Annotated in this window: 51 protein-coding genes and 1 pseudogene (2 of these 52 running past the window's edge); 15 read left to right on the forward strand and 37 right to left on the reverse strand. The window is 74.7% G+C overall.

Going from position 1 to position 56,565, the window contains the following annotated elements; translation table 11 throughout:
• The 4 genes from AFE02nite_RS07535 to AFE02nite_RS07545 all read right to left on the reverse strand — a co-directional run.
• Window positions 1-1,669 carry the 5' portion of a glycosyltransferase family 2 protein gene (locus AFE02nite_RS07535; RefSeq protein WP_146819385.1) on the reverse strand. Its footprint begins 764 nt before the window's first position, so only the first 1,669 of its 2,433 coding nucleotides appear in the window; its start codon is at window positions 1,667-1,669; its stop codon lies beyond the left edge, outside the window.
• 228 nt (window positions 1,670-1,897) lie between these two features.
• A complete protein-coding gene (locus tag AFE02nite_RS07540; RefSeq protein WP_052113948.1) occupies window positions 1,898-3,298 on the reverse strand; it encodes an FAD-binding oxidoreductase in 1,401 nt (466 codons plus the stop codon).
• 88 nt (window positions 3,299-3,386) lie between these two features.
• Window positions 3,387-3,806 carry a DUF2809 domain-containing protein gene (locus AFE02nite_RS17340; RefSeq protein ID WP_186814497.1) on the reverse strand — a complete coding sequence of 140 codons (420 nt, stop codon included), beginning with the start codon at window positions 3,804-3,806 and terminating at the stop codon, window positions 3,387-3,389.
• Window positions 3,803-4,786 carry a zinc-binding alcohol dehydrogenase family protein gene (locus AFE02nite_RS07545; protein ID WP_034248123.1) on the reverse strand — a complete coding sequence of 328 codons (984 nt, stop codon included), beginning with the start codon at window positions 4,784-4,786 and terminating at the stop codon, window positions 3,803-3,805. Before AFE02nite_RS07545 ends, AFE02nite_RS17340 begins: the two co-directional genes overlap by 4 nt.
• 170 nt (window positions 4,787-4,956) lie before the next feature.
• Between AFE02nite_RS07545 and AFE02nite_RS07550 the strand changes: the two genes are divergently transcribed.
• From AFE02nite_RS07550 to AFE02nite_RS07560, 3 genes are all read left to right on the forward strand, one after another.
• Complete coding sequence (locus AFE02nite_RS07550; protein ID WP_146819387.1) at window positions 4,957-6,045, forward strand: hypothetical protein; 1,089 nt, start codon at window positions 4,957-4,959, stop codon at window positions 6,043-6,045.
• Between the two features lie 45 nt (window positions 6,046-6,090).
• Window positions 6,091-6,396 carry a GNAT family N-acetyltransferase gene (locus AFE02nite_RS07555; protein WP_034248117.1) on the forward strand — a complete coding sequence of 102 codons (306 nt, stop codon included), beginning with the start codon at window positions 6,091-6,093 and terminating at the stop codon, window positions 6,394-6,396.
• Between the two features lie 67 nt (window positions 6,397-6,463).
• Window positions 6,464-6,742 (forward strand): 2TM domain-containing protein, encoded by a 279-nt coding sequence (locus tag AFE02nite_RS07560; protein WP_034248115.1) that lies wholly within the window; start codon window positions 6,464-6,466, stop codon window positions 6,740-6,742.
• A 25-nt stretch (window positions 6,743-6,767) separates the two neighbouring features.
• Here AFE02nite_RS07560 and AFE02nite_RS07565 read toward each other — a convergent pair whose 3' ends face one another.
• A complete protein-coding gene (locus AFE02nite_RS07565; protein ID WP_034248125.1) occupies window positions 6,768-7,772 on the reverse strand; it encodes a pirin family protein in 1,005 nt (334 codons plus the stop codon).
• A gap of 123 nt (window positions 7,773-7,895) precedes the next feature.
• Between AFE02nite_RS07565 and AFE02nite_RS07570 the strand changes: the two genes are divergently transcribed.
• The gene (locus AFE02nite_RS07570; RefSeq protein WP_222594367.1) at window positions 7,896-8,969 is read left to right on the forward strand and encodes a DNA glycosylase AlkZ-like family protein; all 1,074 of its coding nucleotides are present in this window, start codon (window positions 7,896-7,898) and stop codon (window positions 8,967-8,969) included.
• A gap of 7 nt (window positions 8,970-8,976) precedes the next feature.
• Here the strand turns inward: AFE02nite_RS07570 and AFE02nite_RS07575 are convergent, their stop codons facing one another.
• The 3 genes from AFE02nite_RS07575 to AFE02nite_RS07585 are packed head-to-tail and all read right to left on the reverse strand — an operon-like array spanning window position 8,977 to window position 11,223.
• Window positions 8,977-9,258 (reverse strand): acylphosphatase, encoded by a 282-nt coding sequence (locus AFE02nite_RS07575; protein WP_034248112.1) that lies wholly within the window; start codon window positions 9,256-9,258, stop codon window positions 8,977-8,979.
• Window positions 9,255-9,995: a response regulator gene (locus AFE02nite_RS07580; protein WP_261765530.1), complete on the reverse strand. Its 741-nt coding sequence runs from the start codon at window positions 9,993-9,995 to the stop codon at window positions 9,255-9,257. The genes AFE02nite_RS07575 and AFE02nite_RS07580 overlap by 4 nt, the downstream gene beginning before the upstream one ends.
• A complete protein-coding gene (locus AFE02nite_RS07585; protein WP_186814498.1) occupies window positions 9,976-11,223 on the reverse strand; it encodes a sensor histidine kinase in 1,248 nt (415 codons plus the stop codon). The genes AFE02nite_RS07580 and AFE02nite_RS07585 overlap by 20 nt, the downstream gene beginning before the upstream one ends.
• 220 nt (window positions 11,224-11,443) lie before the next feature.
• On the opposite strand from AFE02nite_RS07585, the gene AFE02nite_RS07590 reads away from it, so the two are divergent.
• Window positions 11,444-12,022: a M15 family metallopeptidase gene (locus tag AFE02nite_RS07590; RefSeq protein ID WP_146819389.1), complete on the forward strand. Its 579-nt coding sequence runs from the start codon at window positions 11,444-11,446 to the stop codon at window positions 12,020-12,022.
• Window positions 12,023-12,025: 3 nt separating this feature from the next.
• On the opposite strand, the gene AFE02nite_RS07595 is transcribed toward AFE02nite_RS07590, so the two are convergent.
• Together AFE02nite_RS07595 and AFE02nite_RS07600 are read right to left on the reverse strand one after the other, a co-directional pair.
• The gene (locus tag AFE02nite_RS07595; RefSeq protein ID WP_034246947.1) at window positions 12,026-12,784 is read right to left on the reverse strand and encodes a VOC family protein; all 759 of its coding nucleotides are present in this window, start codon (window positions 12,782-12,784) and stop codon (window positions 12,026-12,028) included.
• A gap of 9 nt (window positions 12,785-12,793) precedes the next feature.
• A complete protein-coding gene (locus AFE02nite_RS07600) occupies window positions 12,794-13,387 on the reverse strand; it encodes a DUF1684 domain-containing protein (RefSeq protein ID WP_034246945.1) in 594 nt (197 codons plus the stop codon).
• Between the two features lie 124 nt (window positions 13,388-13,511).
• Between AFE02nite_RS07600 and nhaA the strand changes: the two genes are divergently transcribed.
• On the forward strand, window positions 13,512-15,461 hold the full coding sequence (nhaA, locus tag AFE02nite_RS07605; protein WP_261765531.1) for a Na+/H+ antiporter NhaA: 1,950 nt from the start codon (window positions 13,512-13,514) through the stop codon (window positions 15,459-15,461).
• 15 nt (window positions 15,462-15,476) lie between these two features.
• The gene (locus tag AFE02nite_RS07610) at window positions 15,477-16,982 is read left to right on the forward strand and encodes a patatin-like phospholipase family protein (RefSeq protein ID WP_052113759.1); all 1,506 of its coding nucleotides are present in this window, start codon (window positions 15,477-15,479) and stop codon (window positions 16,980-16,982) included.
• A gap of 11 nt (window positions 16,983-16,993) precedes the next feature.
• On the opposite strand, the gene AFE02nite_RS07615 is transcribed toward AFE02nite_RS07610, so the two are convergent.
• The 9 genes from AFE02nite_RS07615 to AFE02nite_RS07655 form a co-directional block, all read right to left on the reverse strand.
• A complete protein-coding gene (locus tag AFE02nite_RS07615) occupies window positions 16,994-18,562 on the reverse strand; it encodes a glucoamylase family protein (RefSeq protein WP_034246943.1) in 1,569 nt (522 codons plus the stop codon).
• A gap of 51 nt (window positions 18,563-18,613) precedes the next feature.
• Window positions 18,614-20,845, reverse strand: a complete 2,232-nt coding sequence (locus AFE02nite_RS07620) for a glycoside hydrolase family 3 N-terminal domain-containing protein (RefSeq protein WP_146819390.1) — start codon at window positions 20,843-20,845, stop codon at window positions 18,614-18,616.
• Complete coding sequence (locus AFE02nite_RS07625; RefSeq protein ID WP_146819391.1) at window positions 20,842-24,270, reverse strand: hypothetical protein; 3,429 nt, start codon at window positions 24,268-24,270, stop codon at window positions 20,842-20,844. The genes AFE02nite_RS07620 and AFE02nite_RS07625 overlap by 4 nt, the downstream gene beginning before the upstream one ends.
• Window positions 24,267-25,163: a carbohydrate ABC transporter permease gene (locus AFE02nite_RS07630; RefSeq protein WP_146819392.1), complete on the reverse strand. Its 897-nt coding sequence runs from the start codon at window positions 25,161-25,163 to the stop codon at window positions 24,267-24,269. Before AFE02nite_RS07630 ends, AFE02nite_RS07625 begins: the two co-directional genes overlap by 4 nt.
• Window positions 25,160-26,212, reverse strand: coding sequence for a carbohydrate ABC transporter permease (locus tag AFE02nite_RS07635; protein ID WP_034247188.1), 1,053 nt, complete (start codon window positions 26,210-26,212; stop codon window positions 25,160-25,162). The genes AFE02nite_RS07630 and AFE02nite_RS07635 overlap by 4 nt, the downstream gene beginning before the upstream one ends.
• Window positions 26,213-26,248: 36 nt before the next feature.
• Window positions 26,249-27,517, reverse strand: a complete 1,269-nt coding sequence (locus AFE02nite_RS07640; RefSeq protein ID WP_034247186.1) for a sugar ABC transporter substrate-binding protein — start codon at window positions 27,515-27,517, stop codon at window positions 26,249-26,251.
• 141 nt (window positions 27,518-27,658) lie between these two features.
• A complete protein-coding gene (locus tag AFE02nite_RS07645; protein WP_034247185.1) occupies window positions 27,659-28,786 on the reverse strand; it encodes a LacI family DNA-binding transcriptional regulator in 1,128 nt (375 codons plus the stop codon).
• Window positions 28,787-29,036: 250 nt separating this feature from the next.
• Entirely contained in the window at window positions 29,037-29,618 is a 582-nt protein-coding gene (locus tag AFE02nite_RS07650; RefSeq protein WP_034247184.1) for a hypothetical protein, read from the reverse strand.
• A 61-nt stretch (window positions 29,619-29,679) separates the two neighbouring features.
• Window positions 29,680-30,846: a Fic family protein gene (locus AFE02nite_RS07655; protein ID WP_034247183.1), complete on the reverse strand. Its 1,167-nt coding sequence runs from the start codon at window positions 30,844-30,846 to the stop codon at window positions 29,680-29,682.
• A 117-nt stretch (window positions 30,847-30,963) separates the two neighbouring features.
• Here AFE02nite_RS07655 and AFE02nite_RS07660 point away from each other — a divergent pair, with 117 nt between their 5' ends.
• On the forward strand, window positions 30,964-31,173 hold the full coding sequence (locus tag AFE02nite_RS07660) for a hypothetical protein (protein WP_034247181.1): 210 nt from the start codon (window positions 30,964-30,966) through the stop codon (window positions 31,171-31,173).
• Here AFE02nite_RS07660 and AFE02nite_RS07665 read toward each other — a convergent pair.
• The 4 genes from AFE02nite_RS07665 to AFE02nite_RS07680 form a co-directional block, all read right to left on the reverse strand.
• Window positions 31,163-31,591 (reverse strand): CBS domain-containing protein, encoded by a 429-nt coding sequence (locus AFE02nite_RS07665; protein ID WP_034247179.1) that lies wholly within the window; start codon window positions 31,589-31,591, stop codon window positions 31,163-31,165. The genes AFE02nite_RS07660 and AFE02nite_RS07665 overlap by 11 nt on opposite strands.
• 129 nt (window positions 31,592-31,720) lie before the next feature.
• Entirely contained in the window at window positions 31,721-32,269 is a 549-nt protein-coding gene (locus AFE02nite_RS07670) for a type 1 glutamine amidotransferase domain-containing protein (RefSeq protein WP_034247177.1), read from the reverse strand.
• 91 nt (window positions 32,270-32,360) lie between these two features.
• Entirely contained in the window at window positions 32,361-34,376 is a 2,016-nt protein-coding gene (locus tag AFE02nite_RS07675) for a S9 family peptidase (protein ID WP_146819393.1), read from the reverse strand.
• Between the two features lie 25 nt (window positions 34,377-34,401).
• Window positions 34,402-34,977: a TetR/AcrR family transcriptional regulator gene (locus AFE02nite_RS07680; protein ID WP_034245616.1), complete on the reverse strand. Its 576-nt coding sequence runs from the start codon at window positions 34,975-34,977 to the stop codon at window positions 34,402-34,404.
• A 218-nt stretch (window positions 34,978-35,195) separates the two neighbouring features.
• On the opposite strand from AFE02nite_RS07680, the gene AFE02nite_RS07685 reads away from it, so the two are divergent.
• Window positions 35,196-36,035: an oxidoreductase gene (locus AFE02nite_RS07685; protein WP_034245614.1), complete on the forward strand. Its 840-nt coding sequence runs from the start codon at window positions 35,196-35,198 to the stop codon at window positions 36,033-36,035.
• Between the two features lie 11 nt (window positions 36,036-36,046).
• Complete coding sequence (locus tag AFE02nite_RS18000) at window positions 36,047-36,451, forward strand: VOC family protein (RefSeq protein ID WP_186814513.1); 405 nt, start codon at window positions 36,047-36,049, stop codon at window positions 36,449-36,451.
• Between the two features lie 15 nt (window positions 36,452-36,466).
• Here the strand turns inward: AFE02nite_RS18000 and AFE02nite_RS07690 are convergent.
• From AFE02nite_RS07690 to AFE02nite_RS07700, 3 genes and pseudogenes are all read right to left on the reverse strand, one after another.
• Window positions 36,467-37,219 (reverse strand): annotated as a pseudogene (locus AFE02nite_RS07690) (ZIP family metal transporter); the annotation flags it as partial.
• Between the two features lie 91 nt (window positions 37,220-37,310).
• Window positions 37,311-38,282: a hypothetical protein gene (locus AFE02nite_RS07695; RefSeq protein ID WP_052113628.1), complete on the reverse strand. Its 972-nt coding sequence runs from the start codon at window positions 38,280-38,282 to the stop codon at window positions 37,311-37,313.
• Window positions 38,283-38,441: 159 nt separating this feature from the next.
• Window positions 38,442-39,449: a glycosyltransferase family 4 protein gene (locus tag AFE02nite_RS07700; protein WP_146819394.1), complete on the reverse strand. Its 1,008-nt coding sequence runs from the start codon at window positions 39,447-39,449 to the stop codon at window positions 38,442-38,444.
• Window positions 39,450-39,690: 241 nt separating this feature from the next.
• Between AFE02nite_RS07700 and AFE02nite_RS07705 the strand changes: the two genes are divergently transcribed.
• Genes AFE02nite_RS07705 through AFE02nite_RS07720 form a run of 4 tightly spaced genes read left to right on the forward strand, consistent with a single transcriptional unit; the run spans window position 39,691 to window position 43,793 of the window.
• Window positions 39,691-40,869: a glycosyltransferase gene (locus AFE02nite_RS07705; RefSeq protein ID WP_034245609.1), complete on the forward strand. Its 1,179-nt coding sequence runs from the start codon at window positions 39,691-39,693 to the stop codon at window positions 40,867-40,869.
• Window positions 40,869-41,891, forward strand: coding sequence for a hypothetical protein (locus AFE02nite_RS07710; protein ID WP_034245607.1), 1,023 nt, complete (start codon window positions 40,869-40,871; stop codon window positions 41,889-41,891). The genes AFE02nite_RS07705 and AFE02nite_RS07710 overlap by 1 nt, the downstream gene beginning before the upstream one ends.
• Window positions 41,888-43,384, forward strand: a complete 1,497-nt coding sequence (locus AFE02nite_RS07715) for a glycoside hydrolase family 130 protein (RefSeq protein WP_034245605.1) — start codon at window positions 41,888-41,890, stop codon at window positions 43,382-43,384. The genes AFE02nite_RS07710 and AFE02nite_RS07715 overlap by 4 nt, the downstream gene beginning before the upstream one ends.
• Window positions 43,385-43,388: 4 nt before the next feature.
• Complete coding sequence (locus AFE02nite_RS07720; protein ID WP_034245603.1) at window positions 43,389-43,793, forward strand: cupin domain-containing protein; 405 nt, start codon at window positions 43,389-43,391, stop codon at window positions 43,791-43,793.
• An 18-nt stretch (window positions 43,794-43,811) separates the two neighbouring features.
• On the opposite strand, the gene AFE02nite_RS07725 is transcribed toward AFE02nite_RS07720, so the two are convergent.
• On the reverse strand, window positions 43,812-44,621 hold the full coding sequence (locus AFE02nite_RS07725) for a GNAT family N-acetyltransferase (protein ID WP_034245600.1): 810 nt from the start codon (window positions 44,619-44,621) through the stop codon (window positions 43,812-43,814).
• 53 nt (window positions 44,622-44,674) lie between these two features.
• Window positions 44,675-46,327 carry an MDR family MFS transporter gene (locus AFE02nite_RS07730; protein ID WP_052113627.1) on the reverse strand — a complete coding sequence of 551 codons (1,653 nt, stop codon included), beginning with the start codon at window positions 46,325-46,327 and terminating at the stop codon, window positions 44,675-44,677.
• A 101-nt stretch (window positions 46,328-46,428) separates the two neighbouring features.
• Here AFE02nite_RS07730 and AFE02nite_RS07735 point away from each other — a divergent pair, with 101 nt between their 5' ends.
• Window positions 46,429-47,085 carry a TetR/AcrR family transcriptional regulator gene (locus AFE02nite_RS07735; RefSeq protein WP_052113626.1) on the forward strand — a complete coding sequence of 219 codons (657 nt, stop codon included), beginning with the start codon at window positions 46,429-46,431 and terminating at the stop codon, window positions 47,083-47,085.
• Window positions 47,086-47,091: 6 nt separating this feature from the next.
• Here AFE02nite_RS07735 and AFE02nite_RS07740 read toward each other — a convergent pair whose 3' ends face one another.
• The 9 genes from AFE02nite_RS07740 to AFE02nite_RS07780 form a co-directional block, all read right to left on the reverse strand.
• A complete protein-coding gene (locus tag AFE02nite_RS07740; RefSeq protein WP_034245597.1) occupies window positions 47,092-48,528 on the reverse strand; it encodes an aldehyde dehydrogenase family protein in 1,437 nt (478 codons plus the stop codon).
• A 39-nt stretch (window positions 48,529-48,567) separates the two neighbouring features.
• Entirely contained in the window at window positions 48,568-49,410 is an 843-nt protein-coding gene (locus AFE02nite_RS07745) for a DUF3806 domain-containing protein (protein WP_034245595.1), read from the reverse strand.
• A 45-nt stretch (window positions 49,411-49,455) separates the two neighbouring features.
• Entirely contained in the window at window positions 49,456-50,778 is a 1,323-nt protein-coding gene (locus tag AFE02nite_RS07750) for an HNH endonuclease (RefSeq protein WP_146819395.1), read from the reverse strand.
• 68 nt (window positions 50,779-50,846) lie between these two features.
• Complete coding sequence (locus AFE02nite_RS07755; RefSeq protein ID WP_034245192.1) at window positions 50,847-51,530, reverse strand: DUF6226 family protein; 684 nt, start codon at window positions 51,528-51,530, stop codon at window positions 50,847-50,849.
• Between the two features lie 98 nt (window positions 51,531-51,628).
• Complete coding sequence (locus AFE02nite_RS07760; RefSeq protein WP_052113587.1) at window positions 51,629-52,735, reverse strand: aminopeptidase; 1,107 nt, start codon at window positions 52,733-52,735, stop codon at window positions 51,629-51,631.
• A complete protein-coding gene (locus AFE02nite_RS07765) occupies window positions 52,732-54,240 on the reverse strand; it encodes an FGGY-family carbohydrate kinase (RefSeq protein WP_034245195.1) in 1,509 nt (502 codons plus the stop codon). Before AFE02nite_RS07765 ends, AFE02nite_RS07760 begins: the two co-directional genes overlap by 4 nt.
• The gene (locus AFE02nite_RS07770) at window positions 54,237-55,046 is read right to left on the reverse strand and encodes a BtpA/SgcQ family protein (protein WP_034245198.1); all 810 of its coding nucleotides are present in this window, start codon (window positions 55,044-55,046) and stop codon (window positions 54,237-54,239) included. The genes AFE02nite_RS07765 and AFE02nite_RS07770 overlap by 4 nt, the downstream gene beginning before the upstream one ends.
• A 31-nt stretch (window positions 55,047-55,077) precedes the next feature.
• Window positions 55,078-55,701, reverse strand: coding sequence for a DAK2 domain-containing protein (locus AFE02nite_RS07775; protein ID WP_034245201.1), 624 nt, complete (start codon window positions 55,699-55,701; stop codon window positions 55,078-55,080).
• 3 nt (window positions 55,702-55,704) lie between these two features.
• Window positions 55,705-56,565, reverse strand: the 3' portion of a protein-coding gene (locus AFE02nite_RS07780; RefSeq protein WP_034245204.1) for a dihydroxyacetone kinase subunit DhaK. Its footprint extends 141 nt past the window's final position; the window shows 861 of its 1,002 coding nt (coding positions 142-1,002); the start codon falls outside the window, past its right edge — the gene reads right to left on this strand; the stop codon is at window positions 55,705-55,707.

Genomic DNA, 56,565 nt, shown 5'->3' on the forward strand with positions numbered 1-56,565 from the left:
GCAGGCCGCCGTTCGCCCACCGCGCGCGCTGCACGACGAGCGAGCCGAAGTCCGGGGGCGTGGCCGAGTAGCTGAGGCGCTCGGGGTAGTTGTGGAGCGTCCAGCCGGCCGCGGCCAGGTCGATGCTCGACTCGGTGTCCTCGATGACCGTGCGGTCCTGCACGTACCGGCGGACCTCCTGGCTGCCGACGTAGCTGATCTCGACGATGTCGTCGAGCGCCCGCTTGCGGATGACCGCGTTGGCACCCACCCAGAAGGTCGCGTCGAAGTGGGTGAGGCCCTGGTGCACGATGTGCTGGATGTCGGTGGTGGCACCGGCGATCCGCTCGAGCCGCGTCGGGGCACCCCGGAACGCGGAGTACGGCGTCTGGATGACCGCGACCCGCTCGTTGCCCGGCACCAGCATGTGGTGCACCAGGCGCAGGCAGTACTCGCGCAGCAGCACGCTGTCGGCGTCGAGCGTGAGCACGAAGTCGCTGTCGGGCACGAGCACCGCGTCCTCGTGGTCCGAGGGCCGCAGGACGGTGCCGATCCTGGTCTCCCGCGGGGTCACCGAGGTGCCCATGAGACCGAGGTAGGCGTTGAGGTTCATGGCCTTGTTGGCGTCGTGCGGGAGGTTCGCGTACTGCTTGCGCTCGAACGAGGTGATCTCCACGCCGAAGGTCCACACGAGGCGCCGGCACAGCTGGGCGAGCCGCTCGGCGGGGACGTCGGCACCCTCGTCCAGGGCGGCGAAGAGCGCCCGGGCGGTGGTCCGCAGGTCCTCGGCGAGGCCCGCGAGGACCTGGTCCGCCATGAAGTCGTCGACGTGGGTCGTGCGCGGCTGGGCCGCCGCACGGTCGTCGAGCCAGCCCGCCGCCCAGGAGTAGTCGATGGCGAGCGAGCGGACCGCGTCGGTGGTCGCCGCACCGCCGCGCACGGCCGCGGCCTCGTGCACGACGAGCGAGGAGCTCACCCGGTCGTACGGCTCGCGCAGCAGGTCCATGACCTCCCCGGGCAGCGCGCGGCAGCCGGCGAGCGAGGCCGCTGCCGCGGGGTCCGTCGGGTTCGGCGGGTCGTCCAGGAGCAGGACGATCCGCAGGCCCGGGTACTCCTGCAGCGCCGCGGACAGGAGCGTCGACCGCACGACGTCGGGCTCCTCGCGGTAGGAGGGCACGAGCACCGTGAGCGACGGCCGCGTGCGGGCCAGGAGGGCGTCGATCTCCGCCCGGGGCGCCCGCACGTGCGTCCGCGAGCGGTAGAGCGCGCCCTGGCGGGCCACGAGGTACATCACGGAGGAGAAGATCAGCGCCGTCATGAGGACGACGTAGGCGACCGTCTGCCAGAGAAGACGGCTGTCGCGCACGCCCTCGTCGATGAACTGCGAGAGCACCGTGTGCACGAGGTACACGAGCCACGCGACGCCCGACACGGTGATCGCGACGCCGCCCCACCACGTGGCCGTGGCCGCGGCGGGCCGCGTGACCGCGGGCAACGGGGGCCGAGGCCGCTCCGCCCCCCACTGCCGCCGACGGCGGGGTGCGGGCGCGGGAGGAGCGCCGGCCGCGGACGTGCCGGCGGCCGCCGTCGTGCCACGGGTGGGTACGCCGGCGGGCGGGGTGTCCTGGCTGGGAATCGCGGTGGCCACGCCGACGGGTTCGTCGGACGGGGCGGCGTGGGGGTCGCGCACCGTTGTCCTTCCGGGCCCTGCGCGCAGGCATGGGTGACGTCCTCGAAGGACGCGCACCCGGCGGGGGACCGAGATCGTGTGTGGGGGGATCGTTCCCACGCTGGGGGACGTGGGAATGCCCTTGTAGGATGCCTCACACGGACGGCGATGTCCCTATCAACAGGTGGAATTCACCCGCCACCAGGCGAGACGAACGATCAAGGTCTGTGCCGCGATCAAGCCCCCGCGTCAGAGCTTCTTGCCCGGGTTGCAGATGCCCTTCGGGTCCAGCACGCCCTTGAGCGCCACCTGAAGGTCGCGCACGCGCGGCGTGAGCTCCATCGGCAGGGCGCCCAGCTTCTCCGTCCCGATGCCGTGCTCGCCGGAGACGGTGCCGCCGTGCTCGACGGCCAGCGCCATGATCCGGTGGTGCGCCGTGCGGGCGACCGCCAGCTCCTCCGGCCGCGCCGGGTCGTACGCCACGACCGGGTGCAGGTTGCCGTCGCCGACGTGCCCGCCGGTGCCGATGGGCAGCCCGATCTCCCGCGAGAGCTCCTCGATCGCCGCGAGCACCGCGGGCAGCTGCGAGCGGGGCACGCAGACGTCCTCGTTCAGGCTCGCGCCCCGGTACTCCCGCATCGCGGGGTTCAGCAGCCGCCGGGCGGCGAGCAGGCGGGCGACGTCGGCCTCGTCGTCGGCCACCTCCACCGAGCTGGCGCCGTGCGCCCGGGCGACGCGCGCGAACTCGGCCAGGTCGTCGTCGGCGCCGACGAGCGCGTCCGTCACGGCGAACAGCCACGCGCCCGCGCCCGCGGGGAGTCCGGCGCCGGGCTCCAGCCGGCACACGGCCTCGACCACGACGGCGTCGAGCAGCTCGAGCGTGCTGGGGCGGTGCGGGCCCGCCATGATCGCGTTCGCGGCCCGCAGGGCGGTCGCCACGCTCGGGAAGCCTGCGCTCACGCCGCGCGACGGGCCGGGCGCGGGCAGCAGCGCGACGGTGACCTCGGTGACGATGCCGAGGGTGCCCTCGCTGCCGACGAACAGGCTGGTCAGGTCGAGCCCCGCGACGGCCTTCACGGTGCCGGGCCGCGTGTGGATCACGGTGCCGTCCGCGAGGACGACCTGCAGGGTGCGCACCCAGTCGCGCGTGACGCCGTACTTCACGCAGCGCATGCCGCCGGCGTTGGTCGCCACGTTGCCGCCGATGGTCGACGTGGACCACGAGGCGGGGTCGGGCGGGTAGAACAGGCCGTGCTCGGCGGCGGCGTTGGCGAGGTGCTCGGTGATCACGCCGGGCTGGGCGACCGCGACGTGGTCGTCGGTGTCGATCCGGCTGATCGTCGTCATGCGGGACAGGTCGAGCAGGATCGCGCCCGCGACGGCGGACGCGCCGCCCGCGAGGCCGGTCAGGCCGCCCTGCGGCACCACCGGGATGCCGCGGGAATGCGCGAGGCGCATGACGGCCGAGACCTCGTCGGTGGTCCGCGGCGCGACGAGCGCGATCGGGTCGCCGTCCGGCGGGATGAAGGAGGCGTCCACCGCGCGCGCCGCGAGCGCGTCAGGGTCGGCGGTGAAGGCACCGGGCGCGACCGCCGCCTGGAGCGCCTCGAGGACGACGGTGAGGTCCTGTCCGACGATCGTTGGTGCCACTGCGCCGCCTTCCGCTCCGGGCGCCCCGGGTGGTCGGCACGGCCGCAGCCCGTGGGGGCGCACCGTCGTTGGTCCGTTCCTCGGGACGCTACCGTCCGGGATCCGGCGCCGCCTGGGCCTTCCGGGCCCTCGCCGCGCGGGCCACGGCGAGCCCGCCGGCCGCCGCCGCGGCGCCGACGGCGTACGCGGCCAGGTCGGGTGCGGCGAAGGTCGTGCCGAGGACGTACCGCAGGGCGGGCACGGCGTCCGCGGCCGCCGCGGGGCCGTCCGTGAGCTGCGCGAACTCGACGGCGACGCACATCGCGAGGGCGACGACGCCGAGCGTCGTCGGCCGGGCGCGCGGGGCGGCGAACGCGGCCAGCAGGGTGACCAGGACGGCGTACAGCAGCCCGCCCGCGAGGTCGCCCAGGGCACCGGGGACCTGCCGCACGACGAGCCCCACCACCACGACGCCGGCCGCCGCGGCCACCAGCGCCCACCGGGGCGGCCCGCTCACGGCAGCCGTCACGCCATCACCAGCACCGCGGCGCCGGTGACGCGGTCGGCGCGCAGGTCCGCCAGGGCGAGGTCGGCGGCCTCGAAGGGCCGGCGGTCGACGGTCGCGCGCATCCCGATACGCCCGGCGAGCGCGAGCAGGTCGCGCCCGTCCTCGCGGGTGTTCGCCTCGACGGAGACCAGCTGCTTCTCGTGGAACAGGTGCCGCTGGTAGTCCAGCGGCGGGATATCGCTGAGGTGGATGCCCGCGACCGCGAGCGTCCCGCCGGGCCGCAGCGCCTCGAGCGCCGGGAGGACGAGCTCGCCCGCGGGCGCGAACAGGATCGCGGAGTCCAGTGGTTCGGGCGGCGGGTCCGCGGGCCCCTGCGCGGAGTGGCAGCCGAGGACCAGGGCGAGGGCCCGCGCGTCGGGCGAGCGGGTCATCACGTGCACGCGGGCGCCGGCGGCGAGCGCCGCCTGGGCCGTCAGGTGCGCCGAGCCGCCGAACCCGTACAGGCCGAGCACGCCGCCGTCGGGCAGCGCGGACCGGCGCAGCGCGCGGTAGCCGATGATGCCCGCGCACAGCAGGGGCGCGCCCTCGACGGGGTCGAGCCCGGTCGGCCAGGGGTAGGCGTACGCGGCGGGCACGGTGAGGAGCTCGGCGTACCCGCCGTCGGCATCCCAGCCCGTGTACTGCGAGCGGCGGCACAGGTTCTCGCGCCCGGCGCGGCAGTCCGCGCACTCCCCGCACGTGCGCCGCAGCCAGGCGACGCCCACGAGGTCCCCGCGCCCGACGCCGGACCCCGCGGGCGCATGCAGCACCTCCCCCACGGCCTCGTGCCCGGGCACGACGCGCGGGCGGTGCGGCGGCAGGTCGTGGTCGAGGACGTGCAGGTCGGTGCGGCAGACGCCGCAGGCCAGGACGCGGACGAGCAGCTCGTCGTCGGCGGGCTCGGGGTCGGGGAGGTCGACCAGCTCGAGCCGGCCGCGGGCCGCGACGGTCCATGCGCGCATGCCTCCATCCTGCCGCCCGGCGACTCGCCAGCAAGCACCGCAATCAGGGACGAAAGTCTCTTGTCAGCCACAAAGCACCCGGACGAGCGTGACGCGTATCGGGCACGTGAGCCAGCAGGGGGCACACCATGTGGTCGCGATCTCTCGACACGCTCATCGGCATCGTCGCGGTGCTGGCACTGACGTCGCTGCTCTGCTCGGCGGTGACGGAGGGCATCTCCCAGCTCTTCACCAAACGCGCGAAGGACCTGCTGCGCGGCATCGCCGACATGCTGGACGTGCCGCCTGAACACAAGACGAGCACGTTCAACCGCGCTAGGCAGCTCAGCAGAGAGACCCTCAAGCCGGTGGACCTCACCAAGGTTCGGCAGGTGCCACCGGGAGCGCAGCCTCCTGTTCCCGGCCCAGCTGCCGTCGCCGCCCCAGCCGCGCCTCCCGGCCCGGCTGCCGTCGCCGCCCCAGCCGCGCCACCCGGCCCACCAGCCAATCCCGCTCTTCCTGCTGGGCCAGACTCAACCTGGACGGTGCAGCTCTACCAGCACCCCTTGATCCGGGCACTGCAGACGCCGCGGCTGTTCCCGTGGACCGCCTGGCGCCGAAACCCGCAGTACATCCCCGGGCGAACCTTCGCCAGAGCGCTCGTCGCCCTGCTGCTGCGGGGCGACCCCAAGGACCCGGTCGAGGCCATCCACGCGTCGATCGAGAAGATCGGCTCCACGCACCCGGCCCGGCGGGCCCTCGAGCCCCTTTTCGTCCAGGCGGAAAAGGACCTAGACAAGTTCCAGACGGCCATCGAGGAGTGGTACGACGCGCAGATGGGGCGGCTCTCCGGCGCCTACAAGCGCTGGTCCCAGGTCATCCTCGCCGGCGTCGGGCTGGTCGCCGCAGTGGGCCTCAACATCAACCTCGTCGCGATCACGCAGACCCTCTGGTCGGACGAGGCGGTCCGCACGGTCGTCGTCGAGAACGCCGTGGACGGCACGCTGTGCGAAGGCACCGAAGGCCAGGAACGGCTCGACTGCATCAACGACGAGCTCGGTGCGCTCGGGGCCGCCGGCATGCCGATCGGCTGGGAGTCCGGCGCGGCACGCCCCTGGGACGACGGCACGTTGGGCGTGGCCATCCTCGGCTGGCTCCTCACGGCCATGGCGGTGAGCTTCGGCGCCCCGTTCTGGTTCGACACCCTGTCCAAGCTCGGGAGCCTGCGCTCGGCCGGCCCACGCGAACCGTCCACGACCACGACGGAGAGCACGGCCTGAGCCCCCGCGCGCGCCGGCGTCGTGCGCCGGTGGTTGGCTGGGGGCATGAGTGACGTCATCGTGCGCGACCACCCCGAGCGGAGCAGGTGGGAGGCGCGGCTGGGCGGCCCCGACGCGCGCGTCGCGGGATACGCCGCCTACCGCCGCGAGGACGGCCGGATCACGTTCACGCACACGGTCGTCGAGCCGGAGCACGAGGGCGCCGGGATCGGGTCGGCGCTGGCCCGCGCTGCCCTGGACGACGCGCGCACCGCGGGCCTACGGGTCGTCCCGCAGTGTCCGTTCATCGCGGCCTGGATCCGTCGGCACCCCGACTACGCGGACCTCGTCGACGCGCCGTCGCCGGCCTGAGCACCCGGCCCCTCCCCGCGACACCGGGCCGGGCCCTATCGTGGCGAACGGCGACCGAGGAGGAGACATGAGCGAGGACGTCGTCGAGCACGACCTGCGCCAGCGCGCGGAGAAGAGACTGAAGGCCAAGCGGGACCTGGGCGCGCACCTGCTCGCCTACGTCCTCGTGAACGCCTTCCTGGTGGTCATCTGGTTCGTGACGTCGGGGGCGGACAGCTTCTTCTGGCCCGTCTTCCCGATCCTGGGCTGGGGCATCGGAGTCGCGTTCAACGTGTGGGACGTGTACTCGCCCGAGCCCACCGAGGAGAAGATCCGCGCCGAGATGGACCGGCTCCGCAGGAGCTGAGCCGGTTCCTGCCGCGTCCGAGCGCCTACCGCTCGCGCGGGCGCAGGCGGACGTTCGGCAGCTCGGGCGCCGGCAGCGGCGCGCCGTCGTAGCCGGGCACCGTGCCGAAGCGGGCCACCGCCTCCGTGTCGCCCGCGATCGCCGCCTGCCACTGGGCGCGCGCCTCGGCGACCTCCTCGTGGGTGCGGCCCACGAAGTTCCACCACATGAGGAGCTTCTCGCCGAACGGCTCTCCCCCGATGAGCACCGCGCGCACCGGGCGCTGCCCGGCGGTCAGCTCGAGCCCGTCGGCGCCGGGCGGCACGTAGGCGAGGTGCGCCTCGGGCACCGACGTCCCCGCGACCGTCAGGTCGCCGAAGTCCAGGAGCACGCCGTGCTCGAAGCCGCGCTCGACCGGCAGCCGCACCGTCGTCCTCGCGGGCAGGTCCACCTGCGCGGCGACCAGGGGCGAGTACGCGGTCGCGGGCGAACGGGCCCAGGCCAGCTCGCCGCCGAGCGCCCCCATGAACACCCGCACGCGCGCGCCGCCGACATCGAGCACCGGCGGGTCCGCGACGTGCTGAAACGCGGGCGAGCCGTGCCGGGCGGCGTCGGGCAGGGCGGTCCACAGCTGCACCCCGTGCAGGCGACGCTGCGCGGGGAAGCGCGCGAGCGTGCCCTCCTCGGAGTGCGCGATGCCGCGGCCGGCCGTCATGAGGTTCAGCTGCCCGGGACTCACCTCGACCACCGAGCCGAGGGAGTCCTGGTGCAGCACGGTCCCCTCGAACAGCCAGGTCACCGTCTGGAGGCCGATGTGCGGGTGCGGCGCGACGTCCATACCACCCGTCGCCGCGATGTCGTCGGGGCCGTAGTGGTCGGCGAAGCAGAACGGCCCGATCATCGAGCGGGTCCGCGACGGCAGCGTCCGCCGCACGGTCATCGCGCGCGGGCCGCCGAGCGGCACGTCGCGCGGGCCGACGAGTTCCACGCCGGGCTCGCGCGCCCCGCAGGCCGCCTCGATCTCCGCAGGCCGCACCTCGAGGTTGGTCACACCTGCAGAACGCCGCCGCCCGGGCGGGGATTCCACCGCGGGCCGCCCGACGGCCGTCCCCAGCGCCCGGCAGGGGCCCCCGCCGTTGCCCGTGTCGGTGATGTGCGTGAGGCTCGGGCGGTGATCGAGCTCTCCGTCGACGAGGCGCGCCGGGTCGCGGTCGCCGCGCAGCTGCTGACCGCGGACCGCCCGACGGACCTCGTCGCCACGGTCCACCGGCTCACGTTCCTCCAGCTCGACCCCACGGCTGCCGTCGCGCCCAGCGCGGACCTCGTCGCGTGGAGCCGGCTCGGCGGTACCTACCGGCCGGAGCACCTGACGCGCGCCCTGGACGAGCGCCGGCTCTTCGAGCTCGGGGCGCTGGTGCGGCCGATGAGCGACGTCGGGCTCTACCTCGCTGTCCAGCCGCGGCCGGACAGCGGCGCCAGCCGCTGGCTCGAGGCGAACGACGGCTTCCGGCGCGACGTGCTCGCCCGCCTGCGCGACGCCGGGCCCCTCCAGTCCCGCGACATCCCCGACACGGCCCAGGTGCCGTGGCAGTCCACCGGCTGGACCCATCAGCGCAACGTCACGCAGATGCTCGAGATCCTCGCCGTCCGCGGCCAGGTGGCGATCGCCGGCCGGGTCGGGCGGCAGCGCCTCTGGGACCTGCCCGAGCGCGTCTACCCCGCCGACGTCGCCGTGCCGACGGCCGAGGAGGCGGCGCACATCCGCGACGAGCGCCGCCTCGCGTCCCTCGGGATCGCCCGCGACGTGACGGTCGCCGTGCCGGTGGAGCCGATCACGGTGGGCGCTGCCGGGGAGCCCGCGACGGTCGCCGGGGTGCCGGGACGGTGGCGCGTGGACCCCGCCGCCCTGGCCGTCCTGGACCGGGCACCGGCCCCGCGCACGGCGCTGCTGTCCCCCTTCGACCGGCTGATCCACGACCGCGTCCGCGCACAGCAGCTCTTCGGCTACGAGTACGTCCTGGAGATGTACAAGCCGGCCGACCAGCGGCGCTGGGGCTACTTCGCGCTCCCGGTGCTGCACGGCAACCGCCTCGTGGGCAAGCTCGACGCGAAGGCCGACCGGAAGGCCGGGCGCCTCGTCGTGCAGGCGCTCCACGAGGACCTGCCGCTCGACGCCGACGCGCGGGACGCCGTCGGCCGCGAGGTGCAGGCGCTCGCCGACTGGCTCGGTCTCGCACCGCCCGGGTGAGACCGGCTCACGAGTCGACGCGGAACCCGATGGCGCCGCGCGGCTCCTCCTCGGTCACGTCGACGCCCCTCACCTCGGCGCGGGCCGGGCCGTGGCGCGCCCACGCGACCAGGCTCTCGACGGCGTCGCGCGGACCCTCCGCGACGATCTCCACCTCACCGCTGCCCAGGTTCCGCACGCGCCCGGTCACCCCGAGCCGGCCGGCCTCGCGCGCGCAGGACCAGCGGTAGCCGACGCCCTGCACGCCTCCCCACACCACGACCCGACGGCGGATCGCCCCCTCGCTCATGCGTCCAGTGTGCTCGTGCCACCCGCGCCGGGGACCACGAGGCCCGACTCGTAGGCGGCCACCACGAGCTGCGCCCGGACGGTGCACCCGAGCTTGCGCAGCAGCGCGTGCACGTGCGACTTCACGGTCGCCGTGGAGACATCCAGGGACGCGGCGATGTCGGTGTTCGACGCGCCGCTCGCCACGGCCCGCAGCACGTCGACCTCACGCGCGGTGAGCTCGGTGACGGCGGAGCGCCACCGCGCGTCGGCCACCGCGTCCGCACGCAGGCCCTCGCGCCACTGCCGCACGACGAGCGAGGTCACGCCGGGGTCGAGCAGGCTGCCGCCGTCGCGCACGCGCCGCACGCAGGCGACGAGCGTCCCCGGGTCGGTGTCCTTGAGCAGGAACGCGTCCGCGCCGGCGGCGAGCGCGCCCGTGACGTACTCCTCGTCGTCGAACGTCGTGAGCACCGCGACGCGCACGCCCTCCAGGGCGGGGTCGGCCCGGATGCGCCGCGTCGCCTCGACGCCGTCCAGGCGCGGCATCCGGATGTCCATGAGCACGACGTCCGGCAGCTCGGCGGCCGCGAGCGCGAGCGCCGCCTCGCCGTCGCCGGCCTCGCCGACCGTGACGATGTCCGGCTCGTGGTCCAGGATCATCTTCAGACCCATGCGGATCATCGCCTGGTCGTCGACGATGACGACGCGCGTCGGCGCGCGATCCGCCGCCGGCACCTCACTCGACATGCTGCCCATCCAGGGCCACCTCCATCCGTACCTGCCAGCCGTGGCCGCCCGCGAGCGGGCCCGCCGCGAGCGTCCCGCCGCACGCGACGGCGCGCTCGCGCATGTGCATGAGCCCGTTGCCCTGCCGTCCCGGCGTGGCGGCCGGCCGCGGCGGCCCCGGGTCGGTGACCTCGAGGACCAGCCGCCCGCCGGAGTGGTCGAGCGACACCGCCGCCCGCCCCGCTGCCGAGTGGGACACGACGTTCGTCAGCGCCTCCTGCGCCACGCGCACGACGGCGAGGCCCACCGCCGCGGGGCACGCCGGCCACGCCCGCGGCAGCCGGGCGTCGAGCTCCAGCCCGGCGCCACGCATGCGCTCGACGACGGCGCCGAGGTCCGCCAGCGTGGACGTCGGGGCGAGCGGCGCCGAGTCCTCCCGCAGCACCCGGACCAGGGACCGCATCGCGTCCAGGGCGTTGCGCCCCTCGGGTGCGATCCAGCGCACCGCGTCGCGGTACACCTCGACGTCGTCCCCGCCGACCCGGTCCACGGCCTGCGCGCGCACGACGATCGCGCTCACGTGGTGCGCGACGACGTCGTGCAGGTCGCGGGCGATGCGCACCCGCTCGGACTGGACGGCCTCGCGCGTACGGACCTCCTGCAGGGCCTCGAGCTCGCGGTTGCGCTCGGCGAGCGAGGCGAGCGTGTCGTCGAGCCGGGCGAAGACGGCGCCGAGCGCCGCCGCGGCGGCGACCAGGCTCAGCAGGAGCAGCAGCTCGGTGACGTTCGAGGAGGGCGCGGGCACGTCCCCGCGCACCCAGAAGACGAGCGGGTCGAGCGTGCCCCACTCCAGCCACAAGGCCGCCAGCACGCCCACGGGAGCGGACACCCAGGCCGGCGCGGACCGGGCGCGGGCGCCGATGAAGACCGCCAGCAGCACCGGGATCAGGTGGAACGCCGACTGGAGGCTCCAGGCGGACAGCCACGGCGACGTGTAGCCCCACGGATAGACGACGACCGTCAGCCAGAACGCGACGCCCGGCCAGCTGCGCCGCAGCGCGAGCGGGACGACGAGCCACAGGCCCGCCCACCAGAACGACTCGATCGACTGCGGGTGCCAGTAGTCCCACCGCCGGGCCAGCGAGACCGCCGCCCACCAGGCGCCGCCCACGGCCAGCGCCACCACGGCGTCCACCCGCAGTGCGGCCAGGCGCTCGGGGACCCCCCTCGGGCGGGGGTGGGCGGCCGACGTCGTCACGCGCCGAGCGTAGGCGTGCGCGCGCGAGACGCGGGACCGTCCGCGGACGCGTCCTGCCCGCGGCCGTCTCCACCGCGGGGTGGAGAGGCAGGCGGGCGTAGTCCGACCCCGAGCGCGCAGGGGGCCCGTGGGCTCCCCCACCCGCCGATCGGCGCGGGGGCACGCGGGATCCCGCCACCACCCGACGACGCGGACACCCCTGTCCGGCGAGGCTCGAGCCATGACGCAGCACGCACCATCAGGCAGGTCCACGCGCCGCCGACAGCGGACCGTGACGTTCCTGGTGCTCGCGTCGGTCGTGGGGGTCGGCGCCTGGCAGGCGTGGGGACCGGCATCGCGGGCACTCGGGCTGGAGGGTCTCGGGCTGGAGGGTCCCGGGGCCGGCGCACCGTGGTCGGACCCGCCCGAACCGTCGCCGACCCCCACGGCGCTCGACGCCGGCCTCGCGCAGCGGTTCGCCGATGCGCAGGCCGCCGCCGCGGCCGAGGGGGTGCCGCTCACGCTCACCTCCGGCTGGCGGTCCGCCGACGAGCAGCAGCGGCTCGTCGACGAGGCCGTCGTCACCTACGGCTCCGTCGAGGAGGCGCACCGCTGGGTGCTGCCGCCGGAGAAGTCCGCGCACGTCGCAGGCCTGGCGATCGACGTCGGCCCGGTCGAGGGCGCACGCTGGCTCGAGGAGCGCGCGGCGGGGTTCGGGCTCTGCCGCACCTACCAGAACGAGTGGTGGCACTTCGAGCCCGCGCGGCCGGACGGGACCTGCCCGGAGCCCTACGTCGACAGCTCGTGGGGCTGGCAGTAGCGCTCACGCCTGGGGGCGCACCCCGCTGACGGGGTCACGGTCGGTGATGCAGTAGCGCCGCGCGTCGGGGGCGACGAGCACCGTCCACGCGTCCCGCACCTGCTCCACCCCGGCGCCGAGCGCCACGTGCCGGTCGGTCTCGGCGGCACGGTCCGTCGACGCGAGGTCCAGGTGCGCACGCACCGGGCCGGTCGGCTCGCCGAGCCGGTGCGGCAGGAGGCGCAGCGGCTGGTCCGCGGGCCGGCGCAACGGCGCGAACTCGCTGCCCGGCGCGGAGGAGGTCATCTCCCACCCGGTCAGCGCGACCCAGAACGCGACCTCCGCGTCCCACGCCGCGGCGGGGACGTCGAGCGCGACCTGGTCCACGAGGCTCGCGTGGTCCCGGCCGTCCGGCGTCGTCCACCGGGCGGGTGCCGGACGACGCCGCTCGCCCTCCCGCACGAAGCAGAACGGGAGCCCGCCGGGCGAGGACATCACCACGTGACCGGACGCGGCGACCTCGCGGGCGCCCAGCGCGACGGCGGCCTCCGCGGCCGCGCGCACGTCCGCCACGTGCAGGTCCAGGTGCACACGCGGGCCGCCGTCGTGCAGGCGCTGGACGCGCAGGAACCCGTCGCCGCCGGGCGGGATCAGCGTCTGGAAGTCGCCGTGCTCACCGCGCGCGGCCGAGAGCCCGTACCCGGTGACGCCCGTCCAGAACCGCCGGGAGACGTCCCACACGTCGGCCGGGCTGTCGAGGAACGCGGTGAGCCAGGTGATCACGTGGTCACGCTACGCAGCGAGCTCGCCGACCGGCACCGCAGCCGCGAGGGTGTTGCCCGACGCGGGCAAGGGGCACACCCAGGAGGGGTGGTAGGCGCAGGAGGGCTGGTAGGCGAAGTTGAGGTCGACGACGAGCGCCTCACGCCCCCCGCCCAGGTCGGCGCCCTTGACGGTGTCGAGGACGTACCGCCCGCCGCCGTAGGTCGCGGCGCCCGACGTCGCGTCCCGCACCGGCAGGAACAGCCCGCCGCCGTAGCCACCGACCCACCACACGTCGAGCTCGCCGAGGCCCGGCAGTGCGACGCGGCCCACCCGCTCCAGGGCCACCTGGCCGTCGTCGCCGGCGGGCAGCGCGCGGGTCGCGGGGGGCGCGTCCGCGACCGAGACGACGAACCGGAACGCCGGGGCGTACGGTGCGACGCGCGTACCCGGGAAGCGCTCGCGCACGCCCGGCGGCAGGGGCGACGCCGGGTGCGTCCGGATCAGCGCGTCGCGCCCGGCCGCCCAGACGGCGTGCGCCCCGGCGGGCTCCCGGGCGGCCCGCACCCGCGCGTAGAGGTCGGCCACGCGCCGTCGCCAGTCGAGCACGTCCCAGCGATCCATCCGTCGACCGTAGCCGCGGCGCCCTACCGCCGCCTCACATCGACCGTGAATAATCCGGGGCCTGCGGGAGTTCCGTCTTCGGAACGGAGGAACCCATGCAGCACACCGGACGCGGGAGCCACGCGTGAGCTGGGGCGCCTGGCGCGGGCGCTCGAAGGGCGAGCGGGTCGCGCTCGTCGCGCAGGTCTCGCAGCCCCTGCGGCGCTACCTCGGCACGGAGGCGGCCGGCGCGGCGCTGCTGCTCGCCGCCACCGTGCTCGCCCTGGCCTGGGCGAACTCGCCCTGGTCGTGGGCCTACCAGGGCCTGCTCACGACGCCGGTCGCGATGACCGTCGGCGGTGACGGCCTCGACATGGACCTGCACCACTGGGTCAACGAGGGCCTGATGACCGTGTTCTTCTTCGTCGTCGGCCTCGAGGTGCGGCGCGAACTGGCGCTCGGCGAGCTGACCGACCGGCGCCGGGTGCTCGTGCCCGCCGTCGCGGGCCTGGCTGGGCTGCTCGTGCCCGCGGCGCTCTACCTCGCTGTCAACGGCGGCGGCGGCGACGCGGCGGCGGGCTGGGGCGTGGTGATCGGCACGGACACCGCGTTCCTCCTCGGCGCGCTCGCCGTGGTCGGGCCGCGCCTGTCCACCCAGCTGCGCCTGTTCCTGCTGACGATGAGCGTCGCGGACGACATCCTCGCCGTCACCGTGATCGGCGTCGCCTACTCCGACGCGCTGCACGTCCCGTCGCTGGTGGTCGCGGTCGCGTGCCTCGGCGTCCTCGTCGCGCTGGGGCGGGCCGGCGTCTGGCAGGCGTCGCCCTACGTCGCGGTGGTGCTGGTCCTGTGGCTCTCCACGCTGCGCTCGGGGCTGCACGCCTCGATCGCCGGGATGCTGTCGGGCCTGCTCGTGCCCGCGCTCGCCGCGCGCCGCGACCTCGTGGAGGACGCCGCGCGCGCCGCCAAGGCCTTCCGCCAGTCCCCGCTGCCGAGCGTCGGCCGGACGGCGCAGCGCGGCATCGTGCGCGCCGTCTCGGTGAACGAGCGCCTGCAGGAGGTGCTGCACCCCTGGACCAGCTACGTCGTCGTCCCGCTGTTCGCGCTCGCGAACGCGGGGGTGGACCTGCGCGACGGCGTCCTCGCGGACGCGCTGCGCTCGCCGGTGACCTGGGGAGTCGTCCTCGGGCTCGTGGTCGGCAAGCTCGTCGGCATCTCGGTGGGCACGTTCGGGGCGGTGCGCCTGGGGCTCGGCCGGCTGCCGCAGGGCGTCGGGCCCGGCCAGGTGGTCGGGGGCGCCGCCCTGTCCGGCATCGGGTTCACGGTCTCGCTGCTCATCGCCGAGCTGGCCTTCGGCGAGTCCGAGCTCCGCGACCAGGCGACGGTCGGCATCCTGCTCGCAGCCGTCCTCGCGACGGCCCTCGGCTGGCTGGTCTTCCGGCTCGCCGCACGCTTCCGCGGGGAGCGGACCGCGGAGCTGCCGCGCGTCCTCGCGCACCCCGTGGACCCCGAGCGCGACCACATCCACGGCGACCCGGACGCACCGCTGACCGTGGTGGAGTACCTCGACTTCGAGTGCCCCTTCTGCGCGAAGGTCACGGGCGTGGCCCAGGCGCTGCGCGCCCACTTCGGGGACGACCTGCGCTACGTCGTCCGGCACCTGCCCCTGCCCGACGTGCACCCGCACGCCGAGCTCGCCGCGCACGCGGCCGAGGCCGCGGGCCGCCAGGGGCGCTTCTTCGAGATGAGCGCCCTGCTCTTCGGCAACCAGGACCGGCTCGAGCTCGAGCACCTGGTCGGCTACGCGACCGAGCTCGACCTGGACGTCGACGCCTTCCTGGCGGACCTCGCCGACGACGAGACCGCCGCGCGCGTGCGCGAGGACGTCGCCGGCGCCGAGGCGAGCGGCGCGCGGGGCACGCCGACGTTCTTCCTGGGCGGCGAGCGCCACGTCGGCGCGTACGACGCCGCGAGCCTCATCGCGCGGCTCGAGGAGCTCCGGGCGGGCGCGCCCGCCACCCGCCCTGCGCCGGCGCCCGAACCGGAGCCGGTGAACGTGCCGAACGCCGGGAACGCCGCACCGCGGCAATCCTGACGCCAGACTGGGGCCATGATCTTCCGGCGTCGGCGCGCGACCCCCTCCGTGGGCCTGGTGCTCAGCGGCGGCGGTTCCCGGGCCAGCTTCCAGCTCGGTGCCCTGCGGTACCTCTACGACGAGGTCGGCATCACGCCGACGGTGGTCGCGGGCGCGTCCGTCGGCTCGGTGCTCGGCTCGGTGCTCGCCCAGCACCGGGACCACACCGGCCAGCGGGCGGCGCTCGCCCAGCTCGAGGAGCTCTGGCGGGACCTGCAGCAGTCCTCGGACATCTTCACCGAGCAGGAGTGGTTCGCCCGGCTGCGGGACCAGGGCTCCTCGCTCATCGAGACCATCTCCGACCTGGAGGAGCGCCGGCAGCGCCTGCGGCGGCCGTTCGGCCGGCGCCCGCTGCGCGAGGAGGCCCCGGTGACCTCCGCGGCCGCGGCCGTGGACGCCGTCGACCCGGGTCCCGCCGAGCGGCCGGCGCTGCCCTTCGCGTCGCTCGACGTCGTGGACCTCGTCGCGGCGATCCGGCACCTCGCGCGGGCCCGCCCCGACATCGAGACGATCCTGCGCGGCGCGGGCCAGGAGCAGGCGCTCTACCGGCTGGGCCCGGTCCTGGACCGCGTGCTCGACCCGGCCGTGTTCGCGCCCGGGCGGCTCGCGCGCTCCGGCGTCACGCTGCGCGTCGCCGTCGTCGCCCTCGAGTCCGGCGAGCTGAGGTACGTCACGCAGGACGGCCGGCTCCTCGACCGCGCGGGCGTACCCGTGCCCGGCGCGGCCCCCGTCGACCTGGTCGACGCCGTCCGCGCGTCGTGCACCATCCCGGGGGTGTTCGCGCCGGTGCGGCTCGGCGACGAGCACTACGTCGACGGCGGCGTGCGCGAGGTGCTGCCCGTCGAGGCGGTGCTCGCGCGCGGCCACGTCGACCGGTGCTACGCCGTCCTGGCCTCGGCGCCGGGCGTCCCGCGCGAGGACAGCTACGCCACGCGCGACCTCCTGTCGATCGTCCTGCGCGCCAGCGTCGGGATCATGGCCGACGAGGTGGTCCGCGAGGAGGCGGCGCGGGCGCGCGCGGCCGGCGCCGTCGTCGTCGTCCCCGAGATCGACGTGCACGACGCGATGGTCGTCGACCCCGGGCTGACGGCCATCGCCATGGACTACGGCTGGTCGCGCGCGGCGCAGGCCGTCGGCGGCGCGACGCCCGCCGAGAGCCGTGCGGTGCGCGAGATCGTCGAGCTGCGCCGTCGGACGTGGGCGTGGGAGGTGGCCCTGCACGGGCCGGACTCCCCCGACCGCGGCAGCGCCCTGGCCATCCTCGCGACGCTGCCGGGCGAGGCTGCGGAGCGTGCCGCGCTCGCCGACAGCGTCGGCAGCGCCGACCCCGACCCCGACGGCCTGGCCATCCTCAAGCGTGAGCTGCGGGACCGCGTCACGGCGATCCCCGCGCGCCTGCTGCCGCCGGACGCCGGCGCCTGGTGGCGGCGCTGGGAGGGGCACCCCTTCCCGCTGCCCAGCGCCGCCCCCTGGCTCGACTGAGCCGTTCGGGCTCAGCCCGCCGCGTTGAACTCCTCGATGCCGAGCAGCGGCCGGATGACGTGGTGCACGGGACCGCGCACCACGTAGCCCTTGACCCGGTCGTTCAGGAGCTCGTTGCCGATCGCGGCCATGATCATGCCCTGGTCGAGCGCCAGGTAGCGCTGGGCGACCTGGCCGCTGCGCACCGCGACGGCGTCGTAGAAGCCGCCAGGCCCGTAGGCGTCGAAGTCGGCCCTGATGTTCGCCAGGTTCTCCAGCGCGGCGTCCTTCGCGTAGGGCAGCGCCAGGAACGAGGCGTGCGGCGTGACGACGCCGTCCCCGTAGCCGGCGGGCTGGCTCGCCTCGCGCGGGCAGGCCGGGTCGTCCCAGCCCGACTCGACGGTGGTCCGCTCCTGGTCGGACGTGTAGCCGTTCGGCTCCATCCCGATCGGGTCCACGCCGTACTCGCGGTACCCACCCGCCGGGTCGCTCGACGGCGAGAAGCCCCAGTAGCCGTAGCCGGCCTCGTCCAGGCCGTGCTCCATCTGCGCGCGCACGGTCAGCGGGTGGTTCACGCCCCAGCTCCGCGGACCCCAGTCGGCCTCGGGGATGAACAGGTCCACCATGAGCGCCTCGAACATCGAGCCGCCCCAGGTGGGCACGAGCTGCATGTCCCGGTACCGATAGGCGCCCTCGAAGACGTCGACGCCCAGGTACTGCCGCCACTCGCCCACCGGCTTCTGCTCCGGCCACGACCAGTCGCAGGTGTCCGGGAACGTGCGGAACATGCGGAAGTAGTGCTCGGGCGGGATCTGGCCCCACGCGATGCCGAGGTAGCTCGCGATGCGCGGCTCGGTGTTGAGCGTCCCGTAGTGGTGGCCGGTGTACCAGACGTCCGGCCCCCGGCCCGGGTAGTTGCCGACGACGGCGGCCGGGTCGGCCGGGTCCTCGTCCCAGAACCCGCCACGGATCTGCCCGACGGCGGGGTCGTAGTAGAAGCCGAAGTCCATGGTCGACCGGATGGCCTCGGCCTGCTCCCGCAGGCGCGGCTCGGCGTTGCCGACGAGCACGAGCGCCGTGGCCAGCCAGCCGTTGTCGACGCTCGACAGGAAGGGCTTCACCGGGTCGCCCGTGCCCGGCCAGGCGTAGAGCTTCTCCCCGGTCGCCTCGTCGTACCAGTTGTAGAACATGCCCGAGTCGTCGTGCCGTTCGAGGGTCGCGACGGTCGCGAGGGTCTGGGCCATCCGGTCCTTCGCCTCGCGCCGGTCGATGATGCCGAGGTCGCGCGCGACGACGGTGCTCCACAGGTAGGCGCCGATGTTCGTCGGCGACGTGTAGCCCGAGCGGGTGGCGGCGTCCAGGGAGCCGTCGACGTTGTCGGCGGGCAGCCCCGTCGCGGGGTCCACCATGGCGACGAACGACGCCCAGGTGTCCTCCGCGTACTCTCCGAGCACCGCGCGGTCCCCGCCGCCGTGCCCGCCGCCGTGCCCGTGCCCACCGCCGTGGGCCGTGGCCGGCGCGACGGCCAGCCCCGTGGCGACCACCACTGCTGCGGCTCCCGCCGCGAGCGTCGTCAGCCTGCGACGCAGGTGTCCGGTCATCTGTCCTCCCCCTTCGTCGAGCTCCGTCGGTCGACCGGTCGTCGACCTGTCCTACGTCTGGTCGTCCCCGTCGTCCGCGGCGTCCGCGGCGTCGGGCAGCGGGTCGACGTCCAGCTGCGCGCTCGGGCCCGCGCCGCCGCCGACGCCGGCGAACGGCGCGATGCGCACGGTGAACGGCCCGCCCTCGTGCCGCAGCCGCCCGCGGGCGTCGCGGTGCGCGAGCAGCGCGTGGTCGACGTCGAACGTCACCTCGCGCTCCTCGCCGGGGGCCAGCGCTACCTTCTGGACCCCGACCAGCTCGCTCACCGGCCGCGAGATCGAGGCGAGGTGCGCCTGCACGTACAGCTGCGCCGTCTCGACCGCCGGGTGCTCGCCCGCGTTGCGCAGGATGACGCTCGCCCGCACCACCTCGCCGGCGCCCAGGCGCTCCGCCGACAGCCGCACCGGCCCGTACTCGACCGCGGAGTACCCGAGCCCGAACCCGAACGGGTACTGCGGCGCGTCGCTGTGGTCGCGGTAGCGGCCGAGCGGGCCCGCGGGGTCGAGCGGGCGCCCCGAGGGCAGGTGGTCGTGCGGCATCGGCACCTGGCCGGTCACCCACGGCATCGACGCCGGCAGCCGGCCGCTCGGCGGCACGTCACCCGTCAGGACGTCCACGATCCCGTGCCCGCCCTCCGTCCCCGGGTGGAACGCGAGGACGAGAGCCGACCCCAGGTGCGCGAGCCGCTCGAGCGCGAGCGGCCGCCCCGTCACCACGACGACGACGAGCGTCCGGCTCACCCGCGCGAGCCCCTCGAGCACCTCGGCCTGGCCCGGCGGCAGCTCGAGCGACGCCACCGAGTTCGCCTCGCCGGTGCGCAGCGGGTGCTCGCCCACGCACGCGATGACGAGGTCCGCCTCGCGCGCCGCGAGGTGCGACGCGTCGGGGAACCGGCCGTCGTCGACGGTCACCTCCACGCCGTCGGCGGCGAGCCGCTCGCGGAGCGCGTCGGCGATCGTGACGACGTCCTCGCCGCGCCCGTCGAGCGTCCACGTGCCGAGGAGCTCCTCGGTCGCCGTCGCGAACGGGCCGGTCACGTGCACGCGCCCCACGGGCCGCAGCGGCAGCACGCCGTCGTTGCGCAGCAGCACGACCGCCGACGCCGCGGCCCGGCGCGCGAGCGCCCGGTGCTCGGGGGCCAGGTGGACACGGGCGGCGCGACCCTCGTCGGCGAACGGCCGCTCGAAGAGCCCGAGCCGGACCTTGAGGGCCAGGACCCGCCGGACGGCGTCGTCGAGCAGGGCCTCGTCGACCGCGCCCGAGCGCACGAGGTCGGCCGCGTGCGTCGCGTAGGCGCCGGTCACCATGTCCACGTCGACGCCGGCCCGCAGCGCGAGGGTCGCGGCGCCGGTCAGGTCCATCGCGAGCCCGTGCCGGACGATCTCACCGACCGCGTCCCAGTCGCTGACCACCGGGCCCGCGAAGCCGAGGTCGCCCCGCAGGACGTCGCGCAGCAGGGGCTCGTGCGCGGTCATCGGCACGCGGTCGACCGTGTGGAACGCGCTCATCACCGTGGCGACGCCCGCGTCGACCGCGGCGCGGAACGGGCGCAGGTGCCGGTTCTGCAGCGTGACGGGACCGAGGTCGACCTCGGCGTAGTCCCGGCCGCCCTGGGCCATGCCGTACCCGACGTAGTGCTTGGCGCACGCGGCGAGGGACTCCTCCTCCGCCAGCCCGGCGCCGTCCGGCCCGCCCTGGAAGCCCTCGACCGCGGCGGCGCCGAGCAGCGACGTCAGCCACGCGTCCTGCCCGTAGCCCTCGGCGACGCGGCCCCAGCGGGGGTCGAGCGCGACGTCGACCATCGGGGCGAAGGTCCACCGCACGCCGTCGGCCCTCGCCTCCCGGGCCGTCACCCGGGCGCACGCGCGCACGAGGTCCGGGTCGAAGGACGCCGCCTGCCCGAGCGGGATCGGGAAGACGGTCCGGTGCCCGTGCACGACGTCGCGCGCGACGAGCAGCGGGATGCCCAGCCGCGACGCGAGCGCCGCCCGCTGCAGCGCGTTCGCGTGCGAGGCCTGGGTGCCGGCGTCGCGCACGTTCCCCGCGTACGCGCCGCTCGCGACGATGGCGCTGCCGACGGCGCCGGCGGTCAGCAGGTCCGCGTGCCGCTCGACGTCCGGGTTGGCCATCTGGACCAGCTGGCCGACCTTCTCCTCCAGCGTCATCGCAGCCAGCAGGGCCGCGACCCGCTCCCCCGCGGGCACGTCGGGGTCCAGCCAGCGCCGCGTGTCGTCGGTGCTCATGCCACCTCCACCTCGAGCAGCGGACCGTCGGCAGCCAGCGCCGTCGCCAGGTCCGCGAGCGACACGACGACGCCCGCCGGACGGTACGCGTCGGCGAGGCCCTGCGCGCGCAGAGGACGGCCGCCGAGGGTCACCGACGCGACGCCCGCGCCCCGCCCGCGGACCCGGTACCGCACCCGCAGCAGCCCGCCGGCCAGCGGCACGACGGCCGTCAGCCCGTCCAGCCGCGCCGGCAGCACGGGGTCGATCTCGACGGCGTCGCCGCGGCGCCGCAGGCCCAGCAGGGACTGCACCACGACGCGCACGAGCACGCCCGGGCCGGACGAGTAGATGCGCCAGCCGCCCTCGAGGCCCGTCGCCCCCGTGAGCACCTCGGCGTACCGCGCGGCGAACTCCGCCCGGTCGGCGACGGCCGCGTCCGACGACGAGGCGTACGTGTTCCCCTGCCGCCGGCGCGCGCCCGGCACGAGGCCGGGTACGGTCCCGACGGTCGCGGGCAGCACCTGGCGCAGCCCGTGCCACAGCGCCTCGGCGTCGCCGAGCACGGCCATCGCCTCGAGCCAGCGCAGGTGCGCGTGCACGTACATCAGCCCGATCTCGCGGCCGACGAACGTCGCGGTCTCCGCGCGCTGGAAGTGCCGGCTGACCCCGCCGTGGTACCGGGGCGGCGCGTCGAACAGCCGGACGCCGTCGACGCCCATGAGGTGCTCGCGGACGAGGCCGACGTGGTGCGCGGCCTCGTCGGGGCCCAGCAGGCCGCCCGCGAGCGCGTGGATGGTCTGCAGCGACCCGCGGCGCAGCCCCGTCTCGGTGTCCCGCGGGTGCACCAGGTGACGCACGACGCGCGGGCGCTCGCCCGGTCCGGCCGGCGGGGCGAGCTGCGCGTAGCCGGCGAGCTCGCCGTCGACGAGCAGGTGCTCGCGCAGGTCCGCCGCGACGGCGGCCGCCTCCGCGCGGAGCGCCGCCACCAGGTCGGCGTGCCCGCCCTCGCCGACCGCGGCGAGCCCGGCCGCGAGCGTCGTCAGCGCCTGGTGGTGCAGCGTCACGGTCCAGGCGCTGGTCATGGTCGCCGCCATGGCCGGGTCGGCGGGCTGCAGGGAGTCGTTCCAGTCGCCGTGCCCGTAGGCCACCAGGTGCGTGCCCGGCAGCAGGCCGGCCCGGGCGCGGTCGAGCGCCACGAGCGCGTGCTCGAGCACGGGCGCCGTCGTCGCGGGCCCGCCCGGGGACCACCACGGCACCGGCTCGTCGAGCACCCCGGAGTCGTGCGAGGCGAGCAGGTACCGGCCGAGCGCGAGGACCGGCCAGTGCACGACGTCGCCGTGCGGCGGCTCGTGCCGGAACCCCTCGTCGCCCGGCAGGAAGCCGAACGCCTGCGGCCAGGACCCGTCGCGGTTCTGCGCGGCGTAGACCTGCAGGACGAGCGACCGCGCGTCGGGCAGGCGGTCGAGCGCGAGGAGGAGCTCGAGCGGGCCCTGGGTCACGTCGCGGGTGCCCCACGCGCCACCCGTGTACTGCTCGAGCCCGCGCGGGGCGAGGTGATGCACGAGGGCGTCGCGCACCAGCCAGGGCAGGCTCGCGTCGAGCGCCTCGGCCTCCGCGGGCCCGTCCACACGCAGCGCCGTGAGGTCGCGCCACCAGCCCTCGCCTGCTGCGGCCTCCGGCGCGACGGCCGGCACGGCGTCCGGCGGCGACCCGTCGGACACGGTGACGTGCAGCTCGAGCGTCGGCACCGGGCCGGTGGCCAGGGTCACGACGCCGGCGCCCGGCCGTGGCATGCCGTCGTCGGCGAGCGGGGCGTCGTCGCCGACCGTGACCGGGGCCGACGCGCCCACGGTGAGCGTCCGGGCCCCGCCCGGCCCCGCGAGGCGCACGACGACGCCGTCGAGCGTCGCCTCCGCGGCGGGCGGCGCCGGGGCCGGCAGGGGGTCGTCCACCCCGGCGAGGTGCAGCGCCACCAGCACCCGGCGCGGGCGTCCGGCCCGCAGCCGCACCTGGACGCAGTGCTGGTCGGCGGGCACGTGCGTGGTGACCTCCAGGTCGTCGGCGCCGCCGGCTTCCTCGGCGCCGCCGGGCCGCGCCGGGGCGTAGACCCACCGCGCCCCGTCGAGCGTCATCGAGAACGCGGAGGGCACGTCGAGCAGCCGCCACCCGCCGTCGTCCTCGACGAACAGCCGCAGCCCGTAGGCGCGGTGCAGCCCGAGGTAGCCGCGCACGGTGGTCAGCACGCGGCCCGTCGTGGCGTGCCCGCGGGTGAGGTACGACAGCGGCGAGCCCGCCATCCAGGCCGTCGTGGTCAGGCTCTCCGGGTCCGGCTCGGCGCGATCGCCGGTGCGCAGGATCGTGCCGTGCGGGCGCAGGACCGCGCGCTCCTTCGCCCGGGTGACCACGTGCTCGTCGCCGGCGAAGAACGACAGCAGCGCGCCGTCGTCGTCGCGCTCCACGAGCCGCCAGCGCCCGGGCCACCGGTCTGCCAGCTCGTCCTCCGCGAGGTCGCGGACCGCGAGCTCGCGCCCCCGGTCGTAGGCGGACCCGGCGAGCGGGCGGCCGTCGGCGCCCGCGCTCTGCGGAGGATCGATCGCGGTTTCCGCGACGGATCCTCCGCGGAACGCCGCCGCGCCCAGGGCGAGCGCCTCGCGGACCAGCGCGACGTCGTCGGGCGTGGTCGTCGACGGGTGGTCGGGGACCAGGAGGCCCGCGAACGTGACGGCGAGCTCCTCCCCCGGGGCCAGGCGGGCGGGCGCCACCTGGAGCGCGGCGAGCGTGTGCTCGTGCTGGAGCCGTCGGGACGGCAGGTCGGCCGCCGTCAGCAGCGGGCCGTCAGCCCGCCCGGCGAGGCCGTGCACCGCCAGCGCGTCCGTCGCCCACCCCACCACCTGCCGGTCCGCGGCGACGACGGCGAGCGGGTGCCGCCCGCCCTGCGGCTGGTTCTGCCGCACGGCGAGCGCGACGCCCGTCGGGCCCTCGAGCGGCGTGAGGTCCAGGTACTGGCTCACGTAGAGCTCGTTCGCGCGGACGGCGCCCGGCGTGGCGAGCGCGAGGTCGTGCGTGTGCACGACGTCGATCTCACGCGTGTCGATCTCACGCGTGCCGGGCCCCTCCGCGGTGACCCGCACCGCGAGCGCCCACGCGGGCCGCGCGTCGTGCAGCCGCAGGGTGACGCGCCAGCGCAGGCCGTCGGCGCCGCCCGTGGCGACCAGGCCGTCGTCGGTCGCCGTCACCGCCGCACCCGATCCGGCGCCGAGGGTCGGCCAGGCGCGGCCCGACGCGCGGTCACGCACCCAGACGCCGAACAGCCCGGGCTCGTAGGCCGACGCCGCGTGCTGGAGCAGCTCGAGCGCGCCGGCCCCGTCGTCGTGGGTCAGCGACGAGAGCCCGCCGCCGGGCGCGACGAGGACCGTGAGCCCCCCGGCTCCCGCTGCCCTCACTTGATCCCCGTGAGCGCGATGCCCTGCACGAAGTACCGCTGCAGGATCAGGAACACCACCAGCACCGGCACGACGACGACCACCGCGCCGGCGAGCAGCAGGCCGTAGTCGGTCTGGTTCTGCCCCGTGGAGTACAGGGCCAGCGCGACGGGCAGCGTGTACTTGTCCTCGGTCGTCGCGACGACCAGCGGCCACAGGAAGTTGTTCCACGACCCCAGGAACGTGAGGATCGCGAGCGTCGCGAGCGCCGGCTTGGCCAGCGGCACGACCACCTGGACGAAGATCCGCGCCTCGCTCGCGCCGTCCACCCGGGCGGCGTCGATGAGCTCGTCGGGGATGCCGAGGAAGAACTGCCGCATGAGGAAGACGCCGAACGGCGCGGCGAGGAACGGCAGGATCAGGCCGAGGTAGGTGTTGACCAGCCCCATGTTCGCGACCAGCACGAACAGCGGGACGAGCGTCACCATCCCCGGGATCATCAGCGTGCCGAGCACGAGCCGGAACAGGAGCGTCTTGCCGGCGAAGTCGGACTTCGCCAGGACGTAGCCGAGCATCGAGCAGAACACGACGTTCCCGAGCGTGACGGCCGTCGCGACGAGCGCGGAGTTGCCGAAGAACGTCGGGAAGTCCAGGCGGTCGAACAGCTCGCGGAAGTTGTCGAGCGTCGGCGCCTCCGGCCACCACGTGGGCGGCACCCGGCGGATCTCGCCCTCGCTCTTGAGCGAGGAGAACGCCATCCAGATGAACGGGCTGGTCACGACGACCAGGCCGAGGCCCAGGACGGCGTAGGCGAGCCAGTGCGCCTTCGGCTCGCCGAAGCCGCGCCCGCGCAGGCGCCGGGGGCCGGGGGCCGTGGAGGTGGCCGTGGAGGTGGAGGTGGTCGCGGCGCTCATCGTCCGATCTCCTTGTTCGCGACGACGGTCGCCGTCCGCCGCCGACGACGGCGCGGCTTCTCGTCGCGGTCACCCAGCAGCCGGAACTGCACCAGCGTGAGCAGCACGACGGCGAGGAAGAGCACGTAGCTCATCGCGGCGGCGTAGCCGTAGTTGCCGAAGCCGAACTGGTTGTACGTCTGGAAGGCCACGGAGAGCGTGCTGTTCAGGGGCCCGCCCTGCGTCATGACGAAGGGCTCCTCGAAGAACTGCACGTACCCGATGCCGGTGATGACGGCGCCGAAGAGCAGGGTCGGGCGCAGGGTCGGCACGGTGATGTACCGGAACCGCTGCCAGGTGCCCGCGCCGTCGAGCGCGGCGGCCTCGTGCAGGGACGTCGGCACGCTCTGCAGGCCGGCCAGGAAGATGATGATCAGCGTCCCGATGGACCGCCAGGTGGCCATCGCGATCATCGCCGGCATCGCCCAGGTGGTGCTCTGCAGCCAGTTCGGCCCCTCGATGCCGAACCAGCCGAGCACCTCGTTGAGCATCCCCTGGTCCGGGTGCAGCAGGAACCGCCAGACGACGGCGACCGCGACGATGCTCGTCACGACCGGCATGTAGTAGCCGACGCGGAAGAACGTCTTCGCCCGGGTGATGCCCGCGTTGAGGACCACCGCGATCGCCAGCGAGAGCGCCAGCGTCAGCGGCACGCCCACGAGCACGAAGTACGCGGTGTTCGCAGCCGCCTTGCGGAACAGCGGGTCGGCGAGCACGGCCTGGAAGTTCGCCAGCCCGGTGAACTCGACGGCCAGCGGGTTGCGCAGGTCGCGGCTGCGGATGTCGGTCACGGCCATGGCGAGCGACATCAGCACCGGACCGGCGGTGAACGTGAGGAAGAGCAGCACGAACGGCAGCGCGAACCCCCACGCTGCGCGCGTGCGCCGGCGGTAGAGCGGCGGCCGGCGGCGCAGCGCGTAGGGGTCCTGCGCGCCGGCGCGGCCCTGGTGGGACGCGGCACGGCCCGGTGCACCCTGCTCACCGGGCCGCGCCGCGGTCTGGGCGGACATCGTCGTGGTCCTGCTCGCTCGGTCGCGGCCGGCCCGTTACAGGCCGGTCCCGATCGACGACGCCTGCTGCTGGATGGCCGTGGCGACCTCCTGCGGGTCGGCACCGGACTTGCAGAGCCGCTCGAGCTCGGTGTCGATGACGCTCGCGACCTCCTCCCAGGTCGGGATGGAGGGCGGCGCCACGGCCGTCTGGAGCTGCTCGCCGAAGACGCCGAGGTACTCGTCGTCGGCGATCGCCGGGTCGTCCCACGCGGAGGCGACCGACGGCAGGTCGTTCACCTCGCCGTACCAGGCGACCTGGGTCTCGGGCTGGCTCAGCCACTCGACGAACGTCCAGGCGGCGTCGCGGACCTCGGAGTCGGTGAAGACGGCGAGATTGGCGCCGCCGATGAAGCTGGCCTCCTCGGCCCCGGCCGGCAGCGGGGCGAGCGCGACGTTCGCCATGCCCGCCTCGTCGAGGTCCCGCAGGATGCCGACGTGCCACGGCCCGGACACGAAGGAGCCGATCTTCCCGGCCATGAAGTCGGGCTCGAGGGAGCCCTGGGGCAGGTCGGTCGGGGCCAGGCCCTCGGTGAAGAACGACTGGTACTTCGCCAGCGCCTCGACGAACTCGGGGGTGTCGAACGTGAACTCGGTCGCGTCCTCGTTGACGATCTCCGCGCCCGCCTGCCAGGCGAACGGCATGAACGTCTGCCACGCGCCCGTCTGGCCGGGCTGGAGGTTGATGCCGTAGGTCGCGCCGGCGTCCATCGCGCCCTGGGCGGCGGCCGTGAGGCCGTCCCAGTCGGTCGGCGCCTCGGGCATGAGGTCGGTGCGGTAGTAGAGCACCCGGGTCTCGACGTACCAGGGCACGCCGTAGTTGGTGCCGCCGACGTTCGTCGTCTCCCACGCGCCCTCGAAGAAGCTCGAGGAGTCGATGAGGTCCGGCGTCGGGTCGAGGGCGCCGGTGGCGGCGAACTCGCCCATCCAGGTGGTGCCGATCATCGAGACGTCGGGGGTCTGGCCGCCGGCGATGGCGGTCGCGATCTTGTCGTGCGCGGCGTCCCAGGGCACGGCGGTGACGTTCACCGTGATGTCGGGGTGCTCGTCCATGAACGCCTGCGCGAAGTCGCCCAGCGCCTCGCCCTCGGTGCCCATGGCCCAGACCTCGATGGTCCCGCTCGCGGCCCCCTCGTCGACGGCCGTCGCCTCCGCGGGCTCGCCCGCGCCGCCGTCGCCGTCCCCGCGGCCGCAGCCGGCCAGCACGAGCGCTGTCGCCGTCGCCGCCACTCCGAGCCGCATCAGCCTCGTCGTGTGCCTTGTCATCGCGTGCCTCCTCGTCGAGAGCCCGTCCTGGCGGGCCGCGCAGATCTATGCGCTTAACAACCGCCTGCCGGGCACCCTAGGCACGAATATTCACGGCCGCAACCGGAAACGAGACCGCAGAAAGGAGGGAGAGCGGGTGCGTCAGCCCGCGCAGCCGCAGGACGCGCGGAACAGCGGCCGGACCGGGAGCGTCACGTCGACCGGCGGCGCGGCAGGGTCGTCGAGCGACGCGGTGAGGATGTCCACCGCCAGCCGCCCCATCGCCTCCATCGGCTGCCGGCACGTGGTCAGGCTCGGCGCGAACAGCCGGCCGGCGACCACGCCGTCGAACCCGGTCACCGCCACCTCGTCCGGCACGCGCACGCCGGCGTCCCGCAGCAGGCACAGCACGTCGAGGGCGTGCTGGTCGCTCGCGCAGACCAGCGCGTCGGGCAGGTCCGCCCGTGGACCGGCGAGCAGGCGGCGCAGCACGGGGAACGCCTCGGCGGCACTGAGGGGCGTCGGGTCCAGGACCTCGTCCGGCACCGGCACGCCGAGCTCCGCCAGGGCGGCGCGCATCCCGTCGAAGCGCTCGGCGTAGTCGGTCACCTCGGTGGCGCCGACGAACGCCACGCGCCTGCGGCCGTGCACGCGCACGAGGTGCTCGGTGAGCGCCCGGACACCGCCCGCGTTGTCGACCCGCACGTGGTGCAGGTCGCCCGCACCCCACGGCATCGCGAACGCGACGACGGGCAGCCGCTGCGCCAGCCGCTCGAGCAGCTCGGCCGACCGCGCGCCCGGGAAGACGGCCAGCCCGTCCACCCGGCTGGCGATGTCGACGATCCCGCGCCCCTCCTCGCGCGGACCCTTGCCGATGAGCAGCGCCCGGCCCCGGCGCGCGCACTCGAGCTCGAACCCGCGCTGCACCTCGTCGACGTAGAGCGGGAACACCCGGAAGTCCTCGTCGTCGGCGTCGTCGGCGAACGCCCGCGCCGCGGCGTCCGAGCCGGCGAAGTACGGGCCGGGGTCCTCGCGGACGGGTCGCCCGCCCGACGCGCCGTCGGACTCCAGCAGGAGGTCGAACGAGTAGATGCCGAGCGCGCCCGTGCGGTTCTCGGCGAGGCCCCGGGCGCTGGCCGACGGCACGTAGCCGAGCTGCCGCGCGGCGTCGAGCACCGCCTGCCGGGTCGACTCGCGGACGCGGCCCGGCTGGCGGAACGCGAACGACACCGTCGCGATGGAGACGCCGGCCAGCTCTGCCACGTCGTACACCGTCGGTCGCTTGGCCACGTCCGTCTCCCCTCGACGAGCGGGAGTCTATGCGCATCACAAGATCGCGGCCGCGCAGCGTTCCCGCAGGTCAGCCCTGACCGACGGCCAAGCGGCGCTCGAGACCGTCCAGCACCACCTCCAGGCCCCATGCGAACCGGTCGTCGAGGTTGAGCGTGACGATCTGGCGCCCGGCCCGGCCATCGGCGGCCCGCCGGTCACCACCTCGGCTGGCCCAACGCCTTCTCGATCAATGCCACGAAGCCCAGCGTCATTGCTGGTCAGCGCCCCTGCCGGCCTCCACATTCCGCCTCGAGTTCGCAGTAGGCACATCACCAGGCGTCTTCAGATCAAGCCGCATGAGTGCCATCAACAAGGCCCGACTCTGGTTGATCCTCCGATGCTGCTGGCGCCACGCCTCGGCGTCGCCCGGCTTCAAGCCGGTCGGAGCGAGGCCGTCGAGCAGGCTGCGGATCTCCTCGTACACCTCAAGGGACCCACTCACACCAGTCTCGGCGAGCAGCCTGACCAGCGCGTTCGCAGCATCGACGAAGCGGTTGATGGCCCCACCAGGGTCTACCTTGCCCTCGGCGGCGAGTGCCGCCTCCCCTGCCTCGCGCAGGAGGCCGTCGAGTGCGCGCAGGATCTGGCCGTACAGGGCCCGCCTCACCGCGATGTTCTCCCGCTCCGCGTCGTGGCTGCGTTGCAGACGTCCGGCGACGATCTGACCGACCGCGCCAAGGACTGCTCCCACAACCACGCCAACAAGGGGGCCCCAGTCCGCCCATGTGGAGGAGCCCCCCTGCTCGACGATGACCCTGATCGGGTCGGGAGTTCCGAAGACCGGAATCACGGCACGACCTCTCCCCCGGGTTGTCTGGCCGAGACACTAGGTTCGACTTGGAGGCGCGGATCTAGTTGGAGACCGGCGGAACGAACGCCTCGATGATGTGGCGGCGGGCGAAGTACGACCGACGTCCCTCACGCGCAGCGAGGCCCATCTTCACCAGGTCGTTGAGATCGCGTGCAGGTGTCCGCTCGCCGCACTTGGCATAGCGCCGAGCGAGCTCAGGGGTCAGCACGACGATGTCGCTGGGCGTAACCGAGCGGTCGCTGGGCAGTTCCAGAGCGAGAAGGCGCTGCCGGTCTCTGGCCTCCGTGCTGGGCTTTGAGCGGAACTCCTCGTACACGTAGCTCTCCCAGTGGATGTCGAGGCTCTCCCGCCGAACGAGCGCGATCTGGTCCCGGAGCTCGCCGGCGAGCCCGAGCACGGCGTACTGGATGAAGGCGCCAACATCCTCCCGGGCAGCGTCAAGCGCCAGGTAGTACGCGTTCCGCGTCTTGTTGTAGTGGTCGGAGAGCAGGTTGGTCGCCACGAGCGGCACCACGCCAGACTCAGACAGGATCTGGACTTCGACCAGACGGGCGGTCCGGCCGTTGCCGTTGCCGAAGGGGTGGATCCATGCGATGTACAGGTGAGCGAGGATCGCGGACAGCACGGCCACCACGAAACGGTCCTCGCTGCTGGTGCCGACCCCACTTCGCAGGCCCTCGAGCCACTGCACGAGGTCATCGACCAACCCCGGCACCTCAGGCCAGTGGGGCGCCTTGTAGGGTCCCGCCGTCACGTCGTGCTGGCGGTACTCGCCGGGGACAACCTCGGGTTTGTCCGGGATGCCCTCGAGGACCTTCCGATTGAGCACTCGCAAGCGCTCGGCAGTGATTGGCTGGTGACGGCCACTCTGAAGGCACTCATCCATCTCCCGGATGACCGACAGGACGTTCTGCACCTCGCGTTCGAGGTATGTACGTGACTCATGGACGTCAGCGGAACCGCTGTCGACGATCTTCTGCACTTCGTCGTCCGAGAGGGTGTTGCCCTCGATGGCAGTCGTGGCCTGGACGCCTCGAGCGAGGTAGACAGACATGAGGTGCTTCGCAGCCCCGGGCTTGAGGGGCGAGCCGGCAAGGTGCTGGCACTTGCTCATCGTCTCGCCGAGCAGCAGCCAGGTCCGAGGATCGATCCGCTTCGTCGTGAAGTCGAAGGAGATGAACGGGTGGGTGCCTGTGACGGTCGACATGTCCGGACAGTACGGCGCCTCGGACCGACTTCACAAGGGACTTCAGCTAAACACCACAACTATTCGTCCACTTCTTTGTCCCAGGACCCGTCCGCTCTGTTCGCCGCAAGGGCGCGGATGTTCGAGCGAGCGAAAACTCGGGGAGCGCACAGCAGCGCCGTCGGGCAGTCGTTCGTCGACGGCCTGCACCTCGCCCTGATCACCGCGGCGGTCGTGCTGGTCGCGGGCGCCCTGGTCGTCTGGCGGCGGATGCGGCCGGACGAGGGCCCGCGGGAGGCGGGCGCGGCGGCGGAGGCCACCCGCGCGCCGGCGCCCGTCAGCGCGTGATGTAGGCGCTCAGCTGGTCGCGCTCGGCCTGGACCTCGGAGATCCGGTGCTTCACGACGTCGCCGATGCTCACGAGGCCGACGAGGCGGCCCTCCTCGAGCACGGGCAGGTGCCGGATCCGCTGCTCCGTCATCACGGTCATCAGCTGCTCGACGTCGTCCGGCGGCGCGCACGTCTCCACGTCGACCGTCATGATGGCGGCCACGGGCCCGTCGAGGACCTCCTCGCCGTACAGGTGCAGCCGCCGCACGACGTCGCGCTCGCTGACGATGCCGGACACGCCGGCCCCGTCCTCGCTCACCACCACCGCCCCGATGCCGTGCTCGGCGAGCAGGGCGAGCAGCTCCCGCACGCTCCGGTCCGGCGCGATCGTGATCACCGTGGCGCCCTTGCGCCTGAGCACCTCCGACACCCGCATGGTCGTCCCCCGTCGCACGTGACCGCGACGACCCGCTTCGTCGCGGTGCGAAGGCACGACGGTACGACGCGCGGCGCGGCAGGACCAGACCACGTCCACCGCGCCGCACGAACGGACCGGGGCGGGCGGTCAGACGGTCTGGCCGCCGTGCGGGCCCTCGCCGATCTCCTCGACGAGCTTGGCGTTGAAGGCGGGCAGGTCGTCCGGGGTCCGGCTGGAGACCAGCCCGGAGTCGACGACGACCTCCTCGTCGACCCAGGTCGCGCCCGCGTTGCGCAGGTCGGTCCGCAGGCTCGGGTAGGAGGTGAGCGTGCGGCCGCGCACGACGTCGGCGTCCGTGAGGATCCAGCCGCCGTGGCAGATGACGCCCACCGGCTTGCCCTGCTCGAAGAACGCGCGCGCGAAGCGCACGGCGTCGGCGGACAGGCGCAGCTTGTCGCCGTTCACGACGCCGCCCGGCAGCACGAGCGCGTCGAAGCGGCCTACGTCCGCGCCGCCGACGGGCTCGTCGACCGCCTGCTCGTGGCCGTTCTTGCCGGTGATGGAGCCGGACTCCGGGGAGACCAGCACCGGCCGTGCGCCGTGCTCGGCGACCGCCTGCCAGGGACTGGTGAGCTCGGAGTCCTCGAAGCCGTTCGTGGCCAGGAACGCGACGGTCTTGCCGGTCAGGTGGGCCATGGGTGCTCCTTCGTCTCGTGGACGGGTGAGCCTTCGACACTAGGTCGACGGGTCACGACCGGCACCTGGGAGCGGCCCCCGGCCCGGCGCCTCACGCCAGCCGCGTGGCCCACCACCGCAGCACGTGCTCGAACCGCAGCAGGCGGTGCGACGGGCGGCCCGAGCGGCTCAGCTCGTGCCCCTCGCCGGGGAAGAGCAGGAGCTCGACCGGGACGCCGCGGCGCTTGAGCTCGACGAACCACCGCTGCCCCTGCTCGACCGGGCAGCGCCAGTCCTGCTCGGAGTGGATGACCAGGGTGGGCGTGCGCACGTCGCCCACGTGCGCCATCGGCGACTGGGCCGCGACCGCCGCCGCGCCCTCCGGCGTCGCCGCGTCGCCCAGGTACTCCAGCCCGAAGAACCAGCCGATGTCGCTGGACCCCACGAAGCTCACGGGGTCGAGGAAGCCGCGCTCGACGATCGCGCCGGCGAACCGGTGGGTCTGCGTCGTCAGCCAGGCCGTGAGGTAGCCGCCGTACGAGCCGCCCATGACGCCGACGCGCGTCGCGTCCAGGGCCGGGGTCGTCGCGAGCGCGTGGTCCAGCAGCGCGAGCACGTCGTCGGTGTCGACGGTGCCGAACGCGCCCTGGATCGCCCGGCCGTGCGCGGCCCCGTAGCCACCCGAGCCGCGCGGGTTCCCGTGCACGACGGCGTAGCCCGCGTGCGCGAGCGTCTGGACCTCGTCGAACACCGCGTGCGTGTACTGCGCGAACGGGCCGCCGTGGATCATCAGGACCGTCGGGTAGGGGCCGTCGCCGTGCCGGGCGGGGTCGGGCAGCGTCACCCAGCCGTGCACCGGGTACCCGTCGGGCGCGGTGGCGGTCAGCTCGGCGGGAAGCCGCAGCCGCCCGGTGGCGCGGAGCGGCGCAGCGAGGTCGGTGAGCACGGTCGTGGCGCCGTCGGCGACGCGGACGGCGAGCACCTCCCCCGCCGAGGCCGGGTCGGCCGCGCTCACGACGGCGGTCCCGGCGGCCTCCGCGGCCCCCAGCACGACGCGCGGGGCGTCGACGAGCACGCGCGGCTCGCCGCCGGCCGCGGGCACGGCGATGAGCACGACGGCGCCGCGCACCTGGTCGGCGACGAGCACCTCGTCGCCGACCGGGAGCACCAGGCCGGGGACCAGGTCGCTGGTCTCGGGGTCGGTGAGCCGGGCGGGCGTGCCCACCGCGGCCGGGCCGCCCGCCCCGGTGGTCAGGTCGAGCCGGTACAGCGCGTTCTGCGTCGCCACGAACCCGCGGCCGCTCGGCCCGAGGTCGCCGGCGACCAGCCACAGCGCCCCGCCGTCGGCCGACGGCACCGCCGTCTCGACGCCCAGGGTCGAGCCGGCGGCCGCGTCGGTGAGCGGACGCGGGGCGGCCGGCTCCGCGGCGTCGGCGTCCACGACCACCGCGTCGGCGCGGAGGTCCTCGTCGTGGTTCGGGTGCACGGCGGCCACGGCGACGACGTGCCGGCCGTCGGGCAGCCAGCACGGTGCGTGCGCGTCGCCGGCGCCGTCGGTCAGCCGGCGCGACGCCGGCAGGGCGGCGGGCCGCTCGCCGCGCTCCAGGAGCGACGCGGGCAGGTCCACGACGAACAGGTGCCGCGGGCGGTCGTAGCTGAAGCCCAGGTTGTCGGCGCGGTACTGGAAGGTCGTGATGAGGCGCGGCGCCTCGGCGGACGGGTCGCCGTCGGGCACGTAGCGGCCGGCCTCGGGCACGCGGGCGACGTAGACCAGACGCCGCGAGTCGGGCGACCAGCGCGGGTCCCCGGCGCCGAGCGGGGCGTCCGTGAGCACCACCGGCTCGCCGCCGGTCGCCTCGACCACGTGCAGCTGCGGCTTGCCCTTGGGCTCGGCCCGGACGAAGGCGACCCAGCGCCCGTCGGGCGACCAGGCGGGCGACGTGTCTCGGTGGCCGCGCGTGAGCGGGCGCGGCGGCGCGGAGCCGTCCGTGGGGACGAGCCACAGGTGCCCGACCTCCTCGTCGGCCGCCAGGTCGGGCTGCGTCACGGCGACGACGGCGAGCGTGCCGTCGGGGCTGACGGCGGAGGTTCCGGGCGTGGCGAGGAGGGCGATGTCTTCGGGGATCACCGGACGAACCTATGCCCGGTCGACGTCAGGCACCGAAGCGCAGGCCGTTGACGACGAGGTCCAGCAGGCGCCGGACCTGCGCGTCCCACTCCGGGCCGTCGGGCACGAGCCACACGCCCCACATCGCGCGCATCACGTCGTCGGCGTCGGCGTCCGCGCGGACCGAGCCCTCGGCGCGGCACGCGTCGAGCAGGATGGCCAGGGCGCCGAGGATGCGCTGGCGGGTCTCGGCGAAGAGCGGGGACTCCGAGCCGACGGCGGCGCGCAGGGCGGCCCCGAGGCCGCGCTTGGTCGCGGCGTAGCGCACGAACCGGCCCATCCACTCGCGCAGCGCGTCGACCGCCGGGCCGTCGCCGCGCAGCAGGTCGGGCGCGGCGTCGCAGAGGGCCTCGACCTCGTGCCGGTAGACCGCCTCGACGAGGGCGTCCCGGTTCGGGAAGTGCCGGTAGAGCGTGCCGATGCCGACGCCGGCGCGCTCGGCGACGGTCTCGAGCGGCACCTCGACGTCGGCGAGGAGCGCCTCGGCCGCGACGGCGAGCAGCCGGTCGCGGTTGCGCCGGGCGTCGGCGCGCAGCGGCCGGGCGGTGGTTGGGGTGGTCACGAATCTCCCTCTTGCGAACCGGAGGACCCTCCGCTTATGCTCGTGGAGTCGAAACGGAGGTTCCTCCGTTCAAGGGTACGCGGAGCCCCGCACGGCGTCCACACAGGCTTCTGCCAGCCGCCGCACGGCCCCGCCGGTCAGCCTCACGCGGACCGAGACCCACCACCACGCCCGCTCCGACGCTCACCGAGACACCGCACCACCCGAAGGAGCACCCCATGAAGACCTGGTTCATCACCGGCGCGTCCCGCGGCTTCGGCCACGCGTGGGCCCGGGCCGCGCTCGAGCGCGGCGACCGCGTCGCGGCCACCGCCCGCGACCTCAACACGCTCGACGACCTGGTCGCCGAGTTCGGCGACGCCGTCCTGGCCCTGCAGCTGGACGTCACCGACCGCGCGGCCGCGTTCGCGGCCGTCGACCGGGCACAGGCGCACTTCGGCGCGCTCGACGTCGTCGTGAACAACGCCGGCTACGGCCACTTCGGCATGGTCGAGGAGCTCACCGAGGCCGAGCTGCGCGACCAGCTGGAGACCAACCTCTTCGGCGCGGTCTGGGTCACCCAGGCCGCCCTCCCCCATCTGCGCGCCCAGGGCAGCGGGCACGTCGTGCAGGTGTCGTCGATCGGCGGCATCAGCGCGTTCGCCGGCATCGGCGCCTACCACGCGTCGAAGTGGGCGCTGGAGGGCATCAGCCAGTCACTCGCGCAGGAGGTCGCTGGCTTCGGCATCCACGTCACGCTCGTGGAACCCGGGCCGTTCGCCACGGACTGGGGCGGCCCCTCGGCCCGCCACTCCGCACAGCTGCCCGCCTACGACGACGCGCACGCGCAGATGCGGGCCGCCCGCGCCGCCCGCGCGTCGTCCCCGGGCGACCCGCGCGCGAGCGCGACCGCACTCCTCGCCGTGGTGGACGCACCCGTGCCACCGCTGCGGGTCTTCTTCGGCGACGTCTCGCTGGGCATCGCCACCGCCGACTACGAGCAGCGGCTCGCGACCTGGCGCGAGTGGGAGCACGTCTCCCACCTGGCCCAGGGCGAGCCGGCCCCGACCACACCCTGAAGGGAGCACCCATGACCGCACTGACCACCACGGCCCCCGCGCGCCGCGAGGCGCCGCGCGCCGCGTCCGCCACCGCGTTCGCCGGACTCGCCTACGACGCGTTCGACGCGCTCGCGGCCGCCCAGTTCTGGGCCGCAGCCCTGCGCGTCGACGTCGCGCCCGGGGCGAGCCCCGCCCGCGCCGAGCTCCTCGGCGACGACGCGGGCCTGCCGCGCCTGGTCTTCCGCCAGGTGTCCGACGGTCGGGCCCTCGCGACGCCGCTGCACCTGCAGCTGGCGACCGCCGACCTGGACGCCGAGTACCGGCGGCTGCACGGCCTGGGCGCGCGGCGTCTCGGCACGGTCACCGACCACGGCCGGCGCACGATGACGCTCACCGACCCGGAGGGCAACGCCTTCGAGCTCGTGGCCGCCTGACCCCCGCATCGCGCGTCCGCGCCACCGCTCGATCACGAACGCCGCGAGGAACCCGAGCGACGTGACGAGGCCGGTCAGCAGGTGGGTCCGCTCGAAGGCCTCCGGGATCATCGTGTCCGCGACCATCGCGAGGATCGCACCCGCCGCGACGGCCGTGATCGTGGCCACCAGTCCGGCGTCGGCGCCCTCCAGCGCGAGGGCGCCGACCGCCGCGGCGAGCCCGCTCACGACGGCGATCCCGCCCCAGACGCCGAAGACGTACCTGCCGCTGCGACCCGCCTGCTTCATGCCCGCGGCGCTGGCCAGGCCCTCGGGGACGTTGGAGATGGCCACCGCCGCCAGCACCCCCACGCCGACGCCGTGGCCCGCGAGCACCGACACCCCGAGCACCACGGACTCCGGGACGCCGTCGAGCAGCGCCCCGATCGCGATGGCGGCGCCGCTGCCCGCCTGGTCGGCCTCGGACGGCTGCTGACCGCCGGACCGCTTGCGGTGCCGGGCGCCGCGCCGGGCCAGGGCGGCGTTCGCCGCCACGTACGCGACCGCGCCGCCCAGGAAGCCGACGACGGTCGGACCGAGTCCGCCCGACCGCTCCGCCTCGTCGACCAGCTCGAACGCCAGCGCCGAGATGAGAACGCCTGCACCGAAGGCCATCACGGTGGCCACGGCCCGCTGCGGGATCCGCGCGAACCACGCGAGCAGGGAGCCGAGCACGAGGGCGGAACCGGCCACGAGCCCCCAGCCGCCCGCCTCCAGCCAGACAGGGATCGCACTCACCTCGCTCCGCGGAGGCTCCGCCCGGACGGGCGAGGACGCCTGGGGCGATGCTGCCACCACTCCGGGCGCCCCGCCGGGCAACTCAGCAGGCCGGCGGGACCGCCGTCCAGGCGATCTCCTGGTGCACGCTCGCACCGGGCGCGAGCACCGTCATCGGGGTGAGCGCCTCGAGCTCGAGCAGCCGGGCCGCCGGGTGCAGGCTGCCCGGGCCCTCGAGCGGCTCGGGCGTCGGGTACTGCATCCAGATCTCCACCTGGCACCCGCCGTCGGGGTACTCCCCGGGCGGGACGTCGAAGCGCCAGTCCAGGCCGGCGCCGTCGGGGCGGCGGAAGGGCAGCGCGCCGGTCGCGTCGGTGAACCCGACCTTCCCGACGACGTCGTCGATCGCCACCCTGCGCCGGCCCGCCTCGACCGGTCCGACCCGCAGGCGCCCGAATACGTCGACGAGGTCCACGGGCTCGGCCGTGCCGGCGACGTCCACCCACAGCTCGCCGCCCGACGCCGTGTCCACCTGGGCCACCTCCCAGACGGCCCAGCGGACGGGCCGGTCGGAGACGTTGGTGAACGTGGTGCGCTGCGCGAAGGCCGACCCGCCCTCGGGGATCGTGAACGCGCGCGTGACCCGCAGACCTGTCCGCGCGTCGTCCGGGCTGGTCAGGCGCACGAGGAGCGCGCCCGCCGCCGCGGACCACGCGGACTCGATGGCCCACGCGCCCGAGTCCAGCACCCCGTCGGGCGGGCCCGGCCACTCGTCGGGGCCCGACCAGCCCTGCGGCGCGGGCCAGGTCTTCGACCCGCCGACGTTCGGCCACGAGCCCATGCCGCCGTCCAGTGGCGGCCAGGTCGCCCGCGGCCGCACGGTCCGCAGCGCCGCGTCCAGGTACTCGGGGTTGCGCCAGAGCAGCTCCGCACCGCCGCACCGGACCGAGATGAGCCGCCCGCCGACGCTCGGGAGGAACGCGAGTCGCAGGTCGCCGTTGTCGACGACGTGCACCGGCAGGGCGTCGGCCCCGAGCTCCAGCGGTGTCAGGACCAGGGGCGCGCCGTCGATCACGCGCCCGATCGTGTCACCGCTGCGACGGTGTGCGCGCCCGATGCGCAGCGGGCGTCGACGACGATCTCGTCCGCCGCCGTGCGCCGGTCCGTCTCGGCGAGGAGCTCCTGGCCGAGGCGACGGGCCGAGACTGGCAGTGCGCGGCCGGGGCCCGCTCGCTCAGCGGCGCGGGCCGCCGGCCACCTGCTCGAACACTCGCACGTAGTCGTCGACCATCCGGTCTGCGGAGAAGCGGGCCACGGCGTCGGACCGGCAGGCCGAACGGTCGAGCACCCGGACGACGGGGACGGCGGCGACCGCCCCGTCCACGTCGTCCACCAGTGCGCCCCCGAGCCCGGGGCGCACGAGCTCGCGCATCGACCCCCGTGCGAAGGCGATCACGGGTGTGCCCGCGACCATCGACTCGGCGACTGACAGGCCGAAGGGCTCGTCGAAGTCGATCAGGTGCAGCAGCGCGACGGCCCCGCCCAGCAGGGCGTCCCGCTCGGCCGGCCCGACGGCGCCGAGGTACGTGACGGCGCGGCCGTCGACGTGCGGCGCGACGGCGTCGCGGAAGTAGTCCTCGTCATGGACGACGCCGGCGATGACGAGGGGCAGGCCGGCGCGCCGGGCGACCTCGATCGCGGCCGTGGTGCCCTTGTCGGGATGGATCCGCCCGAGGAAGAGCAGGTACCCCCCGCCGCCCTCGCCGAGCGAGAACCGCTCGACCTCGATCCCGTGGTGGATCGTCGCGTCGTACGTGAGCGCGGGGTGACGGTCTGCATCGCTGATCGCGACGTAGTGCGCGACGTCGTCGTAGGCGCGGTACACCGGGACGATCCGCTCGGACGAGAAGCCGTGGATGGTCGTCACCATCGGCGTCGGCACGAGGCGGCTGAAGACCAGGGGCAGGAAGTCGAACTGGTTGCTGACCACGTCGAACTCGTCAGCCCGCTCGAACACCGCCCCGATGTGCAGCGCCTCGTGGACCTTCGGGTCCACCGCCGGGTCCTCCTCGTACCCCGCGGTTGCCTCCGCGTGGAGCCGGGCCGCGGTGCGGGAGTCGCGCGTGGCGAACAGCGTCACGTCATGACCGCGGGCGACGAGTCCCTCCGTGAGGGTGGACGCGACCTGCTCCCACGGCCCGTAGCTGCGCGGGGGGACGCGGTGGGCGATCGAGGCGAGCACGGCGATCCTGACGGGGGCCTCCCGGTGTCGTCGCGAACGTTACGCCACTGCGGCGCGGAGGCCGGGCCGGAGCTGCCGGGATCGCGCCTGCTACCCTGGCAGGGCGAACCGACGAAGTCCCCGGCCAGGTCCGGGCGTGCCGCCCCAGATGCGCCAGCCCGGTGAGACCGGGACGTGAGCCTTCTTCCTTCCGTGAACGGCAGCGAGCCTGCTGCACCGATGCACGATGGAAGAGGGCCTCATGGCCGTCCGACTCGGTTTCCTGTCGACATATACCCCCACCCAGTGCGGCATCGCGACGTTCTGCGAGGCCCTGGCGACACAGCTCGCCGCCGACGGGGCCGAGGTCGGCGTGGTCCGCCTCGTCGACGAGCCCCAGCTCGAGCTGCCGCCAGTCGTGATGGAGTGGGTGACCGCCCGGCCGTCGGACGCGGCGGGCGTCGCTGCGGTCCTCGACACGTACGACGTCGCGGTCGTCCAGCACGAGTACGGCATCTTCGGCGGGGCGGACGGCACCGACGTGCTCGACGTGGTGTCGCGCCTCGACGTCCCGGTCCTCACCGTGCTCCACACGGTGCTCACGACACCGACGCCGAACCAGCACCGCGTCCTGGCCCGGCTGCTCGAGTACTCGGACGCAGTGGTCACCATGACGACGACCGCCCGTGACCGGCTCGTCACGGGATGGGGCGTCGATCCGGCGCGGGTCACCGTCATCCCGCACGGCGCCCAGGACAACCGTCCCGCTCCGGTGACGGTGGCGGTGGCGGTGGCCGTGGCCGTGGCCGTGGCGGAGGCGCGCGCCGACGCACCCCCGGACCGTCGGCCGACCGTGCTGACCTGGGGCCTCCTGTCCCCGGGCAAGGGCATCGAGTGGGCCCTGGTCGCCCTCGCCGAGCTGCGCAAGCGCATCGACCTGCCCCTCTACCGCGTGGTCGGGCAGACGCACCCGCGCGTGCGGGAAGCGGAGGGCGAGTCGTACCGCAACCGCCTGCTCGAGCTCACCACCGACCTCGGCCTGACCGACTGCGTGAGCTTCGACGGCCGATACCTCTCGGGCCCCGAGCTGCGCGACGTCGTCCGCGACGCCGACGTCATCCTGTTGCCGTACGACTCGCTCGAGCAGGTCACGTCCGGCGTGCTCACGGAGGCCGTCGCCGCGGGCAAGCCGGTGATCTCCACGAGCTTCCCGCACGCAGTCGAGCTCCTGTCCGGCGGCGCGGGCGTGCTCGTGCCGCAGCGCGACCCCTGCGCCCTCGCGAGCGCGCTCGAGCACGTTCTCGCGACGCCCGGTGTCGCCGACGGGATGGCCGCCGTCTCGCGCGGGCTCGCCGCGTCGCTCCTGTGGCCAGCCGTCGCCGACCGCTACCTGGACCTCGCCTCCGCCCTGCAGTCCGCGCGCGTCACGACAGTGGCCTGATGGACGACCCCCGGTACGAGCACGTGGCGTGCCTGACGACAGCCGTCGGCCTCTACGAGCACGCGCTGTTCGCGGCCCCGCGCGTCGAGCACGGCATGTGCGTCGACGACGCGTCCCGGGCACTGCTCGTGACGGCGCGCGAGCCGCGGCCGACGCCGGACGTGGTGTCGATGTCACGCATCTACCTCGCCTACCTGCTGCGGGCACAGGCCGCCGACGGCCGGATGCACAACCGGAGCGACGACACCGGTCGGTGGCTCGACGCGCCCGCCACGGGCGACCACTGGGGCAGGGCCTTGTGGGCCTTCGGGACGGCCGCGGCGCACTCCCCGGAGGGTCAGGTCCGGGCGGGTGGGGTGCTCGGCGCGCAGCGCGCGCTGCTCGCGCGGTCCCCCTATCCGAGGGCGATGGCGTACGCCGCGCTGGGCGCGGCGGCACTGATGAGGACGGCGCCGGAGAACCTGGCCGCCCGCCGCCTGCTGCACGACGCCCGGTCCGTCCTGTCCCAGGCCGAGAGCGGCGCCGGCTGGCTCTGGCCCGACCATCGACTGACATACGCCAACGCGGTCCTGCCGGAGGCGATGATCACCGTCGGCCGGGCGCTCCATGACGACGAGCTGCGCGACCGCGGCCTCGCGCTGCTGGGGTGGCTGGCGGACCACCAGGACGTCGCCGGCCACGTGTCGGTGGTGCCCGCCGGCGGACGGGGACCCGGTGAGCGCCGGCCATCGTTCGACCAGCAACCCATCGAGGTGGCGTCCATGGCCGAGGCCGCCGCGACGGCGTTCGGCGCGACCGGCGACCACCGCTGGGCAGCGCTCGTCGCGCGCTGCGAGGCGTGGTTCGAGGGCGACAACGACGGGCGACTCCGGATGCGCGCACCGTCGGGCGGCGGGGCCTACGACGGACTCGAGGACGGGTCGGTGAACCTCAACCAGGGCGCCGAGTCGACGCTCGCATCGGTGGCCACGGCTCAACTGGTCGACCTGCTGGCCGACGTGCTCTCACCCGTGGCGCCGTGACACCCCGCGACTGGGTGGTGCGGACCCCGCTGCTCCTGCTGCCCGACCCGCAGCGCGTGCTCGCGACGCTCTTCCTCCCCGGCCAGGAGACCCCCGTCGGCGGCCGCTCCCGCTCGACCGGCGTGCTCGAGCGCGTGCTCGCCCTCTCCGACGAGGAGGTCGTCGGCGCGCTGGCGGCGCTGCACGCCGACTTCGGGCACCGCCATCGCGACCTCGACGCGACGTGGGAGGCGCACGCCGCACTCGTCGAACACCGGCTGGCGGACGACGTGACCCTCACCGGCCCGCGACGTCGGCTCATCGGTGCCTACTTCACGAAGGAGTGCGCGATCGAAGGAGCCGGGCTCCTGAACCCCTCGATGGTCCCTCACCCCGACCAGTCGGGCCTGCCCGCCGGTTCCCTGCGGTTCCTGATGACCCTGCGTTCCGTCGGCGAAGGGCACGTGTCGAGCGTCGAGCTGCGCTCCGGCGTCGTGGACGCGGGCGACGTGGTCACGCTCGACCCCGGCCCTGCCGTGTCCGTGCCCGCCGTCGCCCTCCCACCGGAGTACTCGCGCAACGCGTTCGCCCATCAGCTCGACCAGGCCGGCGGCGAGCAGGTCGATGCGGAGGCGGGCGCCGATGCGGAGTTCGTCCTTGCCTGCCTGCAGTCCACGTTCGACGGCGAGGACCTCGCCGGCGCGCTCGGTCGCCTCCACGCGCAGCGCCTCACGAGGGGCTCCACCGGCCGCACCGCCGACCGCTTCGCGCGGATCGCCGCCAACACCTACCGGGTGGCGTTCCCAGCGACCTCCGACGTCCAGGAACGGGTGCTGACCCCGCGGGGGCCGGCCGAGAGCCACGGCATCGAGGACGTCCGGATGGTGCGGTTCGTGGCGCCCGACGATGCCGTCGAGTACCTGGGCACCTACACCGCGTATGACGGGCGCTCCGTCACGGGACAGCTGCTCCGCACCGACGACTTCGTGACCTTCTCGGCGACCCCTCTGAGCGGTCCCGGCGCGCGGAACAAGGGACTCGCCCTCTTCCCGCGCAAGGTCGGCGGCCGGTACCTCGCCCTGTCCCGCGCGGACCGGGAGAACAACACCCTCACCGCGTCGGCCGACCTGCTGCACTGGGTCGAGCCCGTGCACCTGCAGGCTCCCAGGCGCGCCTGGGAGGTCGTGCAGCTCGGCAACTGCGGCTCCCCGATCGAGACCGAGCAGGGGTGGTTGGTGCTCACCCACGGCGTCGGCCCGATGCGCGCCTACAGCATCGGCGCGCTGCTCCTGGACCTCGACGAGCCCTGGCACGTGATCGGCCGGCTCGAGCAGCCGCTGCTCACCGCGGCCGAGGACGAGCGGTCCGGCTACGTGCCCAACGTCGTCTACTCGTGCGGCGCGATGCGCCACGGACGCAGTCTGGTGCTGCCCTACGGCTGCAGCGACGCGCGAACACGGGTCGCCCTGGTGGACCTCCACGCGCTGCTCGGCGCCCTTCTCGAGGGCCACTGACCCGATGACCACCTCCGTCTCGCCCCCCGAGTTCACGACGGCCGTCGTCCAGGCCAAGCCCTGGGGCCATGAGACGATCTTCGCCACCGGGGGACACGGCTACGTCGGCAAGATCATCACCGTCGACGCCGGGCATGCGCTGAGCCTGCAGTACCACCGGCAGAAGGAGGAGACGATCTGCATCGTCTCCGGCGTGGCGACGCTCGAGCACGGACCGTCCGTCGACCTCCTGATCTCCCGGACCATGCGGACGGGCGACGTGGCGCACCTTCCACCCGGCGCGCTCCACCGCGTCACCGCCGTCACCGACGTGGTGTTCGCCGAGGCGTCGTCCGCCGGCGAGGGCTGGCGCGAGGACGTCGTCCGCCTGGCCGACGACTACGGGCGCGACGGGACGACCGCGCCGTAGCTGCCCGGCCGGTTGACGTCACGTCAACGGCAAGGCCCGGACCTCCCAGTACGGCAGGCGGCGCGAGACGGTGAAGCCGAGCGTGCCCGCGAGGCGCTCCGAGCCCACGTTGTCCGCGCGGCAGGACCACACCGGCGTCCGCCCGCTCGCGACGAGGTCCTCCACCAGGGCCGCGCACGCCACGCGCGCGAGCCCGCGGCGCCGGAACGCGGGCAGCGTCTCGATGCCGATCTCGACGTCGTCGCCGCTGGTCATCGCCGCGAAGGCGAGCGCGGCCGGGGCGCCGTCCACCTCCGCCGCCCATCCCCCGCCCTGGGCGAGGAACGTCCGCGCGTCGGGCCAGCAGTCGCTCGGCACGGTGCCGCCGGGCCAGGCGAAGTCGGCCTCGGTCGCCCGGCGCACGGTGCCCGTCGCGTCCGCACGGAGGGCGGCGAAGACAGCGGCGTCGAACGAGAAGTTGAGCCGTGTCCGGCGGACGACGCCGGGCTCGCGACCAGCCCCGTCGGCCTCCGCGAGCGGCACCGCGCCCAGCATCCCGTCCCAGTCCAGCCCGTGCCAGCGCGGGTCCACCTGGAGCCACTCGCCGCGACCGCGCGCAACCCGACCCTGGACCCGGCGCACGACGGCGTCCGCCGCCGCCCCGAGCGCCGGCCCCCACGCGAGCGACATCCCGCACGGGTGGACGGCGTGGAAGGCCAGGGGCACGCCGTCGTCGTCGGCCACCCAGAGGTCGCCACCGGGGAGCCCGCCGAGCACCGCCGCCGCGAAACCGACGTTGCAGTCGACGTCGGCCAGCGCCCGACGCGCGGCCTCCAGCAGCTCGTCCACGCGTGGCTCCCCTCGGCGGCCCCGGCTGGGCCGGCGGAGGGCAGGCTAGCGCGTCAGACCAGCACGTCCTCGGCGGCGGCCGGCTCCTCGACGTCGTCGGGCGTGGCCGCCGGCTCGAGCGTCTGGCGCAGCGGGATGGCGCGGATCGCCATGGTGGCGAGCAGCGCGACCGCGGCGAACGGCAGCCCGACGACGAAGACCTGGTGCAGGGCGTCGGCGAGGCCCTCGCGTACGGCGACGGCGATCGTCTCGGGCAGGCCGGCCAGCGCGCTCGGGTCGAGCACCGAGCCGGCGCTCAGACCGCCCTCCGGCATGGCCGACGCCGCCCCCTCCGGCAGGTGCGCGGCGATCGAGGGGCCGAGGCGCGAGGTCATCACGGTGCCGAGCACCGCGATCCCGACGGTGCCGCCTGCGCTGCGGAAGAACTGCGTGGCGGCGGTCGCGACGCCGAGGTCGGCGCGGTCGACGGCGTTCTGCACGATGAGCGTCATCGTCTGCATCGACGCGCCCAGCCCCATGCCGATGACGACCATCGCGGCGGTGAGCTCGAGGGCCGAGGACCCGTAGTGCACGCGGGTGAGCAGCCAGAACCCGGCGACGAGGACGGCGGCCCCGCCGACCGTGAAGGCCTTGTAGGTGCCGGTCTTCGTGATGAGCAGGCCGATGACGATGCCGACGAGGATCATGGCGACGCTCATCGGCATGATGATCACGCCGGAGTTCGTCGCGTTCACGCCGAGCACGCCCTGGGCGTACACGGGGATGTAGAAGATCGCACCGAACATCCCCATGGCGATCGCGAAGCCCGCGATGTTGGCCGCCGTGAAGATGCGGTTGCGGAAGAGACGCAGCGGCAGCACGGGCTCGACGGCGCGCAGCTCGATGGGCACGAACATCGCCAGGAGCGCCGCACCGGCCAGGTACAGGCCCACGACCTGCGTGGACGCCCACGGGTAGGTGGTGCCGCCCCAGGAGGTGGCCAGCAGGATCGCGACGAGCGCGCCCGTGAGCGTGAGGATGCCGGCGAGGTCCAGCGGCGCCTCGCGGCGCACGTGCGGCAGGTGCAGGTGCCGCACGATGACGACGAGCGCGGCGACGCCGAGCGGCAGCGTCGCGAAGAAGAGCCAGCGCCAGCCGAAGTGGTCGGTGGCCCATCCGCCGACCAGCGGCCCGGCGATCGACGTCAGGCCGAACACCGCGCCCATGAGGCCCTGGTACTTGCCGCGCTGGCGCGGCGGGATGATGTCGCCGATCACGGTCTGCGACAGCGCCATCAGCGCGCCCATGCCGAGGCCCTGCACGACGCGCGCGCCGACGAGCCACCAGAACGACTGCGCGAAGCCCGACAGGACGGACCCGACCATGAAGGTGACGAGCGCCGCGATGTAGAAGCCGCGCCGGCCGTAGACATCGGAGAGCTTGCCGATCACCGGCACGACGACGGCGGACGCGAGCATCGCGGCCGTGGCGAGCCAGCTGTAGTGCTCGATCCCGCCCAGCTCGGCGACGATGATCGGCATCGCGGGCGACACGATCGTCTGGCTGACGGAGGCGACGAGCATGCCCAGCATCAGGCCGACGAAGACGCGTCGCGCCTCCCGGTCGAGGCCCGGGGCGGGGACGGCGGTGGTGCTCACGTGAGCGGACTCCTTCAGGGAAGCGGTGCGCAGAGGGGGCGCGGGACGGCGGCGGCGCGGTCGCTCCATCGGGACCTTCGGCCCACGGTAGTCGAATCTTGCAGACGCTGCAATTTCTTAGGGAGTGCAACTTTGCAGTCTCTGCAAGCAGGCGGCCGTACACTGGACGCATGATCGAGGAGCGGTCAGCCGACCCGACGCCTGCCGACGCGCCGCCCACCGGCGCGGGACTGCGCGAGCGCAAGAAGCACGCGACGCGCGTCGCCCTGCGCCGGGCGGCCCTCACACTGGCCGTCGAACGGGGCCCGGAGCACGTGACGGTGGACGACATCGCCGCAGCCGCCGGCGTGTCCCCCCGCACGTTCTTCAACTACTTCGCGTCCAAGGAGGACGCGCTGGTCGGCGAGCACACCGAGCGCTTCGCGGCGTTCCGCGAGCTGCTGCTCGCCCGGCCCGACGACGAGCCGCCCCTCGTCGCCGTGGGCGCCGCCGTCGCGGAGTACCTGCGCGGGATCGAGCTGGACCGCGAGGTGTGGGCCTTGCGCCGGGGCCTCGTCGAACGTCACCCCGAGCTGCTGCCGCGCGTCCTCGGCGCGAACGCGAACGCCGAGCGGGAGCTGGCCCACGCCATCGCCGAACGCGCGGGCCTCGCGGGCGCCGGAGCCGAGGACATGTACCCGACGCTCGTCGCCGCGGTGACGATCACCGCCGTGCGCGTGGCGATGCTGCGGGCCGCGTGCACCGACACCGAGCGGGCTCCCGCCGACGTCGTCAGCGAGGCGTTCGCCGCACTCGCCGCAGGACTGCCGGCGCCCTCCCGCGGCTGACCCCCGTCAGGCGCTGAGCGCGAGGTACTGCGTCTCGAGGAACTCGCCGATGCCGTCGAAGCCGCCCTCGCGGCCGAGCCCGCTCTGCTTGACCCCGCCGAACGGCGCCGCGGGATCGCTGAGGACGCCGCGGTTGACCGCGACCATGCCGGACTCGAGCCGGCGCGCGACGGCGACGGCCTCGCGCTCCTCGCCGAACACGTACGCGACCAGCCCGTGGATGGTGTCGTTGGCCATGCGCACGGCGTCGTCGACGTCGTCGTAGCGGATCACCGGGGCGACCGGGCCGAAGACCTCCTGCTGCGTGACCGGCGAGCCGTGCCGGACGTCGGCGAGCAGGGTCGCCGGGTAGTACGCGCCACCATCCGGCACCGGGGCGCCCGGGCCGCCGGTGACGACGCGCGCGCCGTCGTCGATCGCGGCCGCCACCAGGGCGGCGACCTTGTCGCGCTCGGCGACGGAGACGAGCGCGCCGAGGTCGTGGCTCCGGTCAAGGCCGCGGCCGATGCGCAGGCCCTCCAGCTCGGCCGCGAACCGCTCGACGAACGCGTCGTGGAGCGAGGTGTGGACGTAGAGGCGGTTGGCCGCCGTGCACGCGGCGCCGCCGTTGCGCATCTTGGCCTGGAGCGCGCCGGCGACGGCCGTCTCGAGGTCCGCGCCGGGTAGGACGACGAGCGGCGCGTTGCCACCGAGCTCCATCGAGGCGCTCACGACCCGGTCGGCGCACAGGCGGAGCAGGTCGCGGCCCACCTCGGTCGAACCGGTGAACGAGAGCTTGCGCACCTCGTCGCGCGCGAGCATCGCCGCGACGGCGGGACCCGTGGGTGCCGGCGTGACGAGGTTGACGACGCCGCGCGGCACCCCGACGCGGCGCAGCACGTCCACGACGTACGCGGCGGTGAGCGGCGTCTGACGCGCGGGCTTGAGCACGACGGCGCAGCCCGCCGCGAGCGCAGGGGCGAGCTTGCGGGTGGCCATCGCCGCCGGGAAGTTCCAGGGCGTGACGAGCAGCGACACCCCGATCGGGCGGTGGTCGACGACGATCCGCTTGTCCCCCGCCGGCGCGAGCCGGTCGTCGCCCCGCACGCGCACGGCCTCCTCGGCGAACCAGCGGAAGAACTCGGTCGCGTAGGCGGCCTCGGCCGCGGCGTCCGCCCACGCCTTGCCGTTCTCGCGGACCATGATCTCGGCGAGCACGTCGGCCTCGGCCGTGAACACCTCGAACGCCGCGCGCAGCAGCTCGGAGCGCTCGCGCGGCGCCGTGGCCGCCCAGCCCGCCTGCGCCGCGGCGGCGGCGTCGACGGCGGCGAGGCAGTCGGCCTCGGTCGCCACGGCGAAGCGCGCGATCACCGAGAGGTCGGCCGGGTCGACGACGTCGAACCGGTCACCCCCCGAGCCCGCGCGCCACTCGCCATCGATGAACAGGTCCGCGATGAGGTCCATACTGCGCCAGCATGCCGAACCGCCGCGGCCTCGGCGATGTCAGAGCAGCGGACCGCCGTTGCCGACGTCGACCACACTGCCGACGGCGCGCGTACCGCTCCGGTCCGACGCGTAGCGCTGGGCGAGCACGATGCTCCCCTGCCCGGCATCGGAGGCTTCGACGAAGAGCGCGTCGTCGCGCCGACCCTCGACGGTCAGGTACCCGTCCCAAGCAACCGCGGCACGAGCTGCTCCGGAGGAACGCGCGTGGTCGCGCGCACGCGCGACGCTCTCCCCCAGCTCGCCGACGAACCGCTGCAGGGAGCGGCCGTCCGGGGACTCGACCATGCAGAACGGCACCAGAGGGCCGCCCTCGGGGACGACGGATCGGACGGCGTGCTCGAGCGCGAACGCGGCAAGCGCGCGGACCTCTGCCGACGGCTCGACGGCCCATGCCTCCAGCCTGCCCGCCGCCCACTCGACGAAGTCGGGCAGCCATCGGCGCACTCCGTCGCTCCACCGCTTCCCGACGGCGCCCGTCGGGAAGATCGTCGAGTTGTCCGTTCCGGCCACCACGGCGAGGTCTGCGCCCGCGTCGTCGACGAAGACCACCCACCGCGCACCGGCGACACGCGCACAGACGAGGTCGCCCACACCGACACCGATCGCGTTGACGAGGCGGTTCGGGTCCTCGCGTTCGGTAACCGGCGTCGCCTGCCAGGCGTCCAGGGCCTCGTCATAGAAGCGACCAAGCGCGGCCGGATCGCCCCCCACCCCGACAGGAAGTGAGGCACGCAGCTCACCGAGCCACGCGAGCTCCCCCTCGCTCAGGTCGAGGAACTGAGGAGTCGCCTGCGCCGCAGGCTCGTCAGGCTGGCCGGGGCGGCGGCGGAAGATGCCCATGCCTCCTCTTCGGTACGCACCTACCCGGCCTTGACCGATGCGCCGTCATGCCACTCGCGCAAGGAGCTCCGCGAGCAGCACCTCCGCCGGAGATGCCTCGGGCCTTCCCCGGGGCCAGGCCTTCGCCGGTCGCGGCAGCGGTGGCGCCGTCGAGCGGTACCGGTGCCCGGTCGCCGTCGTCGTGATCACGGTGTGCAGACCATCGCCCGTGACCGCCTGCGTGAACCCGCCGGCGTTCTTGGCGAGGTTGCACGCCTCGCACAGCCCCTGTCCGTTCTCGAGCTCGGTCGGTCCGTCCTGCGCGGCCGGGCGCACGTGGTCGAGGTGCCGCACGGGCGCATCGCAGTAGGGCGTCCGGCACAGGCCCTGGTCCCGGACGCGGAGCAGGTCCGCCAGCCCGTCCGCGAAGAACCGGCCAGCCGACGACGCCGCGACCAGCCGGCCGGCGGGATCCGCGTAGATCCGGCGCAGCCAGGCGGCATCGGCGTCCAGACCGCCCGCGACCATCGCCCGGGCCACCTGCGCGGGCACCGCTCCACCGGCACCCGCAGCGTCCACCACCGCAGCCGGGGCCGAGCCGGAGCCGAGCAGCGTCTCGTCCGAGATCACCAGGTTCACCATCACGGGCACCGCGTCCGCGGTCGCCTGCCCCGTGACCCGCTCGACGAGCGTGTCCGCCATCACCTGGCCGCGCGAGCGCCCGTCGCCGCCGGCAAGGTCGGCCGCGCGCCGCAGGGCGGCGTAGACGCCCACCCCCTGCGCCACCGGTAGCAGCGCCGTCACGTAGGTCATCGTGTCGGGCGCCGGCCGCACCCACACGGCGCGGTCTCCCGCCGCCCGCCGCGCACGGGCCGCCACGGCCGCCGGGTCCAGGTCGGCCGCGCGTCGCCGCACCCGCGCGACCAGGGCCTGGGTGCCGAGGCCCCCGAGCGACCGCTGGTCCGCGCACACCTCCTCGTCGATCCGCACCCGCACCTCGACCGGGAGGCACGCCGTCTCGCGCACGAGGACGGTCGCCCGCCACGGCGAGAGCACCCCTGCCCGCAGCGCGGCGAACGTGTGCGGCATCTCGGCGTGCCAGGCCTTCGCCGCGCCGAGGAAGGACCGCGCCCGCACCGGCGACTCGCGCAGCGCGAGGCCCAGGCGCACGGGCACGTCACGGCCCCGGTGCTCGGCGGGCACGCCAGCGGCGGCCTCGACCTCGCGGGCCCGGGCGTCCACCGCGAGGGCCACCGAGGCCTGGACCGCCGTCGCGACCGACTTCAGCTCCTCGAGCGCACGAAGCAGGTCGATCCGCTCGCCGTCGGCAGCAGGAATCGCGCCGGTGCGCAGCCGCCGGCACACCCGGGCGACCTCGGCGGCTTCCATGCCCACATCGTATCGAACACCTGTTCGAATCGCAACAAACCGGACACGGATCGCCACGGCCCGGCCGGTCACCCCAGCCAGGACCGCCCGACGAAGGCCTTCGTGCCGTCGGGCGGGGCGACGTCCTCGCCGGCGGCCAGGCGCCGGCACACCTCCATGAGGGCGCGGAACTCATGCCGCTCCGCACCCCGGCTGTAAGCGCTGCCGCCGTTGGGCACCCACCGCCCGCCCCAGCCGGGCCCCTGCAGGACGACGCACGGCCCGCCGACGACCTCCCGTACCGAGCCGTCGACGGCCTCCAGCAGGTCCGCCGACCCCGAGTCGCACGCGTCGCAGCCGCAGTCCGGCCACTGCGCCAGCGTGACGTCCGTCCGCGCCACCGCCAGCACCAGCACGGGCAGGGGCGCGTCGCCCGGCCGGTCGCGCCCGTCGCGCTCGAGCAGGAGCAGCGGCAGCGTCCCGGGCCGCGACGACATGACCCGCACCCCGCGGTCGAACCCGTACCGCTGACCGTGGGCGACCGTCATCGGCTCGGCGGGCAGCCGGTCGACGCGCGCACCCAGCCGGTCCCGCAGCACCTGCGCCCACACGCGTGCGCGCTCGTGCACGACGACGTGGCGCCCGGGGTCCGTCAGACGCGAGTACTCGTCGTCGTGGGGCCGGCGGTCGGGGTGCGGGTCGGCCCACGAGGGCAGGCCGAGGCGGCCGAAGCGCGCGTCGACCTCGCCCTGCAGCGCGTCGATGGTGACCACGCGCCCGACCGTACGCAGGCCCGCCCCGGGGGCGCCACGGAGTTCTTCCGCCGCCGGGCCCTGCCCTCGGCGCCGTCGGCGCCCGGCGCTCTCGGGCGTCAGCGCCCGCCCACCGCCGCCTCCAGCAGCGCCGGCTGCACCTCGCCGTCGCGCACGAGCCACTCGTCGTCGACCCGCAGGGAGCCGCGCGGCGCACCGCCCGTCCCCCGCAGGTCCTTGACGATGTCCCAGTGCAGCGCGGACTCGTTGACCCCGCCGCACTCCGGGTACGCGCGCCCCGGCGCGATGTGCACCGTGCCGAGGATCTTCTCGTCGATGAGCAGGTCGCCCGTCATCGTGGTCAGCGCCGCGTTGGTCCCGATGCCGAGCTCGCCGACGCGCCGCGAGCCCTCGTCGGTGTCGAACAGCCGCGTGACGAAGTCGACCCCCTCGCTCGCCCGCTCGGCCACGATCAGCCCGCCGGAGAACTCGAGCTCGAGGTCGCGCACGAGCACCCCGCCGAACGAGAGCGCCCCCGGGAACCGGATGACCCCCTCGATGTCGTCCTCGCGCGGGGCGGTCGCGATCTCGCCGTCGGGCCAGTTCGCGTTGCCCGAGAAGGGGATCCAGACGCGCCCCTCGACGCCGATCTCCAGGCGCGACGTCGGGTCCTCGATGACCACCCGCCGCGCGCTGCCGAGCCGGTCGCACAGGCGCTGCATCCGACCCGCCGCCTCCGACCAGTCCGCGTCGAACGACGCGACCCACTCGCGCAGCAGCTGCTCGGCGTCCAGGCCCATGGCCGACGCCCAGCGCGGCGTGGGCACGCGCACCAGAGCCCACCGCGTCCCCTGCCAGCGCATGGTCGAGACGAGCCCGCGGCCGTGCCGCAGGGCCGCGATGCGCGCGGGGTCGGCGTCGAGCACCGGGCTGGTCATCGCGCGGAACGACACGTGCACGTCGGACCACTCCATGGCCGCCGCCTCGAGCGGGGGCGCCGCCGACAGCGCCGCCTCCGGCGCCCAGCGCAGCGCGGACGTGTCGAACCGCTCGTCCGTGGCCACGACCTGCGGGACCGCGCCGCGCCGCCATGCCTCGTCCACGAACGCCGCGACGGCGTCCATCGCGGCGGTGTCGGTGACGAAGACCGACACGCGGTCGCCCTCGCCCAGCGCGACGCCGTCGGCGACGAGTCGCACGACGGTCCTCCAGTCGATGTCGGTCACGCGCCGTCTCCTCTCGTGCTCATGTCCCGCTCGCGGTTCCAGGGCGCCAGCGCCCGGTAGAGGTCCACGAACGCTCGGTGGTCGGCCCGCAGCCGTTCGGCGCTGGCGGGGTCGGGTGGCACCGAACGGTCCACCGACCACCAGCGACGCCCGTCGGCCAGCTCCACGGCGCCCGTCCCGAGCGCCGCGAGGAACGCGTCGCCGTGGGAGGCGCCGGGGGTCGCGGCGACGTCCTGGGTGAGCCCGGTCAGGGTCGAGACCGTGCTCATGACCACGGGGTTCTTGGTGGCGCCGCCGATGGCGACGACGCGGCTCACGGGGACGCCGCACCGCGCGTAGGTGCCCACGGCCTCCGCGGTGGCGTGCCCGATGCCCTCCAGCACGGCGCGCGCGATGTCCGCCGGCGTGTGCTCGAGCCCGAGCCCGACGATCGCACCCCGGCTGTGCGGGTCCTGGAACGGGGTCCGCTCGCCGGCGAAGTGCGGCAGCACCAGCACGCCGCGGGCGCCGGCCGGCGAGCCCTCGGCGAGCTCGAGCAGCCGGGCGAAGGTCACCTCGTCGCGCTCGTCGGTGATGCCGAGCGCGTCGGCGACCCACCGGGTGGCCGTGCCGGTGGTGGCCGTGCCGGCCGCGAGCACGTAGGTGCCCTCGAGGACGAACGGCGCCGCCCACAGCGACGGGTCGGTGATCGGCGTCGAGCCGACCCGGATGAAGTACCCGCTCGAGCCGTACATCGCCATGAGCGAGCCGTCGTCGACGACCCCGGCCGCCACGGCCTCGGCGGGCGCGTCGGTCGTCCCGACGATGACGGGCGTGCCCTCGGGGATCCCGGTCTCGGCGGCGGCGCGCGCGTGCACGGTCCCGGCGAGGTCGGTGGTCCAGCCGAGCCGCGGCAGGCGGTCGGCGGTGACAACGTCCTCGCAGCCGGTCACGTCCCAGCGCGCGGCCTGCAGGTCGTACAGCGGGTGGAAGTAGCCGGCGGTCGCGTGGTCGATGACCACCTCGCCGGTGAGCTTCGCCACGAGCCACGACTGGCTCGTCATGAACCAGCGTGCCCGCGACCAGACGTCGGGCTCCTCGTCGCGCAGCCAGGCGATCTTCGGCCCCGCCGACTGGCTGGTCAGCGCGTTGCCGCAGCGCCGCTGGATCTCCTGCTCCCCGAGCGCGCCGACGAGCGCGTCGATCTGGCGCGCGGCCCGCGTGTCGACGCCGTAGAGGATGGCCGGCCGCAGGGGCGTCAGCTCCTCGTCGGTCGCCACCACGCACGGGCCGATGGCGCTGAGCCCCACCCCGCGCAGGTCGCGCGCGGCCGGGTGCGCCATCAGCTCGCGGGCGATGACGACGACGTCGGCCCACCAGTCGAGCTCGGGGTCCTGCTCCACGTGTCCCGGCCGCGGCGTCGAGATCTGATGTCGACGCCGCGACTGCGCCAGGACGGTGCCCTCGGCGTCGACGAGGACGCCCTTCGACTCGAAGGTGCCCACGTCGACGCCGAGGAAGGTCATGCCCGGACGCCCCGAACCACGCTCATCAGGTCGGCGACGCGCGCCGCCTCGACGTCGTTCTCGAACTTGCCGTCCTTCTTGAACCACGTGCCCACGATCGCAGCGTCCGCGTACTGCAGGCTCTCCGCGACCGTGTCGGGGCGCACGCCCGTGTTGACGAACACCGGCACGGCGCCCGCGTTCTCCTTGACCACCTTGAGGGTGGAGGTGTCCGTCGCGGCACCGGCCGTCAGGCCCGAGACGCACAGGCCGTCGGGCGCGCCGTTGAAGACCGTGGAGCGGGTCATCTGCGCGAGCTCGCGACCGCCCAGGTAGGCCGCGGCCTCGGGGACGATGTTGTAGAGCAGGCGGACGCCGGAGGCACCCATCCGCGCACGGTGCCGCGCCGCGCGGCCGACGTCGGTGTTCCACATGCCGAAGTCCGACGCGTACACGCCGGTGAACACCTCGCGGACGAAGGAGGCGCCCGTCGCGACGGCCAGGTCGATCGAGGCCACGCCGTCCCAGAGCACGTTCACGCCGAACGGCACGGACAGCTCCGAGCGGAGCTCGCCGATGACGCGGGCCATGGTGACCGCGGTCACCGGCTCCGTGTTCGTGAGGTAGGGGAGGCTGAACTCGTTCGAGATCAGGATGCCGTCGACCCCACCCTCCTGGAGGGCGGTGATCTCTCGACGTCCGTGCTCGAGCACGGCGGTCATGCCGCCCGCCGCGTCGTAGCCGGGGTCACCCGGCAGCGCGGGCAGGTGGCACATGCCGATGATCGGCTTCTTGACGTCGAAGACCTCGTCGAGCCAGGTGTTCATTGCAGTTGTCCGTTCGTTGTGATGGTTGGGGCTAGTGGGGGCGGGCGGACACGACCGCCCATGCCTCGAGGAAGCGCCAGAACGCCGTCGCGCCCGGGTCCGGGAGGCCGATGCTGCGCTCCTGGAGCCAGGAGGCGCGGCCACGGCGGGACTGCAGCTCGGTGGTCTCGCGCACCGCGCGCGCCGCGGCGTCGCAGGCGGACGTCATCCCCTCGGCCGGGTCGCCGGCCGAGGCGAGGGCGTCTGCCGCGGCGACGATGCCGTCGAGGATGGTCTTGTCGCCGACCTCGGTCTTGCCGCGGTGCGCGATGCTGGCCGCCGCGGCGGCGACGAACGCCGACGCCTCGGGCAGCCCGATCTCGTCCTTGCCCTCCCACGTCCGGGAACCGGACAGCAGGGCGCCGGCGACGAGCGCCGCCATCGTCGACGGGTTGGCGTTCGCGAAGGCCTTGGCGGCGGTCCGCGCGATCTCGGTCGGGGTCGCGGCGTCGCCGAGCTGCTCGAGCTCGGTGATCACCGCCCGCGAGCCGGCCGTGACCGTGATGCCGAGGTCGCCGTCGCCGAGCGCCTGGTCGAGGTCGCGCAGCTCGTCCGCGGACTCGATCAGGAGGGCCAGGCTCGCCCGGATGTGCTGGTTGAGCTCGATGCCGCGCACGTCTCAGCCCTCCCGGAAGAACGGCGAACGGGCCGGGGCCTCGAGGAGCTCCAGGCGGGCGTCGTCGAGCTCGAGCAGCGAGATCGACGCGCCGGCCATCTCGAGGCTCGTGGCGTACTCCCCGACGTACTTCTTGACGATCTCGATCCCGCGGTCCGCGAGGAACCGGTGCGTGCGGCGGTAGAGGACGTACAGCTCCTCCAGCGGCGTGGCACCGAGGCCGTTGACGAGCACCGCCACGCGCGAGCCCTCGCCGAGCCCGAGGTCGTCCACGAGGGCCGACGTGAGGTGGTCGGCGATCTCGTCCGCCGTCTCGAGCGGACCGCGCCGCGAGCCCGGCTCGCCGTGGATCCCGATGCCGATCTCCATCTCGCCGTCGGGCAGCTCGAACGAGGGCTTGCCCGTGGTCGGCATGATGGTCGGCGCGAGCCCGATGCCGATCGTCGCCGTGTGCTCGACGACGTCCTCGGTGACCGCCACGACCTGCTCGAGCGAGTCGCCGCGCTCGGCGGCCGCGCCCGCGGCCTTGTACGCGAAGAGGATGCCCGCGACGCCGCGCCGGTCGTGCTTGCGCTCGCGCGGCTGGCTCGCCACGTCGTCGCGGCCGAGCACGGTCGCCGTCGGGATGCCCTCGAGCTCGGCCAGGTCGCACGCGAGGTCGAAGTTGAAGACGTCGCCGCCGTAGTTGCCGTACAGGTAGAGGACGCCCGCGCCGCCGTCGACGGCCTTGGTCGCCTGCAGGATCTGGTCCGAGCTCGGCGAGCTGAAGACGTTCCCGATGGCGACGCCGGAGCACAGCCCGGCCCCGACGTACCCCTTGAACAGGGGCAGATGGCCGGAGCCACCGCCCGTGACGATGCCCAC

The sequence above is a fragment of the Actinotalea fermentans genome, from assembly GCF_007991475.1.
Classification (GTDB): domain Bacteria; phylum Actinomycetota; class Actinomycetes; order Actinomycetales; family Cellulomonadaceae; genus Actinotalea; species Actinotalea fermentans.

What these genes read in the sequence shown, in the direction of transcription:
- AFE02nite_RS07710 (WP_034245607.1), top strand. Translation starts at nt 40,869, where the DNA reads ATGGACGACCCCCGGTACGAGCACGTGGCGTGCCTGACGACAGCCGTC.
- AFE02nite_RS07630 (WP_146819392.1), bottom strand. Translation starts at nt 25,163, where the DNA reads ATGAGCGCCGCGACCACCTCCACCTCCACGGCCACCTCCACGGCCCCC.
- AFE02nite_RS07745 (WP_034245595.1), bottom strand. Translation starts at nt 49,410, where the DNA reads ATGGGCATCTTCCGCCGCCGCCCCGGCCAGCCTGACGAGCCTGCGGCG.
- AFE02nite_RS07670 (WP_034247177.1), bottom strand. Translation starts at nt 32,269, where the DNA reads ATGGCCCACCTGACCGGCAAGACCGTCGCGTTCCTGGCCACGAACGGC.
- AFE02nite_RS07640 (WP_034247186.1), bottom strand. Translation starts at nt 27,517, where the DNA reads ATGACAAGGCACACGACGAGGCTGATGCGGCTCGGAGTGGCGGCGACG.
- AFE02nite_RS07610 (WP_052113759.1), top strand. Translation starts at nt 15,477, where the DNA reads ATGATCTTCCGGCGTCGGCGCGCGACCCCCTCCGTGGGCCTGGTGCTC.
- AFE02nite_RS18000 (WP_186814513.1), top strand. Translation starts at nt 36,047, where the DNA reads ATGACCGCACTGACCACCACGGCCCCCGCGCGCCGCGAGGCGCCGCGC.
- AFE02nite_RS07560 (WP_034248115.1), top strand. Translation starts at nt 6,464, where the DNA reads ATGAGCGAGGACGTCGTCGAGCACGACCTGCGCCAGCGCGCGGAGAAG.
- AFE02nite_RS07665 (WP_034247179.1), bottom strand. Translation starts at nt 31,591, where the DNA reads ATGCGGGTGTCGGAGGTGCTCAGGCGCAAGGGCGCCACGGTGATCACG.
- AFE02nite_RS07620 (WP_146819390.1), bottom strand. Translation starts at nt 20,845, where the DNA reads ATGAGCACCGACGACACGCGGCGCTGGCTGGACCCCGACGTGCCCGCG.
- AFE02nite_RS07705 (WP_034245609.1), top strand. Translation starts at nt 39,691, where the DNA reads ATGGCCGTCCGACTCGGTTTCCTGTCGACATATACCCCCACCCAGTGC.
- AFE02nite_RS07765 (WP_034245195.1), bottom strand. Translation starts at nt 54,240, where the DNA reads ATGACCTTCCTCGGCGTCGACGTGGGCACCTTCGAGTCGAAGGGCGTC.
- AFE02nite_RS07590 (WP_146819389.1), top strand. Translation starts at nt 11,444, where the DNA reads ATGACGCAGCACGCACCATCAGGCAGGTCCACGCGCCGCCGACAGCGG.
- AFE02nite_RS07740 (WP_034245597.1), bottom strand. Translation starts at nt 48,528, where the DNA reads ATGGACCTCATCGCGGACCTGTTCATCGATGGCGAGTGGCGCGCGGGC.
- AFE02nite_RS07720 (WP_034245603.1), top strand. Translation starts at nt 43,389, where the DNA reads ATGACCACCTCCGTCTCGCCCCCCGAGTTCACGACGGCCGTCGTCCAG.
- AFE02nite_RS07770 (WP_034245198.1), bottom strand. Translation starts at nt 55,046, where the DNA reads ATGAACACCTGGCTCGACGAGGTCTTCGACGTCAAGAAGCCGATCATC.
- AFE02nite_RS07635 (WP_034247188.1), bottom strand. Translation starts at nt 26,212, where the DNA reads ATGTCCGCCCAGACCGCGGCGCGGCCCGGTGAGCAGGGTGCACCGGGC.
- AFE02nite_RS07580 (WP_261765530.1), bottom strand. Translation starts at nt 9,995, where the DNA reads ATGGGCAGCATGTCGAGTGAGGTGCCGGCGGCGGATCGCGCGCCGACG.
- AFE02nite_RS07545 (WP_034248123.1), bottom strand. Translation starts at nt 4,786, where the DNA reads ATGCGCGCATGGACCGTCGCGGCCCGCGGCCGGCTCGAGCTGGTCGAC.
- AFE02nite_RS07575 (WP_034248112.1), bottom strand. Translation starts at nt 9,258, where the DNA reads ATGAGCGAGGGGGCGATCCGCCGTCGGGTCGTGGTGTGGGGAGGCGTG.
- AFE02nite_RS07660 (WP_034247181.1), top strand. Translation starts at nt 30,964, where the DNA reads ATGTTCGAGCGAGCGAAAACTCGGGGAGCGCACAGCAGCGCCGTCGGG.
- AFE02nite_RS07730 (WP_052113627.1), bottom strand. Translation starts at nt 46,327, where the DNA reads ATGGAGCGACCGCGCCGCCGCCGTCCCGCGCCCCCTCTGCGCACCGCT.
- AFE02nite_RS07750 (WP_146819395.1), bottom strand. Translation starts at nt 50,778, where the DNA reads ATGGAAGCCGCCGAGGTCGCCCGGGTGTGCCGGCGGCTGCGCACCGGC.
- AFE02nite_RS07735 (WP_052113626.1), top strand. Translation starts at nt 46,429, where the DNA reads ATGATCGAGGAGCGGTCAGCCGACCCGACGCCTGCCGACGCGCCGCCC.
- AFE02nite_RS07655 (WP_034247183.1), bottom strand. Translation starts at nt 30,846, where the DNA reads ATGTCGACCGTCACAGGCACCCACCCGTTCATCTCCTTCGACTTCACG.
- AFE02nite_RS07685 (WP_034245614.1), top strand. Translation starts at nt 35,196, where the DNA reads ATGAAGACCTGGTTCATCACCGGCGCGTCCCGCGGCTTCGGCCACGCG.
- AFE02nite_RS07615 (WP_034246943.1), bottom strand. Translation starts at nt 18,562, where the DNA reads ATGACCGGACACCTGCGTCGCAGGCTGACGACGCTCGCGGCGGGAGCC.
- AFE02nite_RS07600 (WP_034246945.1), bottom strand. Translation starts at nt 13,387, where the DNA reads ATGGATCGCTGGGACGTGCTCGACTGGCGACGGCGCGTGGCCGACCTC.
- AFE02nite_RS07555 (WP_034248117.1), top strand. Translation starts at nt 6,091, where the DNA reads ATGAGTGACGTCATCGTGCGCGACCACCCCGAGCGGAGCAGGTGGGAG.